This window comes from Rhodovarius lipocyclicus (assembly GCF_009900765.1).
Classification (GTDB): Bacteria; Pseudomonadota; Alphaproteobacteria; order Acetobacterales; family Acetobacteraceae; genus Rhodovarius; species Rhodovarius lipocyclicus.
The window spans coordinates 112,615-163,501 of record NZ_JAAABL010000001.1; the positions used below are offsets into that span (position 1 = coordinate 112,615).

Sequence of the window (50,887 nt, forward strand, 5' to 3'; positions counted from 1 at the left end):
GGCCCGGGGCCTGGGCTCGGAGGGGCTCGACTATACCGAGATGCTGCTGGTAGGCGTGGTCGATGCGGCGCTGGCCGCGCAGAACGCCGTGGTGGCGCTGGAATCGCTGGGTCTCGGCACCGTCTATATCGGCGCGCTGCGCAACGACATCACGACGGTCGCCAAGGAACTGGGCCTGCCGCCGCATGTGATGCCGGTGTTCGGCCTGGTGGTGGGCAAGCCCGACCCCGCGCGCCCCACGGCCATCAAGCCGCGCCTGCCGCTCAACACCATCCTGTCCCATGAGCAGTATTCCAGCGCGAACGAGGCCGAGGCGGTCGAGGCCTATGACGCGCTGTTCAAGGATTTCCAGCGCAGCCAGTCCCTGCCGGAGGAAGGCTGGGTCGCCCGCTCCGCCGAGCGCGTGGGTACGCCCAAGGCGCTGACGGGCCGGCATGTGATGAAGGAGGCCATCATCGGCCTCGGCTTCAAGCTGAAGTGAGGGCGCGGGAAGCTCAGGCCGCCCGGGCTTCCCAACCATCCTTCTTCAAGGCGGCCAGCAGCGGCGCCACGTCGTCGCTGGCCACCGTTATTTCCTTCTTCTCCAGGTCCAGCGCCACCAGCTTGCCCGGCGCCGCTTCCTTCAGCGTCGCCGTCACACCCTTGGCGCACCCGCCGCAGGTCATGTTCTCCACCTTGATCCGCACCATGGCGTCGGTCCTTTGCATCTGCCCGGAGCCTCCCGCATCGCTGCCCCACCTGCCTTGATGTGGCGCAAGGTCGGTCGGCCCCTTGTCATCTTAGGTAAGGGGCCACTTATCTGCCTCCAAGGCCAGAGCGGGATTGCAACAATATGTCAAACGCCACCCTTTCCCTGCCAGTGGAGGGCATGACCTGCGCCAGCTGCGTCGCCCGGGTGGAACGGGCGATCTCGGCCGTGCCGGGCGTGCATGACGCCAGCGTGAACCTAGCCAGCAACCGCGCCAGCTTCAGCGTGGAGAACGCCGAGGCCGCGAAGGCCGTGGCCGCCGCCATCACCCGCGCGGGCTATGAGCCGGTGGAGGAAGCGCGCGATTTCTCGATCGCCGGCATGACCTGCGCCAGCTGCGTGGCCCGGGTGGAGCGCGCCATCCTGGCGGTGCCGGGCGTCACCGCCGCCAGCGTGAACTTGGCGACCGAGCGCGCGGCCGTGCGCGGGCTGGGCGTCGCACCCGCCGCCATCATCGCGGCCGTGGCGCGCGCGGGTTATGAGGCAGCACCCGCCGAGGGTGCCTCCGCCGCCCGGCTGGAGGAGGAGACGGCCCGCCGCGCCGCCGAGGAATCGGCCCTGCTGCGCGACACGCTGATCGCCGCCGCCCTGACCCTGCCGCTGTTCCTGCTGGAGATGGGCGGGCATATCGTTCCGGCGCTGCACCACACGATCGACCACGTGATCGGCATGCGCAACGCCTGGTATCTGGAATTCGTCCTGGCCAGCGCGGTGCTGTTCGGGCCCGGCTGGCGCTTCCAGCGCCATGGCTGGCCCGGCCTGCTGCGTGGCGCGCCGGACATGAACGCGCTGGTGGCCCTCGGCGCCGGCGCGGCCTGGGCCTACTCCGCCGTGTCCACCTTCGCCCCCGCCTTGCTGCCGGACACCGCCCGGCATGTGTATTTCGAGGCGGCGGCGATGATCGTGACCCTGATCCTGGCCGGCCGCCTGATGGAGGCGCGCAGCAAGGGCCGGGCCTCGGCCGCCATCCGTCGGCTGATGCACCTGCAATCGCGCACCGCGCGGGTGGAACGCGACGGGGCCACCCAGGAAATCCCCATCGAATCCCTGATCGCCGGCGACATCGTGGTGCTGCGCCCCGGTGAGCGCGTGCCGACCGATGGCGAGGTGCTGGATGGCTCGGCCATGCTGGACGAAAGCATGCTGACCGGCGAGCCCGTGCCTGTGCGCAAGCAGGCGGGCGACCGCGTGACGGGCGGCACGCTGGCCACCACGGGGGGCTTGCGTTTCCGCGCCACCGCCGTGGGCGGCGAGACGGTGCTGGCCCAGATCCTGGCGATGGTGGAAGGCGCGCAGGCCGCCAAGCTGCCCATCCAGGCCGTGGTGGACCGCATCACCCTGTGGTTCGTGCCGGTGGTGATGGGCATCGCGGCGCTGACGGCGCTGGCCTGGCTGGTGCTGGGCCCGGAGCCGCGCCTGGCCCACGCCCTGGTGAACGGGGTGGCGGTGCTGATCATCGCCTGCCCCTGCGCCATGGGGCTGGCGACACCCACCTCCATCATGGTGGGCACCGGCCGCGCGGCGGAGCTGGGTGTGGTGTTCCGGCGCGGCGACGCGCTGCAACAGTTGGGCGAGGTCTCGATCCTGGCCGTGGACAAGACCGGCACGCTGACCGAGGGCCACCCGAAACTGACCGATGTCATCGGCGACACCACCCTGCTGCCGCTGATCGCGGCGGCCGAGAGCCGGTCCGAGCACCCGCTGGCGGCCGCCATCGTCAGCGCCGCGCGCGAACAGGGGCTGACCCTGCCGGAGGTCGAGCGCTTCGAGGCCCTGCCCGGCCGGGGCCTGACCGCGCGCGTGGCGGGGCATGAGATCGCCATCGGCTCCGCCCGCATGATGGCCGAGCGCAATATCGGCTTCGAGGCGCTGGAGACCGAGGCGGCGCGGCTGGCCGGGCTGGGGCGCACGCCGTTCCTGGTGGCGCTGGACGGCAAGGCGGCGGCGGTGATCGCGGTGGCGGACCCGATCCGCGCCTCCACCCCCGGCGCCATCGCGGCGCTGCGCGCGCTGGGGCTGCGGGTAGTCATGGTTTCCGGCGACAACCGCCGCACGGCGGAGGCGATCGCGGCCCAGCTCGGCATCACCGAGATCCGCGCCGAGGTGCTGCCGGCCGACAAGCTGAACATCGTCAGCGCCCTGCGGCAGGAAGGCCCGACCGCCTTCCTGGGCGATGGCATCAATGACGCCCCTGCCCTGGCGGCCGCCGATGTGGGCATCGCCATCGGCACCGGCACGGATGTGGCGATGGAAAGCGCGCAGGTGGTGCTGATGGGCGGCGACCTGACGGGCGTGGCCCGCGCGGTGGGGCTGTCGCGCGCCACCATGCGCAACATCCATCAGAACCTGTTCTGGGCCTTCGCTTACAACGCGGCGCTGGTGCCGGTGGCGGCGGGGGCGCTGTATCCGGTGGCGGGCGTGCTGCTCTCGCCTGTGCTGGCGGCGGCGGCGATGGGGCTGTCCAGCGTGTTCGTGGTGACCAACGCGCTCAGGCTGCGGCGCTTCGCCGCCTGAAGCCGCGCCAATCGCCCGCATCGGTCGCAGCTTTGCGTCTGGCGCCGGGCTGTTGTCCGGACATGCGTGCTTGCGAGGCTTGTCCGACAATGCTGCACTGCCCGCATGGCCTGTGACCGATTGCTTCGCGCCTGATGCCGCGCATTCCCCGCCCCTACCGCCTGCTGTTCGGCACCGCGCTTGGTGCGCTGGGCGGGGCCATCTTCTTCCTGCTGCACCTGCCTTTGCCCTGGCTGATCGGTTCCCTGGTGTTCGTGGCCGCCGCCCGGGTGGCGGGGCTGCCCGCCGAGGCCTCCCGCCGCGCGCGGCAGGCGGGGTTCGGCGTGGTGGGCATCGCGCTCGGCCTGTATTTCTCCCCCGCCACGGCGGTGCTGCTGGCCGAGGAAGCGCCGCTGCTGATCGGCGCCGCGTTCGCCACGCTGCTGGTGGGTGCCGCCCTGGCACCGGTGCTGGCCCGCGTGGCGGGGCTCGACATGGCCACGGCCTGGTTCGCCTCCCTGCCCGGGGGTGCCGCCGACATGGCCATGCTGGCCGAGGCCCATGGCGGCGAGCCTGCGCCCGTCGCCGTCGCGCAGATCCTGCGCGTGTGCTTCGTGGTGATCATCACCCCCAACCTGATGGTGCTCAGCGGCCTGCATGGCGACCATGAGGTGCTGTCCGCCGCCCTGCCCTTCGATCCGCTGCGCCTCGGCCTGCTCTATGTCGCCTGCCTGGGGGCCGCGGTGCTGCTGGTGCGGGTGGGCGTGCGCGCGGGCTGGATCCTGGGCCCGCTGGCCCTGACCGCCACGCTGACGGCGCTCGGCGTGCAGACATCCGGCGTGCCGTCCTGGCTGTCGGCGGCGGCGCAGGTGTTCCTGGGGGCCAATCTGGGCTCCGGCATCGACCGCGCGGCGCTGGCGCGGCTGCGCCGCTTCGTGCCCTTCGCGGTGCTGGAGGTGGTGGCCCTGATGGTGCTGTGCGCGCTGGTGGGCGTGGGGTTGTCCTGGCTCACCGGCCGGCCGGTGGGGGACATGCTGCTCGGCACCTCGCCCGGCGGCGTGACGGAGATGAGCCTGACCGGCAAGGGGCTTGGCCTGGATGTCGCGCTGATCGTGACCATGCACATCACCCGCATCTTCCTGGTCACGATGCTGACCCCACCGGTCTTCCGGCTGCTGCACGCCCATAAACCCACCCCCGCCGCCGGAGAGTGACGATGGAAGCCTGTTTTCTCTCGGTGACGGAGGCCAGCGAGCGGATCGCGGCCCGCAGCCTGTCGCCGGTCGATTATCTGGAATCGATCCTGGCGCGGATCGCGGCCGTGGACGGGCGGGTGAACGCCTATATCACCCCGCTGTTCGACGAAGCGCGCGTGGCCGCGCGGCAGGCGGAGGCCGAGATCGCCGCCGGCCGCCGGCGCGGCCCGCTGCACGGCATCCCCTTCGCCGTGAAAGACAATTACCATGTGGCGGGCGTGCGCACCTCCGGTGGCTCGCGCCTGATGCTGGACCATGTGGCGGACCAGACCTCGACCATCGTGGCGAAGCTGCAAGCGGCGGGCGCGATCCTGCTGGGCAAGCTGAACACCTGGGAATACGGCACCGGCAATGGCGGGGTGTATTTCGACCTGCCCTTCGACGTGGCGCGCAACCCGTGGGACCTGGATCGCTTCACAGGCGGTTCCTCCACGGGCAGCGGGGCGTCGGTCGCGGCGGGGATGGCGCCCTTCGCGCTGGGCTCCGACACGGGCGGGTCCATCCGCCTGCCGGCGGCGGCCTGCGGGCTGATGGGGCTGAAACCCACCTATGGCCGCACCAGCCGCGCGGGCTGCCTGCCCAATTGCTGGTCGCTGGATGTGACCGGCGCCCTGTGCTGGACGGCGGCCGACAGCGCGCTGGTGCTGAACACCATCGCGGGCTTCGACCCGGCCGACCCCGCCAGCGCCGACCGCCCCGTGCCCGACCATCGCGCGGGCCTGACGGATGGCGTGCGGGGCATGGTGATCGGCCTCGTCTCCGGCATGCCGGAGGCCGAGGTGACGCCCGATATCGCCGCCGGGCTCAAGGCCGCCCGCGCCGTGCTGGAACAGGCCGGCGCCCGCATCATCGACATCGCCCTGCCCGAGCCGCTGCTGCGCTATCGCCAGCCCGCGGGGCTGATCAACTGGTCCGAATCCCACGCGATCCATGAGGCCGACTACCGCGACCGCCCGGAATTGATGGGCCAGGCGCTGTGGGAGAAGATGACCAGCGGCAGCCTGGTGCGCGCCGCCGACTACATCGCCGCCCTGCGCATGCGCCGCCATCTGGCCGAGGGCACCGACCGCCTGTTCGGCAGCTGCGACCTGCTGCTGCTGCCCGGTGCCTTCCGCGTGGCGCCGCGCTTCGACGACCGCGCCGGCACCGTGGCCTTCACGCGCGAGAGCGCGATGAACATCGCGAGCCTGTCGGGCCACCCGGCGATGACGGTGCCCTCCGGCTTCGATGCCGATGGCATGCCGCTGAACATCCAGCTCATCGGCCCGTATTTCGAGGAAGCGCGCGTGCTGCGCGCGGCCGCGGTGGTCGAGGCCGCGCTGTCCGAGCGCGCGCGCCGGCCCACGCTGAAGGACGGCACGGCCCCCGCCGGCGCGCCCTGGCCGACCGACCGGAAGGCGCGCCGCGCCGAGCTGGCCGCCAGCGTGCGCGCGGCGGGCGAGGCCCTGCCGCGCATGCCCGCCAAGGACGACGAACCCGCCCACTGCTTTCGCCCGTAAAGGATTGCCCATGGAACCCTGGCAACTCACCGCCACCCAGGCCGCGGCCGAGATCAAGGCCGGCCGCCTGACCGCCGAGGCACTGACCCGGTCCTGCCTGGAGCGCATCGCGGAGCGGGAGCCGGTGGTGAAGGCGTTCACTTATCTCGACCCCGTGCTGGCGCTGAACAACGCGCGGCGGGTGGACAAGGCCTATGCCCAGGGCGTGCTGCACGGGCTGCCCTTCGCGGTGAAGGACATGATCGACACCGCCGACATGCCCACCAGCCACAACTCGCCCCTGTATGAGGGGCTGCGCCAAGGCCGGGATGCCGCCTGCGTGGGGGTCGCGCGCGGCGAGGGCGCCGTGATCATCGGCAAGACCGACACGGTGGAATTCGCCGCCGCCGGCAGGCGCGCGCTGACGCGCAACCCGCACGACCCCACGCGCACGCCGGGCGGTTCCTCCTCCGGCTCGGCGGCGGCGGTGGCCGATGGCATGGTGCCGCTGGCCTTCGGCACCCAGACAGGGGGCAGCACCATCCGCCCGGCCAGCTTCTGCGGCGTGCACGCCATGAAGCCGACCCATGGGGTGGTAAATTCCGAGGGCGCCAAGCGCTACTCCCATACGCTGGACACCATCGGCTGGTATGGCCGCACGCCCGCCGACCTGCGGCTGGTGGCGGAGGCCTTCCGCCTCTACGGCATCGAGCACCCGCGCGCGCTGTCGCCCCAGGGGCTGAAGATCGCGCTGTGCCCGGGCCCGAACTGGGCGCTGGCCGCCCCGGAGGCCAAGGAAGCCCTGGCCACCGCCGGCAAGCGGCTGGAAGCCGCGGGCGTCATCGTCGAGGACTTCACCCTGCCCGCCCCGTTCGGAGAAGTGACGGAAGCGCAGCTCGCGGTGCTGTATGGCGAAGGGCGCGGCGCCTTCCTGCAGGAATACCTGGCCAACCCCGGCCACCTGCACCAGGACTTCCATGACCGGGTGGAGAACAGCCAGGGCGTCTCGCCCCAGCGCATGCTCTGGGCCTATGACTTGGCGGCCGAGTGCCGGAAGCTGTTCGACGGCTTCTTCCCGCGCTTCGACGCGGTGCTGACGCCGGCCGCCGCCGGCGAAGCCCCGGTCGGCCGGCAGGATACGGGCAACCCCGTGTTCAATTCCATGTGGACGCTGCTGCACGTGCCCTGCGTCGCCATCCCCTGCATCAAGGGGCCGAACGGCATGCCGGTGGGCGTTCAGATCGTGGGGCCGCGCTTCGGCGACGCCGCCCTGCTGGATGTGGCGGAGGCTGTCTCCCCCATCATCATGGGGTGATGGGGGCGGTCACCTCGGCGGCCAGGGGGAGGGCGAGGAACTTCTCCAGATCCCCCGGCGTGCCGAGGCCGTGCATGCCGGCATATTCCTGGCCGATATTGTGCACGGCGATGCCATAGCCCTTTTCCATCAGCAGGTTATAGACGGGCGCCACATAGAACTCGTTGTTCACCCGCAGGTCGCGGGCGATCATGTCCTCGGCGCCCGCGATGAAATCGGCGCCCTTGCGGAAATTGTAGATGCCCACGGTGGCTTCGTTGGAGATCACTTCCTTCTCCACCACCCGGTTCACCTTGCCGGCCGCGTCGAAGCCCACGAAAGACCATTTCGGGTCATCCGCCCACATGGTCATGATCAGGCCATCCACGCCGGGCTGGTCCATCACGGCCAGATAATCGTCGATCGCGCATTCCACATACTGGTCGCTGTTGGCGATCATCAGCGGCGCCTCGGGGTCGATCTCATCACGGGCGGCCAGCACGGTGCAGGCGGCCCCCTCGGTCACGCCATCCAGCAGCACCACGGCGCTGCCGGGGGCCCAGGCGGCCAGCTTCTCGGCCACGTCGTACTGCGCCACATGCGCGCGCTGGCAGATGAAGATGAAGCGGTGCGGGCGGCTGGGACGGATGTTCTCGATCACCAGGCGGATCATGGGCACGCCCATCACCGGGATCAGCGGCTTGGGCAGCGCGAAGCCCGCCTTGGCGAAGCGGCTGCCATGGCCCGCCATCGGCACAACGATATTCAGGGGATGGGTCATGCCGGCTCTCCGTCTCAGCCCGGATCGTAACGGGCGATCAGTTCATCGGCGATCGCCGCCACTCGGCCGGGGTCAGAGACCCAGTTGTTGTGGGTGCCCGTGAAGGCGGGTTCGTAGGACATGAAGCAGGCGCCGAAACTCATGCCGTGGTCCAGGCCGCTCAGCAGCGCGCTCTGCGCCAGCCAGGGCATGGCGTAGTGCGGGTCCGACATGCCCAGGATCATGGCGCCGGGCTCGGTGAACACCGAATTGTACAGCCCCGCCCCCAGCGGCCCCAGGATGACGCGGGCATCGCGGAACACCTGCACCTCCTGCGCGGCGGAAAGCGCGCTGGGCACGATGGTGGTGAAGCCGCGTGCCTCCAGCTTCTCGATCACGTCTTCCTCGTTCAGGAAGCGGCGCACGCCGCGCGCATCCTGCCGGGAGACATACAGACGGCGAGGCCCACGCTCCGGCGTGCCGAAGGTGGCCCGCAGCCGCTCCACATGCCCGCGCTCCAGCGGCAGGTCGCCCGAGATGTAGCAGACATAGAGCGTTTCGCAGCGCCAGGCCTGCTGCAGCGTGCGGATCGCCACCTTCTCCTTCGGGCAGCCCAGCGCGGCCAGGATGTCGTACTGATAGGCGCGGATGCTGGGCATGACGATCAGGCGGTCATAGGCAATGCCGGCCTGCTCCAGGAAGCTCAGCTGCGGCAGGGTCTGCACCAGGAAATGCGAGTGGTTGTCCCCGCTGGCATGGGAGAAGAAGAACGCCACCGAGACGCCCGGCACATCCTCCGCCTCCGGCATCTCCAGTTCCACGGTCGGGCCGGCCTCACCCTCGGTCCAGCTGGGATGGTGATGGTGCAGCGCGGCCTGGCTGAAGAACTCCGGCACGTAGTGGCCGTCCGCGGTGACGATGTCGCGGTTGTTCAGCAGCGTGGCATTGTGGAACTTGCCGATGAAGACCGGGTCCAGCGGGATGTCGCGCATACCCAGGATGCCCTTGGTGCGCTCGGGCAGCTCCTCCTGCGTGTCCAGGATCGTGGGGGCGGCCAGCACAGTGCCGTGGCGCTCCTTCAACACCCGCACCGCGTCCTCGCGGCAGGCGGGCAGGTCCGCCACGCGCGGCATATCGGTCAACGCGGAGCGGACAGGGTAGCGGCGGCTCATGGCGCCCTCTCATCCAGGGCAATGAAAAGCGTGCCGGGCAGGCCCCAGCCCGGGGGCGGGCTCAGCGTCGCCTCCCGGCGTGTGGTCCAGCCCAGCGGCGACGGCATGGCACTGCCGGAGGCGCGGATGACACTGCATCGGGCATCGAGATAGCCCATCCAAGGGTCGATCGGCGGCAGCGGACCGGGGGAAGCGATGACGACGCTGCCGCAACGGCGCGCGCCGAGTTCCCCGGGCAAGCCGGAGGCGTCGTCCAGGCAGACGATCCGCTCGCACATGCCATCCGCCGGCAGGCCGGCACGCTGGCGTGCGACAGCCTGCCGCACCTCCCCGGGCTGCGGCCCATCAGGCAGCGGGGCCCAATACACCAGGGTCTGCGGCATGGAATTGATCAGCCCCGCGGCCAGGTCCTCGGCGCTGAAGCCACCCAGCATCAGGAAGGCCTGATGCTCGCGATCCATGCGGCTGCGCAGGGAAAGCTGTTGCAGGGCGGCATGGATCAGCACCTGCACCGGATAGGCACCGCCCAGCACCGGGTGCTGAAGCCCGAACAGCCGTCGCAGATAGGCATCCATGGTGGCATTGCCGAAGGAGATGCCGGCGAGCTGGGCCGGATACCCTGAAGCTGGGAGAGGTTGGCCCAGAGCCAGCCCCGACACGAAATCACCGCAGTCCATGCAGCCTCACCCCAAGGGTCATGCGCCAAATATCGCACAGAATTTCCGCACCGCGATACGGCAGGATACTGGATCGCCGCACGCACTCAAGGCGAGCCTCGCACAGTATCGGGAGGTTATGAAAAGACCGACGCCCTCATGGATACCGTTCCGGCGGTCGGAGGCCTATAATTTCATTCAAACTACTGATTTATAAGCATAGATAAAAGCGCGGAGGGCGTTCAGTGCCAGCGGCATTCCAATGATTGACAGTGCCATCACGAAGGCACCATCCTTCGGTAACGTTTGAAAAGAGGCGCATCATCAAGCCATCGGGCGGTCACATGATGGTCGCCCGAAGCCGAGGACAGGTATTGTGGGCGCCAAATGTACTCCATGCCGCGAACAACGCTTGGCGGCCCGCAAACGAAGTACACGAAAGGAAATCGACCTTTCGCAACGACTTTTTTTCATGAGCGGGTCTCCAGGAGATTGGCCCCTCAGCGCTCGGCGACACGCTTGCCGCAGAGAAAGGCGACGGTCATGACAAATGCACAGCCGGCCTTGGCCGATATTTCCCTGGCCTCGGAACTGATCAACATCATTCCCGCGGCGGTGTTCTTCAAGTCCGCCGATGGACGCTATCTCGGCTGCAACTCGGCCTTCGAAGCCGCCACGGGCATCCGCAAGGCGGATATGCTCGGCAAGACCGCGGAGGAGATCTGGCCGAAGGACCTCGCCGCCGCCTACCGTGCCGAGGATGAGGCGCTGCTGCGCAGCCATGGAATCCAGACCTACGAGACCCAGGCCGCGTATGCCGATGGCAGCCGCCATGAAGCCGTCGTCTATCGCACCACCTTTTCCAACCCGGACGGCAGCCCTGGCGGGATCATTGGCGTTGCCTGGGATGTCACCGACCGGAACCAGGCGGCACGGGCGCTGCGGGACCAGCTGTGCTTCATCGAGCAACTGGCGGACACCATTCCGAGCCCGGCATTCTTCAAGGACCCCGAAGGCCGCTACCTGGGCTGCAACCGGGCGTTCGAGCTGTTCTGCGGCCTGAAGCGCGAAGATATCGTCGGCAAGACCTTATTCGATATCTGGCCGCCGGATCGCGCGCAGATCTACAACGCCGCCGACGAGGCTCTGCTGAAGGCGCCCGGCTCCCAGTCTTACGAGGCGCCCATACGCTACGCGGATGGTACGGACCATGACGTCATCTTCCATCGCGCGACCTTCAAGAAGGCGGACGGCAGCCTCGGCGGCATCGTCGGTGTGTTCTGGGACATCACCGAGCGGAAGCGCGCCGAGAGGGCCCTGCGCAGAAGCGAGGAGCGGTTCCGGCGCATCGTGGAAAACGCGCCCTTCGGCGTGCTTGTGACCGATGCGAACGACACCATGGTCTTCGCCAATCGCCGATTCGCGGAGCTGTTTCACTACCATCCGGAGCAGATAGCGACCCTGGAGGATTGGCGGGCACTCGCCTATCCGGATCCGCACTATCGGCTGGAGGTCACGACCCAGACCGCCAGTGACATCGAAGCGTTGCGCTCCGGGGCTCTTCAGACGCCCCCGGCGCGCGAAGTCCGCGTCGTGTGCGGCGACGGCATCGTGCGGGACATCGAGGTCGTCGCGACCGTCGAGGATGATCTGATCTATTCGGTCTACAACGACGTCACGGAGCGCAACCGCGCCGAGCAGGCCTTGCGCGATGTCCTCCAGGCCGAGGCCCTGCACGATCCGCTGACGGCGCTGTTCAACCGGCGCTACCTCGGCCAAGCGCTGGAGCGCGAGTTTTCCCGCGCGGCACGCTCGGGCGAGACCGTCTCGGTCATCATGGGCGACATCGATCACTTCAAGAAGATCAACGACACCTTTGGGCACGACTGCGGGGACAGGGTGCTGCAGTCCATCGCGCGGCAGCTCAACACGCACAGCCGCCGCGGAGACATCGCCTGCCGTTACGGCGGCGAGGAATTCACTCTGCTGCTGCCGAACGCCGCCCTCGATATCGCGAGCGAGCGCGCGGACCGGTTGCGCGAGGCGATCCGAGATCTGTCGCTGTCGTGCAACGGGCAGGCCATCGGGCGGGTGACCATGTCGTTCGGGGTGGCCACCTTCCCGCAGCATGGCGACACGCCGGAAAAGGTCCTCAAAGCCGCGGACGATGCCCTGATGCGCGCCAAGACCACGGGCCGCGACCGGGTCGTTTCCGCGGGCCTGTTTCTTCCGGCCACCTGATAAGTAGCGAGGGCTTGATGTCTGGGAGGCTGGTGACCCCTACGGGAATGGGACTATCCAGCTAAATCAATGCGATGTGGCGATCTGTCGCAAACTTTCTGTATCGCCGAATCAATGGGTTACGGGCAGTTTCGCAAACCAAAAGCGCGCATTTGGAGGACACTAGGCAACCTGTAAGCGGCATTTACAGGTTCGGCGGATGCGTCAACAGAGGCGCGGTTCCGTTCACACATTCACCTCAACCCGTGTTGCCTCTCACCGCGGACGCGGCGTTCAACTCAAGCCTGAGCCTCACGCCAGCAGCGCCGCCCTGATCCCCGCATCAACCTCCAGCACATGCGACAGGCCGATGGTGCCGCCGTTGGCCTTGATGCGGATGCCGCGGACATCGCCGCGGTCCGCCATGGCGTTGGCGCCCATCGCTGTCCAGAACACCACGGCCGAGCTGGCGCAGCCCGGCCGGGTGATCAGCGGCGATTCGGGCCCCACCAGATCCTCGATCGGCACCGCGATGGTCCGGCTCAGCGCCAGATAGTTGGCCCTGCCGGTGGTCTGCATCGGCCCTCGGCCCCGGTATATCCAGCCGTCGTCGGGCCCCGTGTTACCCATCCGCCCGCCGTAGACCTTGTTGGCCAGGGCGCGCGGGTTGCGGGCATAGGGCGCGGCCTCAGCCACCGTGGCAAACCGGCTGGGCCAGGTGCGCACGATCCCCTCGGCCGAGTAGGACAGCAGTTCCTCCAGCTGGCGCAGGCCGCCAGTCTCGTTGTGGATGTTGGCTAGGAAGGCGGAGATCCGCGCAGGCGTGGTGATGCTGCCCTTCTGCATCTCGGGCGCCAGCACGGCCGCCCAGGCCGCTGGCTCGAAGGTGTTGGGCGCTGCACGCAGGCCCCGCTCCACCATTGCCACCAGATCGGCCGAGGCACGCGCCGGCGGCGCGCTGACCTCCGGCGCCGTGGCGGCGCTGCCCAGCGCCCGCCAGGTGCGCGGCCCCACGATGCCATCGCCCAGCAGCCCATGCTCCAGCTGCCAGGCCAGCACGGCGCCGGCGGTCTGGGGGCCATAGACGCCATCGACTACCACGCCGACGATACGCTGCTGCACCCAGCGGACATCCTCGCCCCGAGCGCCGATGCGCAGGACGCGCGTGCCGGCGGCCACCGCGCCGCTCATGCCCGCCTCCCAGCCGCCGGGAGGGCCAAAGGGGGCGTGGACGCCTGCGCCAGCAGCCGCGTCTTGTCGGCGCTGCCCGAGCTGCTGCCCACCCAGTAGGACACCACGGCACCAGCCATCGTGGACAGGCTGCCCAGCAGCATCGTCAACGTCGTTTCCGACCCCTGCGGCATGGCGGCGCTCATGGCCAGCCAGACCACAGCCGCGAAGGCGCCCAGCACGATCACCGAGACCACCACGGGTGCCCAGGCGATCATGCTGCCCGCCTGCACCAGGCCGAGCCCCGTGGCGCGGGCATTGGCGGTATCGGCCAGCCCGGCCCGCAGGGTCTCCAGCAGGGCCTGATCCCGCGCCGCCTCACGCGCCGCGTCGATCTCGGCCAGGCGCGTGGTCAGCTGCACGCGCAGCTCGGGGCTGGCCGCCAGCGCCGCCTCGGCCGCCGCCGGGTCGCTGGTGCCGGTGACGGCCTGCACGGCCTGGCCCACGGTGCTGGCCACCGCCTCGCCATCGGACCCGCCCAGCCACCTGCCGAGCGTGGGAAGCAGCTGCAGCGCGAGCGGCAGCAATGCCAGGAAGGGCATGATGGTTCTCCTGATGAAAAAAACTACGGCATTGCCGCATGATTTGCCTTGCGTGACATACGGCATTGCCGTAAGTTCTGCGCATGGACATCGCGTTCGACACCGCGAAGGACGCCAGCAACATCCCAAGCACGGCGTGTCCCTGGCCCTGGCGGTGCTGATCCTCGAAGCTCTGGTTGGCGAAGAGCAGGATGTGCGCCGCGACTATGGCGAGCCCCGCTTCAACGCCTTCGGTCTGGTGGCAGGGCGCCTGTTCGTTTGCACCTACACCCCGCGCGGCGAGGCCCTGCGGATCATCTCGGTCCGCAAGGCCCACAGGAAGGAACAGAAGAGATGGCTATCGTGAAGGCGACCAAGGCCCGCGCTCTGGCAGCGCTGAAGGCCGTCGATTGGGCTGCTGTGGACGCAATGACCGACGCGGACATTGAGCGCCAGGTGGCCGAGAACCCGGATGCCGGCGGCATCCTGACCGGCAAGGAGAGCGCCGCCGGCATGCTGCTGGCCCTGCGCGCCCGGCTGAAGCTGTCGCAGCCCGCCTTCGCGGCGCGCTACGGTATCCCGGTCGGAACGGTCAGGGACTGGGAACAGCAGCGGCGACAGCCCGACCAGGCCGCGCTGTCCTACCTGCGGGTGATCTTCCGGGAGCCGGAGGTGACGGCCCGGGCCCTGGCCGCACCGGCGGCGGAGTGAGAGGCCGTTAAATCCGCCGCTGCACCATGCTCACCAGCAGGTCCAGCAGCCTGTTGCCGATCGCGCCGGCCAGCCCGGCCGCGCCGCCCACCATCAGGATGGGCCATCCCACATCCCGCAAGGCGTGATCCCAGTAGATCACGCCGGCCGCCGCGATCACGCCCAGCAGGGCGCCGTTCGCGGCCTCGATCAGCAGCACGGCCCAGCGGCGCTCACCGCCATGCAGGGCCAGCAGCAGGCGCCCAGCGCCGCCCATGCTGGCGGCTACACCGGCCATGGTGATGACGGGATCAGGATCGGCGCTCATGGACGCGGCTTCCGGACGGGCTGGCCGTCAACGATCACCCAGATATCGCCCGGCCAGTAACCGTCCAGGCGCGCTTGCCCAGGCGCGGGGTCAGGCGGCAGGCCGCCCATCTGCACCGTGACCACATCACCGGTGGCCGGGTCGTAGATCGTCCAGGAGTTCATCGTGCCCTCAGCATCAATGTCATGTTGCGGCGGTTCAGCACCATCCCGGTATCGCCCTTCCACCAGATGTCGATGCTGTGGGTGCCGGCCGCGAAAATCAGCGGCTCGCTGAACGCCACGTAATCGTTGATCGCCGCAGATCCTCGATCGGCGTAGAGCGCCCCATCGACGTGAACCTCAACCAGATGCGACACCTCAGAGCCGTAGCCGTGCTGCAGGCTCACCAGGAGCGTGCCAGCACGACTATCCGGCACCGCGAACGCCATGCTCAGCGCCAAATGCCATGCCCCATCGCCGGTGATCGTGGTGAATCCGGAGGTGCTGGCGAAAGTCGTAATCGCATCGGCAGCGACGGTGGGTGTCGTCACCGCACCCGCAGCAAGATCGCCATCAACCACGGCCCCAGCCGTCGCGGCCACCTCGGCCGACCAGGCGCCCAGGTTTCCCGAGCGGTCGATGGCGCGGACGCGGTAACGCTTTGCTTCGCCGGGGGATAGACCGAGGCGGGTGTACCTGGTCGCGGCCGTGGTGTTGACCTGGATCCAACTCGATCCCGTCGTGTCAGGCCGTTCTTCGACCTCGAAATATGCGATGTCGGTATCGCTGGGCGCCACCCAGGATACGGCGATGCCCAGGGCGCGGCTGACGGCGCCGGGGAAGAGCGGCGCGCCCGGGGCGATGGTATCGGCCAGGGCCGCCAACATGCTGCTGATGGACCAGCCGGATCGGGCCAGCGCCGCCAGGTGACGGGTGCGGACCTCATAGGTGGTGCCGGAGATCACCGGGGTGATGGTCGCGCGGCCCACGGCGGCATCGACCGTCATGGAGACCCACACCCCGGCTGCCTCGCGCCATTGCACCTCCATGGCCGTGACGAAGGCATGCGCAGGGGATGACCACGCCACCTCAATGGCCGGCACAGCGGCGCCATCGGCGTTGAGCACCGTGGTGGCGGTCAGGCTGGGGGCGGCGGGCACCGGCAAGGTCAGCGGGTCGATCAACGTGGTATCGGGCACCGCCGGAACCGTGCTGGCATAGTCCCACAACCACCCGTAATTGAAGGCGTTTTCCTCCTGCATCTCGACGGCCACCTGCCCGGAGGTGGGGTCGTAGCTCCACCCCACGATCCGGAACGGCTTGTTGGCCATCCCCAGGTCCGGGTGGCTGAAGGCCACCACCTGCCACACCGCGAAGCGGACGGCATGGTACTTCAGCGGCACCTTGATCTTGAGGCCGTCGCGGGCCCGCAGCAGCAGGATGCGCGACAGACGCTCCGCTCGGATGCGATTGTTGACCGCGGGGTACTCCACGTCTTTCCAGATGCGCTCCCCACCGTCCTGCTCATCGAAGGGCGGGTTGAAGACGGCGCCGAACTCCGTGGCCTGAAAGTTCTGGCTGGGCTCGATGTAGGTGCCGCGCACCGCGCTGAACAGTTCCTTGCGGGCCGGGCGCGGCATGATCTCGATGTCGCCAGCGCAATCGGCCTGGCCGATGCTGGCGGTGGGCGCCGAGTAGGCCGCGCCGTACAGGCGATATCGGCCCTGCACATAGACCAGCGCGCCGCCGCCGGCGGACAGCAGGCTGTCCATGATGTCGATGGGTGCCCGATCCAGCTTGAAGGCGATGTCGCAGACATAGCGGGTCTGCGTGGTGCCATCGGCCGCGATCTGCACCGCCTCATCCGACAGGTTCGCCGCGGCGATGAAGCTGTCCCAGTCGATTTCCTCCGCCGAGCAGCCCAGGCCGAGCGGGTGGCGCAGGTAGTCCAGCACGCACAGCGCCCAATTGCTCGTGAAGCTGCCAGTGCTGGTGCGGGGGTCGCCCACATCGTTCTTGCCGCGCACCTCGGCCTCGATCGACTGAAGGCCCGACATGCGGTCGCTGTCGAATTCCAGGCGGACATACAGATAGGTGCATTCCCGCAGCGCATGCGCGCCGGACCAGCCATCCGGGCTTTCGGCGATCAGCGCCGCGGAGCCGGAGGTCTGGTCGCCCAGGTACTTCTCGATGCGCACCTTTCCGGCAAAGGGATGGTCCGACCGGGTGACCATGCCGGAGCCATCGCAATCGCTGGCGAAGATGCTCTGACCGTTGATCCACACCACCGGGATGCCGTCGCAGCGATGGCAGGCCAGCACCACCACCAAGTGGAGATAGCGCAGATCGGCGCCGGAGCTGGCGGCATAGACCAGCGCGCCACCGACACGCTGATATCCGTAAATCATCTGGCGCGGCTCGACGCTACCCCGGATGACCTGCTTGCGGTCCTGCGCGTCACCGGAGGTGGTGGTGCGGCCGGCCTTGGGCTTCATCAACATGCCCACGGCGAGAGACGCGCCGAGAGTAACGACTGTGCCGAGGATGGCCGCGAAGCTTATCTTGATGGCGCCACCGAACAGGATCACACCACCGGCCGGGCCTAGGAGATATGCGGCTGCGCCGGCGATCACGGGAATGATCTGGGGCATCAGACACTCCAGGCGCGCACAGCGGCGCGCACGGGCAGGAATGCCAGGCCATCCGGGCCCGGAACCGCAACGGCGTCGCCCGTCACCACGCCCAGCGCCCGGATGTTCCCATGCTCCACCAAAACCAGGTCGCCCCGCTGCGCGAAGGCAGGCATGCATGAGCCCAGGCCCGCAGCGGCGGCCAAGGAATCGGACAGCGCCTCAAGTCCACCGGCCGCCGAGATCATGCCGTCAGCCTGATCCTCGGTGGCATAGGCGCCGCGATACTGCGCCGCCGGGTCCATGCCCGTCAGCTCCAGCACCGCATCGGCCGCCAGCATGGCGCAGTCGTTGGTGCCCCAGGCGAACGGGGTGTATCGGCGTGCATCGATGAACGCAGCAAGGCGCTCCGGCCAGTCCTGAGACCGCGCCAGGATGGATGGTGTGCGCATGGCACCTCACTCATTTTGATGATGCGAAGGGGTGTTCAGCGCGGCGATAGTCGCCGGATGAAAAAGCTCGCCGTTGTGCTGCCGCTGATCGTTACGGCTTGTGCGCCCACTCTGGTCGAGACCCCGCCCCAGCCGGGTGGAGGCTTTCGGGCGCTAAGGATCACCAGAGCCATCTCGGTCACGCCGAACCTCGGAGCGCGTGTCCATTTCAGCGCCGGGCAGGTGTTTGTTCAGGATCGAACGCGGGATGGAGTGCCGCTTTGGTGCACTGGAAGTGGCCAGAACTTTGAATGCATGGAGAGGCGCGCCGACAACCGCTTCAGGCTGTTAGCGCACCTCCCTGCCCTGGCAGAAGGCATCGTTGCGATCCCGCCCGATGCTGTCGAGGATATCATAACCGGGCCGGGCGGCCGGTAGTCACGCCGCCCCAAGCTCCCTGAGCAAGCTGTTCAGGATCTCGGCCGGCGGATTGTCCCGTTCCCACTCACCCATGGGGAACATGCGCTGGGTCGCTGCCGCCTTCGCCCGCAGGTCTTGCGGGTTCCGGCATGGCGTCCGCGCGATCTCCAGGGTCAGGTCGTTGATCCGCGCCTCGATGGGGCGCTCCTGCTGGAAATACTCAGGGGCGTCGATGGTCCGGCTTCCCGGGATGCCGTTCGGCCCGCCGCCATCGACGGCGTAGCGATCCATCAGCGCATCCCATTCAGCGTCCAGCCGCTCAATTTCGGCCCACATCTCCGGGATGGTGGCCGCCTGTGGCGCCATGGCCGCCACAGCCAAGCCTGAGGTCGCCAGCAGCATCGACCGGCGGTGTATGTCGCGGGCCATCAGTGGTGCCCTCCCCCATTCTTCGCCGGCATCACCGTGATGGTCACGGCGCCGGGCGGCTGCGGACTATCCAGCAGATCGGCCTGGCTCAGCGCAGCGGCCATGGCGGGAACCCATTCCAGCCCGAGCTTGACCCAGAGTTGGGCCCCTGCCCTTTCACCGAAGCAACGCGCCGCGGTGTTCACCTTGCGGAGCTTCATACCATCGGGCGACTGAGGCTCATCGTCGCCCAGTTCGCCAAGGGGTCCGGTACTGTCGGGCCCCTTCATGCCCTCGCCACGACGAAGCGCCGGCAGCACTTCCGAGGTGACCCAGCGCCGGAACCGGTGCGCCACCGTGCCGGGCTTGATGGCGTCACGAGAACGCAGGATCAGGGTGTAGAGTCCGCCCTCGGAGACGATGATCACCTCCTGCTGGCCCTTAAGGGTATATGTTGAAGATATACCCTTCTCATCGTCGTCCAAGGGTTCGACCGCCTGCGCCACGTTCTTGATGTCGATGGCCCGACATATGTCGGCGGCCACGAACCAAGGCGCACCATCGCGATCCATGACGCGAAGAAGACCCTCGCCTTCGAAGAGGAAGGGAACTATCTGTTGGGAGCTCATTCCGAATGTTCCTCGGTATGGGTGATGACCTTCGGCCGTTGGCGCGGAAGAAGGTCGGTGATCCCGGCGGCGGAGCGTTAAGCCCTCAAGCGATGCTCCGCCGCCGGCACTCCGCCAGCCGAAGCCGGCAACTGGTTGGGTTCGGCTGCCGTAGCTGCCTCCAGCATCACGACGATCTCACTGTTGACGCTACGCCGGTTCGCAGCGGCAGAGCGGTCGATGGCGGCTTTCAGCGAGGTCGGCAAGCGGAGGGTGGTGGTTACGGTTTCCATGGGCCTTTCCGATTTTCATGGCGCCATGGTGACGCCACGAAATCCGAATAGACGTGACGCCATTATGGCGTCAAGACATTTCGTCGCGGCGGCGCTACGATAGCGCCATGGCAGACGATGATGAGATGGTTCGGTTTAGCCAACGGCTTCCGAAAAAGCTGTATGAGCAGCTGACAGCCGCGGCCAAGGAGTCGGGTCGCAGCATCAATGGTGAAGTCGTGGCGCGCCTTGAAGGCTCGTTCGACGACACCAAAGAGCGGCTACTTAGGCTGGAAAGTGTGGTGTTTGATGAGACCTACAAGGGCGGCCTTAAAGGCCTGGTCGACCATGTCTTTGACGAGTTGATAAAGCTGGAAGACCGTGTCGCGCGCATTTCGGATCGGTGAAGCCGAGCTGGCCAAGTCGCCGAAGAAGAAGTCATAGCTGCACCTCAAATGGGTGATGCATCCTCGCAACGATTCCCTTCACTCTCCTGTGACGTGAGTTGGAGGCAAACATGGATTCGTTCGTTGCTCTGGATGTCGAAACCGCGAACGAGAGCGTCAGCAGCATTTGCGCCATCGGCGTAGCGCTGTTTGATGGCGGCGTCCTGACTGACCAGCATTATACGTTAGTCGATCCAGGCCCTGACGCGTCCTTCACCAACTCCTGGCTTCACAGCATCACCGAGACCGATGTGCTAGGCGCCCCCTCATTCGAGGACGCCATGGAAGATGTGCTCGCCTTCATTGCCGGAAGGCCCGTCGTGACACACTCCGGCTTCGACCGTTCCGCAATCGACGCCGCGTGTTTCGAACTCGGGCGGGAAATGCCCCAGCTTGAATGGCTCGACACCGTGCTTATCGGGCGCCGCGCCTGGCCAGAACTTCGCGGCGGCATCGGCCACGGACTTCGGCCTCTCTGCTCCTTCCTTGGGATAGACCAGGGAGAGCACCATCACGCCCTCCAGGACGCCATAGCGTGCGGGCACATCCTGACCGCCGCGTCTTTGCATCTTGGCCTAGGCTTGGCCGAGTTGGCCGAACTAGCGCGGCAACCGATCACGCCCCAGGTCAAGCTGAAGAAGATCGCCGGATCGGGCGTTGGCCCCTTGGCCGCTCACTCCATTGTCTTCACAGGAGCATTAAGCCTGGCGCGGAAGCATGCCGCAGAGTTAGCGGCCAAGGCCGGCGCTACGGTTCTGCCAAATGTCGGTAAGAACGTGACGCTACTGGTCGTAGGGGAAGCCGATATAGCGGCCCCCAGTAGTTCGAAGCACCTGAAGGCCCTGGCAATGATTGCTGATGGGCATGGCCTTCGGATCATAGGCGAAGCTGAGTTCGTCGCGCTGTGTGGCGCCTGACAACGCCCCACGCCCCCCCCTTCGCCTACCGCAAGCCTGAGATTGGTTAGCGCTTCAGGTATGCGGCCACGAGAGGGGCGGCCATGGCGGCAACCCCGATGCCGCCAGCGGCCCATTCCATCCCGAGTCCTGCGATGAACGTCGCACACACCAAGCCGGCGACAGGCACAATACTCGCTGCCCAGTGGGCAATGGTCCCTTCGCGAACAGCTTGGCGAACAGCGATTTCTTCCATCGTGCGCACGTGCTTTGTCTCGAACTCGGCCATCGCGACAACGCGTTCTGCCCCGTTGGGCACGACCTCATTCAGGCCACGCAGGATCTCCGGATGAGGGATTGGCCCTGAGTAGGCCATGTTCACCTGGGCTAGAACCTGCGGGCTCTTTTCTGGGACGTCTACCGTGTTGGCGCGAGAAGACGCGGCCGTCTTGCCGCGACGATCAGGATGCCTGGGCACGGACACGCTTCACGGCGCCCATAAGCGACGCACCGACCCGCGTCCAACCGAGCTTTGATGGCATGCCCGAGGTCAGTACGTGAATGCGGTCAGACGAAGGCGCATAGACGTTCGCGAATGCGTTGATCCACGTCGTGGAACGATCGCGCACATGCAAGGATCCTTCTGCGTCATACACCGCAATCAGACGATCTTCAGGTCGGGCTTTCATGGTCATCCTTCTCAGGAACGGACAATGGCCCCGCCGGTTGGAAATTACAACTTGTTGTAGGCTGACTTCACCCACCCCCGCTCTGCGCCCACTGCGAGATGCCCCCGCCGGCGATGTTCGCGTTGCTGGAACTGCCGCTGAACCCCTTGGCAGGCCATACAATTTCCTTGGCGGCCGTGGCCGAGACGAACTGGAAGCCCAGGTCGCCCGGGAACTGCCGCTGCTGATCCTCATCCGTGTAGCGGCGCAGGCGCGGCCGGTCCCAGTCCGCCAGGCGGTTGGTCAGGGTGACCGACACCTGCGCCTCGGCCCCCAGCTTGATCGGCATCTGATCCATGCGCCCACGGAACATGACGATGGGGTCCGCGATCACCTGCCAGTCGTCATCGAACAACACCTCGTACACCGTGCCGGGCCGGCCCTGGTAATGCTCGCCCAGGGCGATGGCCACCGCATCGCGCGGCACGCCGGAGAGGGTGAGCGTCAGCCCGTAGCTGCGCAACTCCCCGCTTTCCTCCACGCCCGAGATGCCGCCGAGCATGCCGACGCCCGTGTACAGCTCTCCGCCGATGGTGATGTCGGCCGGGCTGCCGTTCAGCCGCACGAAGCCGGAGCCGAAGTCCAGCTCCACAGCGCAGGTGCGCCGGACCACCTCCGCCTGCACGGCGGCGGCGGCGGCACCGGAAAGGCCGCGCGTCATACCAACGCCTCCTCGATGTTGATCGTGAAATCGGCCACGCCGGCGGGCGAATGCGTCACCACCACCTCATCCTCGCTCAGGCGGAAGATGCCGTGCGGCGTGCTGAAGTTGATGGCGGCACCATCGGCCGGGCTGCGGCGGATCGGCGGCCAGATGGGGGTGGAGCAAAGGCCAGAGCTATCGGCCGGCACCCCGCCCGGGTTGGTCACCATGTGCAGCTGCGGCCTGCCGGACGGGTCCAGCCAGGCCAGATAGTCGCCCGGCAGGAAGATGTCCTGCGCATAGGGCGTCCAGCCCTTCAGGTGGATCATGCTTCCGGTCTGGGCCGCGCCATCGATGGCGGCCGTGGTCGCCACCGAAAACTGCGCATTGCCTTGCAGCGCATGCCCGGGCGGCCCCCAGCGGAAGCGCCCTGCCCGGCCGCCCAGGCGCGCCAGGAATGCCTCCAGGGTCCGCGCCTCTGTCCCTGCGAGGCGATAGGTGAGAACGGCCTTCCAGCGCCCGCCTGGCAGCTCCAGCGTCTGCTCCGTGCCATCGAACGGGCTCCGGCCACCGGACTGCGTGTTGGCCAGGGGCGTCAGCTGCATCTGGCCGGGCCCGATGATGCTGGTCGGGAAATCCAGGATGCTCATGCGCGGCGGCCCACGGTTTGCGCGGCGCGGCCACCGCGGCTGATCTCGCCCATGGTGTAGGCGTGGCTGGCCTTGACGATGCCGGGCGCCGCGGCGCCGAGCTGCTGGCTGACCTGCTGGGCCACCAGCTGTGCCAGCGCCTCCCGATCCTGCGGCGAACCCGCGTCACCCGAGAAGTTGATGCCGACCGACACGCTGTGCCCGGCCGGGCCGAGGGCCGCCATCTGCGCTGGCGTAAACACGCCCTCGCCACGCTGAAGGATGGCCGGCATTTCGTCGGGCATCAGGCCGGCATGGTGGCGCGGCGCGGCAGCGAAGATGTTGCCCGGCACCATCCGCATGAAGGTCGCGGTATCGCCGCCGATGATGCCGCCGCTGTGGAAGCCAGGGCCATACATGCCCGGGGCCGCGCTGGCGAAGGCCGACGCATAGCTGCTGGCATCGTAACCGCCGCCTATGCCGGTGTTGCCCAGAAGGCGCCCCACCACGCCGCCCACACTGGATAGCGTGGGGTCATTGCCGCCAAAAAGGGCGTTCTTCAGCGGGTTCAGCACCGCCAGCCGGATGAAGGCCTGCATCAGCTCAGAAGCGACGGCGTTGCCAATGTTGGCCAGGTCCTTCAACTCCATCTTGCCCTGCGTCATGGCAGTGGTGATGGCCGAACCGATACGGTCGAAGGCCTGTTCCCCGATGCGCCCTAGCTCGGTGTAGCTGGCCTGCATCTGGTCGATCTCGATGCCGCGCTGGGCCAGCTCCCGCGCCTGGCGGATCTGGTCCTGCACGTTGTCATTCGCCGGCGCGCCCAGCAGCAGGCCATTGCGCTGCCGCACCTGTGCCTCGGCCTGGAGCATCGCGCGATCGGCGGCGGACATACCGATCATCTGCTCGCGCAGCCCGACAGCTTGGGCGTCGAAGCTCTGCTGCTGAATTGCCTGACGGGTCTGCCGAACCTGCTGCGAGATGACGTTGAACGCCCGATCATCGCTCGGCGACATGGACAGCAGCCCGGTGCCAGCATCCCGGCGAAGCTCCGCATAGGCGTCGCGCATGTCCTGCACGGCGCGCGTTGTGGACCGGAAACCTTCCTCCAGCAGGCGCAGCTCCTCGCGCCGCTGGTCGGCTTCCTGAAAGCGCCCCCGCATCGCCTCCCGGAAGCGGTTCACCTCGGCTGCGGCGGAATCCCCCGTGGTCCCCTGCTGCTCCTGCTGGCGTCGGAAGTCTGCCACAGCACGGTCCGTCTGCTCCTCCACCCCGATAGCGCGGCGCTCCCGCCGCAGAGACCCTTCGCCCCCTCGCGCAGCTGCGACAAGGCGGTCCAGGTTCGCGATCTCCCGCGCCGCGTCACCGGAGACGCGGATCTCGAAATTCAGCATCTCGCGCAGCTGCCGGGCCTGCCGAGCCGCCTGCACGAACGAATTGGCGAGGGTGTCGATGCCCACGCCGGCGGCGCGCGCCCTTTGATCGACCTGGGCGGTGTCCTGCTCCAGCTGCCGGGCTTGGCTCATCAGGTCCACCATGGCGGAGCCCTGCCGGCGAATCGCAGAGCTCACCGCGTCGCTGTCCGTTGAGAGGGCGCGCAGCTGCTCCCACAGGCCGCCTATGGCATCACGGGAGACATTCCCGCTTTCGCGGAAACTCTCGATGGCGCTGGCGATGTCGCGCAGGCGCTGGACATCGCTGTTGTTCATGAGGAGTGACCGCTCTTCAGACCCTTCCGGATAGGCCGCGGCGGCGCGGTAGGCGTCCGCCATGCTCTCCTGAGCGGAGACGGAGACGCCTCGCAGGTTGCCCAGCACGCTGCGCTCGAGGGCCGCCCGGCGGCTCTCGACCGCACGCCGGTCCCGGGAGATGCTTTCGATCTCCATCTCCTGCCGTGCCGCGCTCATACTGCGGAACTGGTCCGTCAGGTCACGAACGGCCCGGCTTTCATCGGCCAGGCCCTCGCGGTACTGGCGCGCCTCATCCAGCGCGGTGCGGTAGTTCTCCCGCATGCGCTCCATGGCCGCATTCATGGCCGTGGCGCCGCTAACCGCACTAGCCAGCTGCACAGCCAGCACGCCGAGCGTCAGGCCCGCCGCCGCCACGACGCCGCCCGGGCGGAAGATGCTCAGCAGTTGCGCCCCCTGCTGCGACAGGGCCACCAGGGGGCTCTGCCCGCCGCTGACCTGCACGGCGAAGTCCTGCACCTGGTAGCCGGCCTGGCCGAGCATGTAGGAGCGATTGCTGCTGGCCGCCGTCGTCTGCGCCATGCCCACAGCCTGCGAGGCATAGTTGTGTCGCTGTGCGGCAACGGTGGTGCGGTCGATCTGATCTGCGAGCTGGGAATAGCCGGTGCGGGCCAACACCAGGGCCTGCTGCTGCGTAGAGAGCGAACGCACCGTCGCCAGCACCGAGTTGTCGCGAGCCTGAGACAGGCGCTGCAGGTGGTCCGTCAGGCGCTGCTGCTCGACACCCTCGACGGCCGCCGCACGCGTCGCGCGCTCCGTCATGTCCGTGTAGCGCGACGATGCCCGCTCGACGGATTGAATCGCCTTCTCGACCGGATCGAGCGCGGCGGCCATCTGCGAGAAACTGCGCTGGCCGCGGCCGACCTTCTTGTCCAGCTCCTCAATGGTCGCGCCCAGTGCCACGGCGTCGTCAGCCATGGCCTTGAGCGCGGGCGAGGCCTGGTTGTTCACCGTCGCCGTGTAGACGGCCTGGCTGATCTGCTCGGACATTGCTCTCGCTTCTGGGTAGGCCTATCGCGGCAAGGCGATGACGAGGGTGGGGTACTGGAGGAGGCGGCTGAACTCGTCGCGCTGCTCCAGCGAGTGCCGCGTGGTGAACTCGCGCCAAGCTTCCAGGCTGGGAAAACGACGCTTCACGGCCCGGGCAGTGTCGGCCAGCATGCCGGGCGGCCTATTGAACCTCAGCGTCCGATCCCCGATGAGCTGCACATCCGCCTTCCGCGCATAGGGAAGCGGGCTGAAGATGCGCGCCGCCACGGCGTCGGAGCTGACCGCGGTGGGCGAGAAGTCCTTCACAGTGAACATGCGGCCGTTGCCGGCGCCGCCCCGTCGCTCGAAAGAGACGCGCCAGGACACCGAAAGCCGACCGCTGCGCTGCGGCGCGCGGTCCTCCAAGTATTCGAGGGCGAAGGCGACCGCGGGGCCGAGAACCTGCGCGTTGTAGACGATGGCCCGGCCGGGCTGGACCGTCTCCTCCAGCGCGCCCATCACGCCGTTGACCTGCGTGGTGTAGCGCCGGGAGAAGCGGCCCTGCGCGATGAGCTGGTCGCGATCCTGGCGCGCGAAGGCCGCCAGCGAGCGTTGAATGTCGGACCACATCACTTCCGGGCTGAAAGCGCGGGTGATGGCGCGCTCGAAACGGGCACCGGACATTGCGTGTCATCCATTTTGATGATGCGCAGCACGATGGCTGCCGACTACGGTCATCCCGGCAAGGAGGGCCGCGCGAATGTTCTGGATTGTACTGTGGTTGGTCATGGCGACCATCGTTGCCATCATTGCGAATTCTAAAGGCGAGAGTGCTGTGGCGTGGTGGTTCTACGGCTTCATGATCTGGCCGATCGCACTGGTGCACATTCTCGTAAAGGAGACAGAGCGCTGACGCTGCGCTCGATGCAGTAGAGCGAAGCCATTCGCCGCCCGATCGGGATGGATCTGGAAGTAGCGAAGAAGGCCAGTTAATTCGATCTCTGCCGCTGCGCCTCGGCCTTTTTCTGCTGCCAGTCGCGCCAGAAGGCATCCAGAGCCTCGATAACCTGGTGCAGCACCGCGCGCCGGCCGGCACCAAGGCGCAGACGATCGCCCAGGATGTCGATGTCGGCGGCGGCGATACCCATGGGAACAACCCCCATGCCGCCCAGCCATCGCCGGCCCGACTGGAGGTAGGCCCAGGCCTCCCATAGCCAGCCATGGCCGGGCGTGACCTCCGGGCAGCATGGGAAGGTGGCTGCCATCTCCGGGTCCTGCGTGGCAGCCGCCAGATGCGGCCCCCATTCCAGTTGCCAGCGCAGGACCGCAGTCAGTTTCCCGCCGCGGCCTTGGCGTCGGATTCACGCCTGGCGTCGGCCCGCTCCACCGCGGAGAGCAGCATCTGATAGATTGGCGCGCCCTCCGGCATCCCGGCAAAGGCCTTCACCTGATCCAGGCTGACCTCCGTGTCGCCATCCTTCAGGCCGCGGATACCGCCGATCAGCTCTTCCACCACCAGATCGGCCAGCGCCGGCATGGTGACATTGGCAGGGGCCAGGCGCTCGGAGCCATAGAGGCGGCGCCATTCTTGGAACAGGCCGTCCAGCCGCTCCCGGTATTGCGGCGTGAAGGCGCGGGCCAGTACCTCCACCTCTCGGCCCGGCATCGGGTTCACCCAGACGCCATCCGTCATAGCCCGCTTGTCGCGCAGCAGTTCCTTGATATCCATGTTGATTTCCTGGGCAGGTTGGCAGGTTGGAGGGGCCGCGCGCACCTGCCGAACGCGCGGCCCCTCCTATGAGCCCGAGGCCGGCCGGCCCGATGGATCAAGCGGCGATGCGATCGATGCGGAGCGTGTAGCCCAGCGTCGGATGCGGATTTCCCTCGATGTCGAACGTCGCCATCACCGGCTGGCCCGGCCCGCCGGCGGTGATCTGCGGATTCATGAGGTTGGTGTGCGGCAGCCCGATGCCATAGGTGCCGAGCGCACTGCGGGTGATGAACCCCATGACATCCGGCGTTTCCGCCCTGAACATGTCATACAGAGCAAAATCCGCGAAAAACAGCTCGCAGCTGCCCGACAGCGTGAATACGCCAGGCAGCACCCCCTGCGCCTTAGCGCTGCCGAGGGCATACTGGCCCGCCGCCCCCTCATTCGCGATGTTCAGGCCGAAGCGCGTGCAGCGCGGCTGAACCGCAGTGTTGGCGATGAAGCCGACCACGCCACCCACAGGATCATGCACGCGGCCGGTGGGCGCGGCGATCACACTGCCGGTGCTGGCATTGGTGATCGATTTCGTTTCATCCTGCGCCAGGAGATCGAAAGTGCCGTTCAGGAACTGGCCAGTCTGGGCCTGGAGAGATGCAGAGCGCGGAAAACAACCCGGATAGCGCAAGAACATGGTGCTGCCGAAGCGGCGCTGGAGGAAGAAGCTCTGGAACTGGTTGCCGTTTCGCAGGGTGCCACTGCTGAGCACCTGATGGCCAGCGGCGGCGCTTTCCACAACCAGCGGCGTAGGCGCAATGACCCACAGAATCGTATCGCCCACGTTGTCGAAAACCAGCACAACCTGGTTGTTTGTCGCGTTGCTGAACCCCGCCAAACGAACGAACTGGCCAGGCTCGATGCCCGCGAAAAGACCGGGGGTCGTAGTCTCGATACGATTGAATGCCGCCACGGACACCGTGCTGCTCGTGATTGCTGGCCCGGCGGCCCAGTCGTTGCCCAGCAGGCCGGCCAGCAGATCGTCATAGGCACCATAGCTAAAGCCAAACCCGATCTGCCCGCCCGCCTCTTCCGAGAGGGTAACGGCGGCGGCAGCCTGGCGATCCGCACGGATCTCCTGCGGGCGGCCACGGCGCTTCTGGCCGCGCATGTTGACGCTGGTATACCGGAGCGCCTTGAAGGCCACGGACGGCAGCGTCGCCCAGACGCTCTCTATCGCGTAGCTGATCTCGGTGTCCTCGGCGGCAAAACCCGCCGCGTAGCCAGTGGTAGGGGCCATGGATTAATCCTCCTCGGAAAACAGGCGTGCGGTGCAGCCGGCGGGGATGGCGGGGCCGATGGCCTGGGGCAGCACCTGGCGCTCAAAGGGCTCGCCGTCAGGGCCCAGGATGTCCCATGCGATATGCCCCTCGGGGATTTCGGCCGGCGTCGGGCCAGCCGGGGGCGGCGGCGCCTCGACGGGCGCGTAATCGGGATCGATGTCCATGGTGGCTCCTCAGCCGGTCAGCACGGTCTGCGTGCGGAAGAAAATCTGGAGGTGCAGGACCCAGTAGGCCCCGTCCTCAGAGGCCTCGCCCTCCTGGAGCTCGAAGCCGTCCCAGATGACGGCTCCGGTAGGCCGGTCGCGGGTCGCGGCGCGGAAGGCCGCGATGATGCTGTCGGCGATGCCGCGGGCCTTCATCGTGCCCGTCCCGGCCGGAACAACGATGGTGCACTCGATGGCGCCGCGCTCGACCCAGATGGGATTGGCGCCCATTTCAGCCGGCTCGCCCTCTGCGGCGCGGGCACCGACGCGCACGAAGCCCTCGCCGTTTGCCGGCGCCGCGAAGCGTTGGTTGGGCCAGGCAAAGGTGACATCGGGCACGGTGGACAGAATGGCTTCGGCGGCGGCCCAGACGGCGAAGGTGGCCATCAGGCGATCACCAGGCGGTCGCCGCCTTCGGTGGCCAGCAGGTCGCCGGCCTCGGTCTGCGCGCGGTCGCCACGGCGAGCATCGGCGGTGCCGGCACCGCGCAGCCACAGGTCATACCCGCCCAGCACTCCGCGCACGCGCCGTTCCTTCGCGCCCATGAGGGTCCAGAGCTTGCCGTCCTGCTCCAGGACGTCGCCGGGTTCGGGCCCGCCGAGAAGCGGAAAGTCGCCATCCACCACAGCCCGCGCGTCGCCCTGGCGGATTTGGCCCACCAGCTGCTCGGGGCTGTAGCTGGTGATGAAGGCCCGGCAGGGGTCAGTGCCGAACTGCTCCGTGGTGCCGATGCGGCGGCGCAGTTCGGCCGGCGCGCCATGGCGGGTCAGCATGCGGGAGGTGACATCCGCGATCACAGGCTGGCAGCCCAAGCCTGATAGCCCGCCGGCAGGACGATCGCAGTGCGATCCTCAGCCGAGATGGTCAGGGCCGTGCGCAGCGCCTGGTAGGTCGCTTCAAGCTCACCCTCCAACAGCCGTGCCCGCGCCTCTGATCGTGCGGCCTCATCAGCAGCACGGTTGCGCTGTTCGGCCAACACGCTGCTGGCCATCATGCGGCCCGCTTTGTGCAGGTCTTCGGTGGCGCTCATTCCGGCATCCATTTCACGGTTCCATCCGCCGTGCGGTACAGGTCGCCGGGCTTCAGGACAGAGTCGCCCTGCAGCGGCAACGACCGGAGAGACAAGGGCGGCGCCCCTGCGGCACGCGGCCCGATGACCAAGGTGGCCTCGCTAACCGAGCCCTCGACATCACCAATCAGGCTAGGGTCACAGCCCGGCTCAATCACGAGGCCGGGCCCGGAGAAGCCAGGCAGGGGTGCCGCGATGCGCAGCCCCTCCTCACGCCAATCAGCCAGCAATCCGCCAAACCGGAAGCGGCTTCTGGCATCGTAAGTGCCGTAGACCGAGCCCCCGCCGCCGCCTATCCGTAGGCCGTAGACTGCGGCATCGCCCGCCCCAGCGTCGGTGCCGGACTGAATCGTGTCGCCATTGAGCCCTGAGAACCCGGCGGCGGAAAACATGGCCAGGAGCGGACGGGTGCTGTCGCCAACGCGCGATCCCGTGGGATCGAGGGCCGCTTCCTCACCGGTCAGCGGGCGAGTAACCAGGCTGATGCCAAAGCTACCCGAACATCCGGGCCCGAGGGCCGTCAGGTCGTTAAAGGCATGCAGCCTGACCGACTTGCCGACAAACCAGTTCGGGGCATCTCGCGTGCGTCCCCCGATCACATCCCCGGCAGGCGCATCCATAACGATGCAGTCCTCGGCCCAGAGGTTCCAGTCCTCCTGGATCAGCCCTTTGTAGGCATAGGTCACGTTGTAATTGGCGGTGTGTTCGCTGCGCGTCCCGTTGCCGGCGCTCAGGATGGCACCGATGGCGCACTCGGTGCGATGGCTCATCAGGGTGCCAGTGGCCGGAGCGGTAATACCATTCCCGCCCAGCACGTTCACCGCCCACCCGACTGGCGCATAGCTGTTCGCATCATCAGATGGCGCGTTGTTGCGCCACCAGAACTGCGACCGGCCCAGATCATCCACCGTGTATGGGTGGGCATTGGAGGCGCTGTGGTACAGGAAGAAGCCCTCGCCACCATTGCTGCCAATATCGACGCCCATCTGGAATTCATTGCCGAAAGTGACGCTGGTGCGGCGGGAGTCGCCGGCGGGTGACAGGTGCAACCCGGCAATCGGCGATCCTGACGATCCCAGCGCATCCATAACACCACCCATGATGTGCGACACAACGGCGGCAAAGGGCAACTTCGCGCTGGTATTGCCCTGGGTAAGCAGCAGCAGATCGTCATCGGCCAGAGTCCCCGCAGCCGGAAGTTGCGGGATCTTGATGTCGGGCATGTTGGGGATCCTCGGGGGCTAGAGCCGGTAGAGGTGATACGGGGCGAGCGCGTCAAGCTCGGGCGCATTCAGCTTATCGGGGTCGAAGTAGGAGACATTGCCCACGCCCTCCGCGCTCTCGCTGCGGATGCGCAGATCCTCGCCCTGGCCCTGGTACATGCGGGCCGCACGGTCGATGCAGATGCCCCGGACATCGCCCGGCAGGTCGCTGCCGTCCTGGCTCGGGAGCAGCCAGCCCGCGCTGTACTCCACCACCACCTTCGCGGCGCGCCAGGCGCAGCGGGCGTCACCGGAGAGGCGATGGAGGATACCGGCGGGCTGATCCACCTCGAAATCCGTGCCCTCGACCAGGGTGGTGCCGTCCAGCACCACGGAGGTGACGGCATGCACGCGGTCGCGGCCGAGGATCAGCGGCTTCATCGGGCCGGCCGGCCGGAATGTCTCCCGCACCGCCTCCCGCCCGAAGACGCGGCCATTGCAGGCGCCGGAGATGGCATCGCTGGCGCGCAGGATCAGCGCACCGATTCCCGGCGGCGAGTCGGACAGCCCCAGGGCCGCCGCCACATCGGCGGCGGTCGCGAGCAGGCGGTCCGGCGCGGGGGTGACGACGGTCAGGATGCTGTCCGACATGGCCGGACTCAGACCGGCGGGTTCGGCGTGGGGGCCTGGGCCGGGTGGCCAAGGATGGCCAGGGCCGCCATCGGCGCCGCACCCGTGTTGTTGGCGGGCGTCACGGTCAGGCGCACATAGCGCTTGTCGCCCGCATAGCCGATCTTCCTGGTCTCCGCGTCATCGGCGAAGGTGAATCCGGCCAGGGCCGTGGTACCCACCAGCGAGGCCGCCGGCACTGCCGCCGCATCGGACAGGTTCGCGGCATCGCCATGCTCCACCGTGACGGCGAAGGTGGCGTCGGCATCGGCGAGGGTGCCGGTCACAATGGCGAAGGTCAGGCTATCGAAGCCCAGCCGGTCGATGATGGAGCCCACCTGGGCCGTGTTGTCGGTGATCGCGGCGGCGGCCGGCGCCAGCGCGGGCAGCACATGGATGTCGTTCATCAGGTCGCGCATGACGCGGCGCTCCTATGGCATGAGGATGAAGATGGAATGCGAGGCCGCCAGGCCCCGCACCAGAGGGCTCAGGCGAAGCGGATGTGCTTGATCGCCTCGAAGTTCACGACGCCGCCGCCGAAGCGGACCCGCGTCCAGAACTTGACGTAGGGCTTGGCGGTCAGGTGATCGCGGATCACCGTGATGCCCAGCCGGTCCACGATCTGGTAGCCCTCCTGGAAGTCGCCGAACGACATGGAGAGGCTGCTGGCGCCGAGCGTCGGCATGTCCTGCGCCACCGTCACCGGGAAGCCGATGATCTGCTGGGGCTGGCCCTGCTGCAGGCCCGGCTGCCACAGGTACTGGCCCTGGCCATCCTTGAACTTCCGGATCTTGGTGATGACCTCGCGGCGCGTCACCCAGCGGGCGTTCTGCAGGTAGGCATCCTTGAAGGCGCCCACCATGTCGAACAGGATGTCACCGGGGCTGGAGGCGGCGAAATCCCCGTTCACGCCCGTGCCGATCACCTGCAGCGTGCCCCACGCCCGCGTGTCGTCGCCCGTCGTGGCCACCGGATAGGCCGTGAAGCCGCGTGGCTCATTCGCCCCGCTGCCCAGCACGAAACGGCGGTTCTGGCCGCGGGCGATGCGATCAGCCGTCTTGCGGGCCAGCCAGGCCTCCACATCCACCGAGGCATCCTCCAGCAGCTTCTGGGTCGCACGCGGCTCGACCGCCCCTTCCCACACCGGGATGCGCCAGGTGCCGACCTGCGGCGTGCTGGTCTCGCTCGGCCCCGTGGTCTCGTTCAGCATCACCATGTCGGCGGCCTGATCGAGATCGTTCATGCCCTCCAGCGCGTCGGTGCTGATGGTCTGCACATTCGCGATCTGGCGGATGGGCGAGGTCTCATAGACCCGCTGCACGATGCGGCCCGTGGTGTCGGCGTGCACCAGGTAGCCGCCATCCGGGTTGGAGCCGGAGGACATCGCCTTGCGCTCGGCATCGGACAGGCGGTTGTCGCCGCCGCGCAGGTAGGACTTGAAACCCTCGCGGTAGGATTTGAGGCCGTCCGCATCGATCTCCGGGCCCATGGGGCGCTGGAGCACGCCGGCATGCGACCGCAGCAGGTCGTTCATGGACTTCAGCTCGGCTTCGAGCATGTTGCCCGCCTCGCCGCCCCCGCCGGGGCGGTTCAGGCGCTTCTCCAGGTCATCGAGGCGCTTCTGCTCGGCGGCGTGCTTCGCCTCCAGCGCGTCCTTCGCGCTGCTGAGCCTGTCCAGCGCCTCGTTGACCTTCGCCAGGTCGGCGGGCGCGGCCTTCACACCGGCCTTCACCTCCGCCAGTTCGGTCTCGACCTTCTGCTTGAAGTCGGCGTGTGCGCGGCCCAGCTGGTCGATGATCTGCTCCATATTGTCGAGCGGCATGATGGTCTCCTCAGGATTCGATGGTGGTGAGCAGCCGCTTCAGCGCGGCCGAAACGCTCGCCTCATCAGCATCCCGCTGGGGCAGAGCCTTGAAGCCCGAGGCGATGATCGCCTTGGCTTCGGACCGGCTGAACCCTGCGTCTCGCAAGGCCCGCTCGGCATCTCGTTCGGTCAGACCAGCACCGGATTTCACATCGGTGATGTTGGCCTTCCGGTTGGCGGGGAAGGTGACGATGGAGACCTCGAACAGGTCCAGCTTCGTCAGCCGGCGCCGGGGGTCCTCCGGCTTTGTCCGCATTTCGAAGGCAGCGGCGCGGTACCCGATGCTCATGCCCTTGATAGCCGGGCGCGGCTCCATCTTCAGCAGCGTGTAGACCTCCCGCCCACGGGGCGTGTCGGCCAGCTTGCCGGTCACCTTCAGGCCGATCCCGTCTTCCGCCAGGTCAGTCCAGATGCCGATGGGCGTGTTGTCCTCGGCGGTCAGGCCACCATGCTGCAGGAGCATGGAGGGCCAGTCGCCCGAGGCCTTCGCCTCCGCCAGGGTTGCCGCGAAGGCGCCTGGCTCGATCACATCGCCATAGCTGTCGATGTTGCCGAACACCGCGCCGTAGCCCGAGAAGGTCATGTCGGCGCTGTCCGACGCGAGCTTCACCTCGCGCAGGCCGAAAATGCTGCGTTCCATTGGTATCCCCTATGGGTTCGGCGTCGGCGGCGTGGTGGCGGGCTTGGGCGGCTGAGGCTGCCCGCGTCCCCATTCCACCTCGTCCATATCCTCGAAGGCGCGGACCTCGTTGATCTCCATCCAGGCCGGAGAACCGCCCGCCCCGAGCGCCCGGGCGTAGAATTCCGATCGGTCCTTCGCCGCGCCCCGCAGCAGCTCGGCATCCAGGAATTTGGGGTACATGCCCGCAGCCCGCTCGGCAGGGGTCAGCAGCGAGCGCTGGACCGAGGCCTCGAAGCGCCGATGCCAGGGCCGGATGGTATGGACAGCGTGCGCCAGAAACATCTGCTCGGCGCTGGCATAGGTGCTGGCCTTGTCCGAATAGCCCACCATGATCGGCATCACGCCGAAGGCGCGGCAGATTTCCTCGATCTGGTGGCGCCGTGTCTCCAGGTGCTGCGCATCCACACCACTCATGGTCAGCGGCGTCCATTTCGCCGCGCGGTCCAGCAGCAGCGGCTTGCCGGCATGGTGGGCGCCGGCATTGTGCTGCTCGATCCAGTTCCGCAGGAACTTGTACTGGTCGGGGGTCATCGAACCTTCGACCGAGTACATACCTGTGCTCTGCACCCCGTTCTTGTGCAGGCTGGCATGCGAGGTTTCGAGTGCGACCGACAGGCCGATCGCCTCGCGCGCCATGCGCAGCGGCTCCATGCCCATCCAGCTGTTCCAGGACGGTCCGCGCAGGTGCCAGATGGCCTCGGCCGGGAACTGCTGCGCGATTCCTGCCTCGCTGGTGACGGTATAGGTCAGCCGCAGATCGGCGCCGCGCTTCACCGTGACGCGGGAGGGGTCCAGCGGCAGCAGCTCGGTGATCTGGCCGCGCACGCGGTTGATGAAGACGTAGGCATTGCCCAGCAGCGCGACGTGGATGGCAAGCGTCTCGCGGAACTCCAGGCCCGATTGCCAGTCGTTCGGCGCCACCGCCAGCAGATCCTGCAACGGATGGTCGGTTGCCACCTCACGCCGGCCGGTGCTGGCGTCCTTCCGGAACACCTTCAACGGCACCGTGGCAATGCCATCGGCGATGACCAGCACGCAGCGCAGCACGGCGGTGACCTGCATGGCCGTGTCTGCCGTCAGCGTGATGCCGGCCTTCGTCTCCCGGCCACCGAACAGGCGGCGGAACACCTCTTCCCAGCTCTCACCGGCCGCCTTTCGCTGGAACGGCCAGAGGCGCGTCAATACCGACATCACGCCTCCTCAGGGGCCATGGTTTCCCAGAACGATTTTGCCGTAGAGGCCGGCGCCGCCCCGGTGGCCGCTCCCACCGCCATGGCGAGGGCCACCACGGCATCGATGCGGTTGGTCGCCTTGCGCTTGCTGAACCAGCGGTTGTCGAAGGGATCCGTCTCCGTTACCGCGGACATGCAAGCGGAGATCAGGACCGGCGACCGGCGCAGGCGAATACGGCCATCCAGGATCAGCGCCTCCAGCGCCGCGACGCTGCCAGGCATCCAGAGCCCCTGTGGCGGCTCGCGCCCTTCGCGACGCGCTGCTTCCAGCTCCTCATCGGGCACCTTCGCTCGGCGCTTACCGCCCTGCGGATGCTCGATCTGCGGCACGGTGACGCCCAGCGCGTCGAGCTCATCCTCGAGCTTGCGATAGCTGTACCGGTCATAGGCCAGCGCCTTCACGCGATACTCAGCGTCAGCTTCCGCGACCCGCGCCGCCACGAAATCCAGCCTGATCTGCTTCCCGTCCGGGGCGTTCAGCCAGCCATCACGGACCCACACGTCATAGGGCGCCTGATCCCGCAGGGCCCGCTCGCTCACCGTGTCGCCCGGCGTCCAGGCCTCGACCCATGCGTCGAAGGTGGGCAGCAGCTTCACCTCGCCGTCGGCGCTGGCCCGCTCCACCTCGCCGGTCGGAACCACGAAGGCCAGGGCCGTGAGATCCTGCGAGCCCGAAAGGTCCGCACCAAGGAAGATGTCGCAGCCGCCGAATTCCTCTGGCTCGAAGTCATCCAGGCAGGCCTCCAGCGCGGGCCGGGCCATCCAGGCAGTTTCAGCGTCGGTCCAGACGCAGAAGTGCAGACGAAGGATGCCGTTCAGCTTGCCGGGCAGCTGCTTGGCCTGCTTCACGACGCCGGCCAGGTACTCCTCGGTGATCGTGACGCCGAGCAGCGGGTTGGCCTTCGCCCAGCACGCCGGGCTCTCCAGCGGGTCATCGCCCGGATCGAGTGCGCAGACGTAGCTGAAGGTGGTGTCGTCTATCGCCTCGCCGACATAGGTGAAGGCCTCGTCCGGCGTGGCAGTGCCGGCCGCCACCCTGACCGCGTGCTGGTGCTCCTCCCAGCAGACTGAGTTTCGGTCGGAGCCGCTGTTGGTGATCATGAACAGCAGCGGCTGGCGGCGGAATTTGAAGCCGCGCTCCAGCATCTCCATGATCGTGCGGTCGGGGTGCTCATGCACCTCATCGCACAGAGCAAAATGCGGCCTGGGGCCCGAACCGGTCTTGCCGGCATCCTTCGAGATCGGCCGGAAGAAAGAGCCGCTTGCGTGGTGGGCGATGTTGAACTCACGCCCGAGGCCACCGGAAAATGCCAGGCGGCGTTCCAGCGCTGGTGACTTCCGAACCATCTTGCAAGCGTCCTGGAACAGGATGGTTGCCTGCTCCTTCTTCGCCGCTGCCGCGTAAATCTGTGCTCCACCCTCGCCATCGGCAGTCATGCCGTAGAGGCCGATGCCGCCGGCAAGCGGCGATTTCCCGTTCCCTTTGCCCTGCTCGATGTACGCGCGGCGAAAGCGGCGGGTTCCATCAGCACGGCGCCAGCCGAACACCGACCCGATGATGAACGCCTGGGACGGGTGCAGTTGCAGGGGCCGCCCCTCGAATTGGCCCTCCGAGAGCTTCAGCACGCCCTCGAACCAGCCGATCACCTTCTCGGCCTCAGCCTCATCATAGCGCAGGCCCCGCTCCGAACCCGCCGTCAGATCGTCCAGATGCCGGCGGCAGGCGTTCCGCACATGCGGGCCGGCGACCAACTTTCCGGCCACCACCTCCTGCGCATAGGCGGTGGCACGGTCAGTTGAAGAAGCGCTCGTCCGGGTCTTTGTCCTCATCATCCGGAAGATTCACCTTGCTGGCATCGGCCGGCGTGGCGCCGATCTGGCCCAGGCACTGGCGCAGGAGGTTGAGGGCCTGGACGCCCACATCGGCACCGCTCATCAGCCGTGCTCGGATTGTCACCGCGATCTCAATCACCGCGCGGTGACTGTGGTTCAACCAGGGCACCTCGGCGACGAACAGCCACCAGACCTGGGCTTGTTCCGGGGTCATCCAGGAAGGTGGATCACCAATGGCGGCATCGATCTTCGGGGGCTTGCGACCGGCATGGCGGCCGGGGTCTTTCAGGACGGCGGCGGATACCTCGGCTTTGGCCTTTGGCAGCCTCGGCTTAGGCATTGATAGCCCTCAACATTTGAATTGCGGATGCGTGAAAAGACTTGCCCACACGGTCTAGACCCCCTGCCCGCCCAGAGATTGGACACCCCCCGGGGGGTCAGGCGGGCGGCAGGCCATCGCGCCGCCTAGCCTTTGGCCCTGTCTTTCCCCTGCCTTCTGTCAGTGCCCGCTCGAGCGACCAACCGCTGAGAAGCCTGGCCGCGAGGGCGTTGCGTGATATCCCAATCCGTGCTGCCCACTGCGCTCTGGATAGGCGCTCGCCCTGAAACTCTACCAGCACACCCGGCTTCGCACGCAGCGCGGCAACAACCTTGTCATGCCCTCGCCACTGGTTGCAGGTCGGACAAGCCGCCGCGAGATTGCTCAGCCGGTTGTTCGAGCGGTCATCATCCAGGTGGTCGACGTGCATCGAGCTGTAGTCGACATCCTTCCCGCAGACATGGCAGCTGAACGGGCCTTCGCCATGCGCATCGAAGAAAACTCTGCGGTGCTGATAGGCATATCGCGGTGAGCCAGGCGTCGTCATGGCGTGACCAGGTCGATGCTCGACCACATAGCCGTGCGTATGGTGCCGGGTCGGTTTGGCCGGGCGCGCCGGCAGGGGGTTCACATCGCCACGACGACGAATACGGTAGTAATGCATCTCGCAGAATGCAGCTGTGGGAGATCTCGACTGACGACCGCAACCCTGGACCTTGCAGCCACTGAGGTTGAGGGGCCTGGCTACATACTCGGGATCGCCATGCTTCCAATAGCGCTGATAATGAGCGCCGCACCAATTCCGCCTGGCCACTGGAGAGAGACATCCGTCGACGGCGCATACTCGACCGCGTAGCTTGTCGTCAGCCATTCTTCGATCCTTCAAATCGAGATTGGTTAGGCCTGAGAAGGTGCTGGAACACCTGTCTCAGGCCGCATCTAGTGAGATGGCTTCTCGGGCCATCCGTCCGCTCCGATCGGGCATTGCCGTGAAGGCTTGTTGCCGAAACCGCCATCGTGCAGCGCTGTTTTGCGGGCATGACACCCGGGGCAAATTGAAGCGGTGTTCGCGAGCGTGTCGGCTCCACCTTTTGAACGAGGAATGATGTGGTCCGCATGCGTCGCCCGATTGGTGCAGCCCGGGACCACGCAGCGGTGCTGGTCACGCTGAAGGCAGGCGTGGCGCAGCCGGAACCACGCCTTGCTGCGGTAGAAGGGATCGACCTGCTTTCCCATCAGACTTCGGCCCGCCGGATGTTGCGCCTGGGCACGATGACCTCGCGCTGGATGCCGAGCATGGTCATGAGCACAGCGACGCGCTCGGGCCCATGGTCGCCGCGGAGCAGACCGCCGAAGCCGTTGAACAGGCCATCCACGATCAGCACGCTGTCGCCCGGCTGCATCTCCAACAGGCTGTCCGGGGTCTCATCGATGACCTTGTCGCATCCGCCGGCACGCTGGATCAGACGCTCGACCTCCCCGATTGGAGCGGCGGCAGGCGGGCGCCCATCATAGGCGCCGAGCATGCCTACCACCTCATCGATCGCCTGGATCGGGCCCCAGCTGCGGCGCCGGATGTCGAGCTTGACGAACAGGTAGCCGGGAAAGAGCGGCGTGATCACGTCGTCACGGCGAGGGCGGCGCAGGATGTAACGGGGCCAGTGGGTCTGGAAGCCGAGGCGCCGGATCTTCAGCCGGGCGGTGGGCGCTTCGTGGGCCTTGTGGTGGACGGCGTACCAACGCTCGCTGTGCGTCGCACCGGAGGAGCCAGGGGCTCGCTCCAGTGGGTCAGTGCCGCGCCCGGCATCTGGCGAAGAAACGGGGCCGGCCGTGCCCTGCCCGATACTCTTCGTCTGGATCGCGTCTACCGCGACGGGATTCGTCGCGTCAAGCGAGTTCGGCATGCTCGCTCCCTTCCAGCGGCGGGCCGCTGCGCGGTATCACGGCGAAGGCCTGGAAATCGCTGCCGGGCATGACGTTGATAACGACGGCGTCGCGCGGGCTCCAGACCAAGTGGCGGCGGAGCATGTCCACTTCGACCAGCCATTCCTCGGTGCGGCCGTTCGGGCCGGTGCGGGTAGCGACCAGAAGCGCGCTGCGATCAAGGATGGCCATGACGGCGGCCAGCCAGCGCCCGCGGGAGAAGTCGCGGCCGTGGTGGTGGGCCATGCGGTCGCGGGCGAAGCGGGTGACGCCAGGGATGGTGTCGCTGTTCATGCCCCGATGCTCCGGGCGTATTCGGCAGCTTCCGGGAACTGGCGCTCCAGCGAGGCAAGGCGGATGGCCGCTGCCTCGGCCCCGAGGCCTCCGCGCTCCACGGTCTGCCGATAACCCGCGATCATCTGCCACGGCTCCAGGGAGCGGCCCGGCCGGGCGATACCGCGGGCAGCAATCGTCTCGGCACGAACCTCTGCCCGCAGGGCCTGCGCCTTAGCCAGGCAGGCAGCGGCCTCAGCCTCGCGCTGCTCCGGGGTCAGCACCGGACGCTCGGGCTGGCGCGGGGCCCTGGCCATGCGCTCCAGCGCCATGACCTCGGCTCGGATGGCCTTGGCTTCGGGCTCCAGCCATTCGGCCAGATCGGCGGCGGAGGGCCAGAAGGCGAAGCGGCGGCAGGCTTCGCGCTGTCGCTGGGCGGTCAGCAGCGACGCAGGGATCGTGGCCAGTGCCGCCGCGAGCACCGATGCGGCATCTCGGATCTGGTCCAGGTGCGGCGGGTTGCGGACGACTGCGGTGAGCGGCAGCAGCCAGCTGGTCCAGCGCTCCGGGGCGGCGGGCTCCAGCCGCGCCTGCGCGATGGGAAGCGCCTTCGCCGCCTCGCGGATCGTGGCGATGGGCAGGGCCTCGGTGCTGTCACCGGCGCTCCAGCGGCGGAGCACCGCATCGGCGGCCTGGGAGAGCTGGATCGGGGCGACGGTGGGCGCGCTGGGGGGGCGAGTGGCGAGTTGGGTCACTGGAGCGGGAACCCCTCGAGCTTCATCAGGGCCTGGGCGGCCGCGCTGCGGCGGCTGTGGGCATCGTCCCGCTGCGGGCCCGGTCGCGTTCCGAGCCGCCGGCCGATTGCGGCCTCGATCCAGCTCACGGGGTCGGCGGGGCGGTGCTGCTCGGCCTCGAACAGGACCGACCCGACCAGCGCGGCATCGTCGCCCGCCGCCTTGAGCCATCGGCCGAGCATGGGGCGGCAGCCCGGCGCGGGCTTGCCGGTGAGGCGCACAGCCCGGGCCAGCCCTTCCCGGAACAGCTCCGTTCGGGCGTCAGGAGGGGGCTCTGCTGGTCCGGCAAACGGCAGCGTCGGCGCCGACGGCGCGCCCTCTGAGCGTAGCGAAGAGGTATCTACTGAAGGAGAAGATGGAGAAGGAGTAGAAGAGCCGTCACTTTTGGGGGGCTTTGGTGCGTCCTTTGGTGCTGCTTTATGCCCACCCTCGGGTGCGCTTCCACCCCCACCAAACTTCCCGTTTTCACCCCGCACGATGCGGACATATTCGTCACGCACCATACGACTTGAGTACCAGATGGGGCCAGGCTGGCTGGGCAGCAGCGTGACGGGCTCGCCCTCGCGCCGGCCGCTGCGAGGGGTGTAGATGAACGGCTCGCTGGAGCCGCTGTCGCAACCCTTCAGAACTCCCTTCTCCACCAGCTCCCGCAGAAGGCCGATGGGGCAGCCCAGGGCCTGAGCGATTTCCTTCAGGGTCCACGGCAGGGTACCGTAAATGTCGCTGTCGTGCATGAGGCACATGACCTCGATCCAGGCGCCTCGGGCGCCCCAGGAACACCTGCGAAGGTTGGCGCTGTTCCGCCAATTGTCCGGGTAGAATTGGAAGGCCGGGCGCTTCATTCTCCCACCTCCTGCTTGCGGATCACGCCCCAGCAGATCCCGCAGAAATACCGGAAGGCGCGATGGCTGGGCTTCGTCATGGAGCACTCAGCCGCGTCCAACACGGCGTGCACACCGAGCCTTTCGACGAATCGCTTCACGCTGATGAAGTCGGCTCGCTGCACAGGCCCCCGACCGGGAAAGAGGATGCCCATGACCTTCCAGGCCTCGCGCTCGATCCGTTCCCGGCGGGCGTTCATGACTTCTGCGTATCCGCGGAGCTGCTCTTCGCGCTCGGCCACCTCCGCCGCCCTCTCGGCCAAGGACTGCGGGACCAGCTCGAGCGATACGTTGGCTTTCCCACGATTGCAGGTGAAGCAGGCGGTGATCAGGTTGTCGGGTTCGTTCTCGCCGCCCAGCGCAACCGGTGTGATGTGATCGCACTCCAGCACGGCAGCCGGGGGATGCGCTCCGCAGTACTGGCAGGTGAAGCCGTCCCGCTTGAAAATGTCGAAGCGCAGCCGCGTCGAGAGCGGCTTACGAACGGAGGTGGCGGACGGCTCGGCCATCAGGCGGCGCTCCTCATCTGCATGGGCCCGCGGTGCCGGGCGTATTCCCAGAGCGCCAGCGCGTCGCCGGCGTTGTCGTCGATGGCGGACCAGCCCTTGCGACGCACCCACGCCATCACGTCATCCTTCTTGGCGCGGCCGTTGCCGATGACGGCCTTACGCACGGTGCTGGCGCTGGCCTCCTGACAGGGGATGCTGAGCTGGTAGGCCCACATCTCCACGGCAGCGGCGAGGCCCAGCTGGATGCGGGCGGTGGCCGCGTGGGTCTGCGCGCCGGGAGGAAGCGGCGCTTCCATCACGACGCGGGTGAAGCGGCAGAGCTTGTGCAGGTCGTCCAGACAGTCCTGCAGGGCGGTGCCATAGGCGCCGATCCCATCGCCGCGCAGGTGCCAAACACCGGCGCGCGGCACGTCGCTGGGCTCCGCTGCCGCCCAGCCCGTGTGCGTCGAAAGGTCCAGCGCCAGCAGCATCAGGCGGCGGCCTCGGCCTGGCCACGCTTCTTGCGGCCGCGGCTTCCGGTGCGGGCTTCCTCGTTCGGTCCCATGCGCGCGGCGATGGCGGCCTGACCCTCGAAATAGCCCACGTCCCACTTCTGGTGGAACAGCGAGCCGGGCTCATAGGGGTTGTCGTCGCGGTTGCCGCCGTTCTTCCCGTTGTCGTAGCCGGCCTCATGGGCAGCCCATTCGCGGTGCGCGGCGCTCTCCGATTCCTTGGGCCGCTCGGCGTCATCGGCGCCGAACAGCGCGCCCTGGAAGCCCAGGGGCTTGCCAATCCACTCGCCGATGCGGCTGGCGTCGCGGAACAGCATCTCCCGCTCGTCGTCGTCCATCTTCGACAGGCGGCCGTGGAAATCCATCGCCTTGAGGTTCACGCCCAGGCTCTCGAACCGCTTCCGGGCAGCGCGGATGGAGCCGATCACCTCATCCTTCTTCCTGGTGAGGTCACGCAGCTCCCGGTACGCCTGCATGTGCAGGTCCGGCGACGCATTCAACTTCGGCTTGGTCTCAACCTTCTCGGCCATGGGGCCTCCTGCTCAGCGGCGCTTGCCGCGCTTCGGGGATTGGTGCGGGATGGCCGCCGGCGGGATCAGGCGGCGCAGGCGCGCCTCGTCCATGGCCAGCTCGACGGCGGCATAGCGATACGAACCGCCATGGCGCAGCAGCACAGCCCGCGCGCGGTTCAGGTCGTCGGTGGTGATCTGCCGGGGCTCACCAGATGTCATGGTGATCGTCCTCCGGCGGGAACGCGCAGGACCAGATGGCCCACCCCAGGGCAATGACACCGAGGAACGCACCGCACAGGAACAGCAGGGTGACGGCCTTCATCATGCGGCCACCCTCCGTTTGGTGCGGCGCCCGTGCCCGACGAACACGATGGGCGTAGCGGCCATGGCCGGTGACCAACACAGGCCGCAGGTGCCGCAGCAGGCGGTGCGCTCCGTCTGCGCAGGGCAGACAAGGCCCTGATCGACCCATTGCCCGGCGGGCTGATGCCAGATGGTGATGGCCTCATGCGCCTTGCCGGACGGCACCGCACGCGAGAAGCGGATAAGGCAGCGATCGGGAAACCGGCCGTTCAAGCGTTCGATCACCTCGGCGATCGGCGTGCCGTCCTCCCGCGCAGTGTATCCGAACACCCGCAGTTCCGGGATCCACTGGAGCCACACGGCCCAGAGGCTGGCGTAGCGGACGGAGTAAAAATCCCCCAGCGTGTGCAGGCGCACCACGAAGCCACCAGGATGCCGATCGGCCAGGCCGCACAGCTCGGCGCCCAGGATCTGCTCCAGCTCGCGACCCGGGCGGTGCCGACGCGCCAGGTGCATGGAGTTGCCATAGCAGGTCGCCCACAGCGCACAGGAAGCCGGGCATGTCGCCCTCTCCTCAAGCGTCAGCTGGTAGATGGGCATCCCGCGCCACGGGCCCTTGGTCACGCGCGCCCCGAGCTTCGGGTTATTGGCGCCTGAGACGAGCACGCGGTCCACCTCATCGGCGAAATGCACGGTGCTGGGGAAGATGGTGCGGGCCTCCGCCAGGGCCGGGTGATCGACCGACAGCGCGGCCGCGGTCCTGTCGGCATGCGGCAGCACCGCGGCGAAACGACGGAGGCTATCGCCCTCGTGCCGGGTGCCGCCTTTCCATCCCTCGGGCCGCTGGTGCTGGACGCGCATCATGCCGCCCTCCGCTTCTGCAGGCGGCGCTTGGCCTCCGCGATGCAGTCGGCGGCGCGCATCGACGGATGCTCGCGGCGCACGGCGCAGGCCCAGCCATAGAGCGGGTCCGGCGTGTCGGTGGGGATGGCATCGACCGGCTCGGCCGCCGGGCGCGGCGCCGGCACGGGGCGCGGCGGCGGGGTCATGCGCAGGATGTCCGCCATGGCGTGCTCGGGACATGAGAAGTGCTTGGCGATGGCCCGCGTCTTCCATCCAGCCTGCTTCAGGCGGGCGGCCTCGCGCCTCTCCAGATAGCTCAGGTCGCTGGACAGCGGCGGCAGGCGCGGCTTCACCCCTTGCGCCCGCAGTTCCGTGAGGCGGCGGTTGACGGTGGCTTTGCTGATGCCGAGGCCGGCAGCGATGGCGGGGATGGTCAGCCCCTGCTCATACAGGCCGCGGATCTGGGTGTGCTGCTGGGTCATGTCAGCGCGCCCTCTTGGCGCGAGCCAGACACCAGGTGCCCATGGCGATGAAGCGGCCGCCCATCGCCAGAAAGCACGCCCCCAGGCGTGCCCATATCCATGCCTTCATGGCTGTTCTCGATCTCGTTCAGGTCGTGCTGAGCCCTGGCGATGCGGAGGCGAAGAACCTCGGCGCGCGCTTCCTGGGCGGCGATGTATTCGGCGGCGTCGATGCGCCCGGCTGTGCCTTCGAGAAGGCTGCGGGCGCGGCGCTCGGTCACGCCGATGCGGCGGGCGAATGCGGCGAGGCCGCGCGCACGACCGTGCTCCTGGCACCAGTCTGCGACAGCGGCTTGGGTGGATCGCGCCACGCCGGTGGCAATCTCGGACAACCTCATGTCAGTGCTCCATGCGAAAAAGGGGCATGGACGCTGAGCTTCACGGAATGAGTTCTGGCCTGGTGGGGGGTGGTGCCCCCGCCAGGCCGCTTCTCGCCGGCACGCAAAAATGCGCAGGGGCGGCTGGCGCGCCCCGCAGTGAAGCACCGGGAGAGAAGGCCATCAGGCATGCGGGGGTATCCGGCCCGCGCGGTCGCCCTCAACGCCAACACCGGGACGGTGGCCAGCGGCGATGAGGGGAAAGGATCGGCCGGAGCGTCGCCTTGCGGCAGCGCCCCGGCCTGCTCCATCCTGGTGCTTGTCAGAACCTCAGGAGGAATTCGGATGTCAGAGACGACCGACGAGATGGAGGCGTTCCTGCAAACCGTTCTGCAGCCCCCAGGCAATCCACCATACTCAGAGCAGGACCTGGCGTTCCAGCGGACGGCCGTCGAGGCCATCAGGCGCCGGTGGGAAGCGGATAAGCGAGAGCGCGTCGCAAAGGACGCATCAATCCGCACGGCCGAGGCCACGGAGCGCATGGCGGTGCTGCTGGAGGCGATCATTGCCCGCCTCGACCGGCTTGAGGCCCTTCTACCGCCAGTATCTCCCGGAGCCGGGTCTGCCTGAGCAGCAGGATCTCGGTCAGGCGCTCCGCATCATCCTCGCAACGGTCGAAAGCGCCGGAGCCGATATGGTCCATGACGTGCTGGCACGCCGCCACATAGGCGACCGTGTTCCGCAGCGCCTTCAGCTCCGCCAGGATCGCCTGCCCGGTCTCCTCGGTCAGCGATGACATCAGGCCACCTCGCGCGGGGCGAAGGCGGCCGCGAGGTCGGGGCGCAGATCGGCGGCGGGGATGCCTGTGACGCGGGCCAGCTCGGGCACGCGCTCAGCCGGCACTCGCCCCTTAGCCCAGCGCAGAACCCTGGAATAATGGACGCCGACCTGCTCGGCCACGGCGACCACCCTTACATCCGGCCTTTTCAGATACTCATGGAGCGTCATGCCAGGAATGTGCGCGATACGCCCAAAATGGTCAAGAGCTTTTGTGCGCGTGGTGCATATCGCGCCGCAGAGCGGCAGGGCGGCTTGTGCGACGCTGCGCCCATGACGCACCGCACCGTAAATCTGAAAGCCTGGCGCAAGCTGAAGCGTGAGACGCAAATGACGCTTGCGAACAAAATGGGAACAGACCACACTACGATAGGAAGATATGAACGAGGCGAAATCGCCGTGGATGACGAGACTTTTGCGCGCTTAGCGAAGGAGCTGGGGATTAGCCCGGCCGAACTGGCGGCGCACCCAGAGGAACAAAAGCGCGTGCGGCTGATTGAAAGCCTAGTGGATCGGCTGCGCAGAATGGAGCCTGAACAGATCGAGGCGACGATCAAGGTGATCGATGCGCTAAGTGCCCATCAAAAATAATGGGCGCGATACGCACATTTTAGCTTGACCGATTTGGGCGTTTAGCGCACAAATGGGCTCACACAGAGCCCACCCCGGGCTCGGAGGAGAGCCCGATGAGCGACACGCCGACCCCCGACCTCACGAAGGTCGCCTCGATCCCGCCGCTGTCGTCCGGCGGCCACCACCCCAGCGACGGCGAGATGTGTGTGATGGAGGCGGTCGCCTTCGTCGCCGGCGAGCCGTGGTCGGACAGTCCGGCCTGCGCCTGCCCCGTCATCGGCGCCTTCCTGCGCGCCTGGAATGACGGGCTGCCGGACGATGAGCGCGACGCCCTCCTGCGCCCGCTGATCCCGCGTCTGGTCGGCACGAAATCCACGCCCGCCGTCGAGCACCGCCGCTCGCTCATGGCCGCCGACTGGCTGGTGCGCGAGCACACGCCCGCCTGGTTGCGGCTGGCGGGTCTGACGGCACAGGCTGATGCGCTCGCCGGGCTGCCCGAGATCACCAGCATGGCGCAGGTGCCCAGCATCCGGCCAGCGATTGAGGCGGCGCGGCGGGATGCGGCCGCCGCCTGGGACGCCGCCAGGGACGCCGCCTGGGACGCCGCCAGGGACGCCGCCTGGGCCGCCGCCTGGGACGCCGCCTGGGACGCCGCCAGGGCCGCCGCCTGGGACGCCGCCAGGGCCGCCGCCAGGGACGCCGCCAGGGACGCCGCCTGGGACGCCGCCAGGGACGCCGCCTGGGACGCCGCCTGGGCCGCCGCCAGGGACGCCGCCAGGGCCGCCGCCTGGGACGCCGCCAGGGCCGCCGCCAGGGACGCCGCCAGGGACGCCGCCTGGGACGCCGCCAGGGACGCCGCCTGGGCCGCCGCCAGGGCCGCCGCCTGGGACGCCCTCAACCCCACGCGTATCGCCCTCCAGCGGTCCGCTCTGCGGTTGGTCGAGCGCATGATCGAGGTCGCTGAGTGATGGAAACCCCTGACCTCATCCGCACGCGCCGCGACCGGCTGACGGCGGACTACCTTAGCCACCCGGACGCGCAGGCTGACCTCGCCGCGACGATCCGGGTCATGAACCGGCTGACCGCGATGGCGGCTGAGCTGGCGAAGGTCCAGCAGCACGAGACGGATGACGGCGAGTTCGGCCGCATCGAGCGGCTGCTGCTGGACGCGGCGGCGATCCAGGATGACGCCTTCCGCGCGGCGCACCCGCTGATGGCGGAGGTTGCGTGACCATGGACATGGACCGCTTCCCCGCCGGCACCGAGTTCTTCGCGCACCGCCCGGCCAGCCCGCTGTACGAGGGGCCGCCCGCAGGCCCGGACCACGAAGCCGAGTTCCGGCGCCAGTCCGCGCGGCTGGAGCGACTGGTCGGCGTGCTGGACCTGCTGTGGGACCGCGTGCCCGCCGAGGCTGGGGCCATCGAAACCGCCGCCTGCCGCTCCGCCGCGGATGGCATCGAGGCCCTGCTGATCCCCGCCCTTCCCTTCCTGCGCCAGCACCCTGACCCGGCCGTGCGGCGCTTTGCCCGGGAGCACCATTGATGCTGAGAGACACCCGCATCAGCACGCAGATCAACGCGCTCGCCAACGCTCTGGTGGCCGACTTCGGCGACGAGGACGGCGATCTCCCCGCCGCCATCTGGTGGATGCACGGCGATATCGGCTCCGCGCACATCATGGCGACCGAGGCCGAAAGCGCGCGTGACGACGGTATGCGCGCCATGGCCCTGGTGTTCCTGCACCACGCCCAGCGCATCGACCACAACGCCCGGTCGATCATGGCCCGGGCCAGCCGGAGGGCCGCGGCATGACCAGCCCCATCCCTTCCCTGCTCCGCTGCGTCGTGCCCGTGCCGCCGTACCTGTTCCGTGACACGGAGAAGGGTTCCAGCATCGTCACGCCCGTCGCGTCGGCGCAGTTCGTCCACCAGCCCGTCGCCGGTGCCGACGCCTCGCCCGGGACCATGCTGGCCGTGCTCCAGGCCGGCACCGCACTCAACCGGGTGCGCGACCGGTTCCGGGGGATGGAGCCGACGGCATGACCGAGCCCACCATCGTCAGCATGGCCAGCGCCACCGCCATCGTGGTGCTCAAGATTCAGCCCGGCACCACGGCGCTGGAGCTGGCGCGTCTCATGCGCGCAGCAGAGGGCGAGGCTCTGGCCCGGAAGGCGGTGGCGCCATGAAGATCAGCGAGCCCGGAATTTATGACCTGCCGCCGGAAATCTACCATGGCGACCCAACCCCCGAGATGAGCCTGTCGAGCAGCGGCGCACGCACCCTGGCCCGCGACTGCCCGGCGGTGTTCTGGCATCAGCGCCAGGTCCAAGAGGCGAAGCGGGTCTTCGAGATCGGCACCGCCAGCCATCTGATGATCCTGGAGCCGGAGCGATATGACGCCCGGGTTGAGGTGATCCGGGGCCTGAAGAAGGACGGCTCCCCGTCCGAGGGCTACACCAGCGCCGACGCGCGGGAGAAGCGCGACGCAGCGCGCGCCGCCGGCAAGGTGCCGCTGCTGCCGGCCGAGGATGAGATGCTCCGCGTCATGCGCGGCGTGCTGTGGGCAGACCCAATCGCCCGCACCGCCTTCATTGGCGGCCAGGCCGAGAAGTCCCTGTTCTGGCGAGATCAGGAGTTCGGCATCTGGTGCCGTACTCGGCCGGATTATCTCCCGCCCCACGGCCGCTATCTGGTCGATTACAAGACCAGCACCAGCGCCGACCCGCGCGAGTTCGCTAAGGCGATGCTGGAGTACGGCTACCACATGCAGGCGGCCTGGTATCTCGACGCCGTGGCCGCCGTCACGCCGCACCGGCCCGAGAAGTTCGCCTTCGTGGTGCAGAGCAAGAAGCCCCCGCACCTGGTTTCGGTCTGCTGGGTGGACCCGGAGGCCATCGAGATCGGCCGGGCCCTGAACCGGTACGCGAAGGGCATTTTCCGCTGGTGCCTCACCCAACGCGAGTGGCCGAATTACCGCGACGACCTGAACAGCGCGCCCATGGCGCACACCGTCAACCTGCCGGCCTATGCCCGCCAGTCCTTCCAGCTCGCGCAGGAAGCTGGGCGCTTCGAGCCGCCGGCCATCCCGGATATCGCCGCATGAACGACGACGCCTTCTTCATCATCTGGTGCCCGACCGGCCGTCAGCCGCCCACGAGGCGGCACCCGACCCGCGAGATTGCCGAACATGAGGCGCGCCGCCTGGCCGCCCTGGCGCCGGGCCAGAGCTTCTATGTCCTCGCCGCGCTCAGCGTCTCCAGCAAGGTCGATGTGACGACCCGTGAGCTCCGCCCGACCGACCTGCAAATCCCCTTCTGAGGCACGCCATGAACAGCATGACCCCCTTCGAGCAGTCCGCACCCCGTGGCGCCTCCCAGGCCACCATGGTCGAGCAGTCTCGCGCCGTCGCCGAGGTGCAGGCGGCCGTCATCGTCGCCATGCGCAACCCCCGGGTGGTGGACATGGCCATGCAGGAGATGCGGCAGGTCTGCGGCATCACGGAGCTGGCGGAGCGCGCCTTCTTCCGGTTCGGCCGCGGTGGGCAGCAGGTCACCGGCGAAAGCGTCCATCTGGCCCGCGAGCTGGCCCGCATCTGGGGCAACGTGGTGTTCGGTCTGACCGAGCTGTCCCGTGACGACCATCGCGGCCAGTCGGAGATGCAGGCCTATGCCTGGGATCTTCAGACCAACGCCCGCTCACAGACGACCTTCATCGTCCCGCATTCCCGCGACACGAAGAACGGGGCCAAAGCCCTGACGGACATGCGGGACATCTATGAGAACAACGCCAACATGGGCGCGCGCCGCCTCCGCGAGATGATCTTCGCGGTGCTGCCGGTGTGGTTCCGGGAGGAGGCTGCCTCTATCTGCCGGCACACGCTGGAGCATGGAGGCGGAAAGCCCCTGGTGCAGCGCATCGCGGACTGCGTGCAGGGCTATGCCAGCATCGGCATCACCCGGGCGCAGCTGGAGCGCCGCATGGGCCGTAAGGTGGACGCGCTGACGGCCGAGGATGTCGCCAGCCTGGGGGTGATGTTCAAGTCGATCAAGCGCGGCGAGGTGCAGCGCGATGACGAATTCCCGCGTGACGTGCTGGAGGCGCCAGCGGGCGGTGGGGATGCCCTGGAGCAGGCCAGCGCGGGCAAGGCGCCGCCTCCTGCCGAGCCGAAGGCGGAAGCGCCGCCGCCCGAGCCCGAGAAGCCGGCCCCCGCCCCGGTCTCGCCGCTGGATGACCTGTCGCCCAAGGTCCGCTCGAGCCTGGATGGCCTCCTGCGCGACATCGAAGCCTGCCCCACCATCGCCGACCTGGACGAGCGTGTGATGAAGGCCGAGGCCGG

The 50,887-nt window shown here is 67.9% G+C and carries 70 protein-coding genes (2 of these 70 running past the window's edge); 22 read left to right on the top strand and 48 right to left on the bottom strand.

Annotated elements, in window-relative coordinates; translation table 11 throughout:
- Positions 1-481: the 3' portion of an NADPH-dependent oxidoreductase gene (locus tag GT007_RS00525; RefSeq protein ID WP_160119609.1), read on the top strand. 353 nt of this gene lie to the left of the window's left edge; the window shows 481 of its 834 coding nt (coding positions 354-834); the start codon falls outside the window, past its left edge; the stop codon is at positions 479-481.
- A 13-nt stretch (positions 482-494) separates the two neighbouring features.
- On the opposite strand, the gene GT007_RS00530 is transcribed toward GT007_RS00525, so the two are convergent.
- Positions 495-707 (bottom strand): heavy-metal-associated domain-containing protein, encoded by a 213-nt coding sequence (locus GT007_RS00530; protein ID WP_160119610.1) that lies wholly within the window; start codon positions 705-707, stop codon positions 495-497.
- 125 nt (positions 708-832) lie between these two features.
- Between GT007_RS00530 and GT007_RS00535 the strand changes: the two genes are divergently transcribed.
- From GT007_RS00535 to GT007_RS00550, 4 genes are all read left to right on the top strand, one after another.
- Positions 833-3,262, top strand: a complete 2,430-nt coding sequence (locus GT007_RS00535) for a heavy metal translocating P-type ATPase (RefSeq protein WP_160119611.1) — start codon at positions 833-835, stop codon at positions 3,260-3,262.
- Between the two features lie 134 nt (positions 3,263-3,396).
- Entirely contained in the window at positions 3,397-4,455 is a 1,059-nt protein-coding gene (locus GT007_RS00540) for an AbrB family transcriptional regulator (protein WP_160119612.1), read from the top strand.
- 2 nt (positions 4,456-4,457) lie between these two features.
- The gene (locus GT007_RS00545) at positions 4,458-5,996 is read left to right on the top strand and encodes an amidase (RefSeq protein ID WP_160119613.1); all 1,539 of its coding nucleotides are present in this window, start codon (positions 4,458-4,460) and stop codon (positions 5,994-5,996) included.
- A gap of 10 nt (positions 5,997-6,006) precedes the next feature.
- A complete protein-coding gene (locus GT007_RS00550; protein WP_160119614.1) occupies positions 6,007-7,290 on the top strand; it encodes an amidase in 1,284 nt (427 codons plus the stop codon).
- On the opposite strand, the gene GT007_RS00555 is transcribed toward GT007_RS00550, so the two are convergent.
- Genes GT007_RS00555 through GT007_RS00565 form a run of 3 tightly spaced genes read right to left on the bottom strand, consistent with a single transcriptional unit; the run spans position 7,280 to position 9,878 of the window.
- Complete coding sequence (locus tag GT007_RS00555; RefSeq protein WP_160119615.1) at positions 7,280-8,050, bottom strand: glycosyltransferase family 2 protein; 771 nt, start codon at positions 8,048-8,050, stop codon at positions 7,280-7,282. The two genes, GT007_RS00550 and GT007_RS00555, sit on opposite strands and share 11 nt — an antisense overlap.
- Positions 8,051-8,064: 14 nt before the next feature.
- The gene (locus GT007_RS00560; RefSeq protein ID WP_160119616.1) at positions 8,065-9,201 is read right to left on the bottom strand and encodes a glycosyltransferase family 61 protein; all 1,137 of its coding nucleotides are present in this window, start codon (positions 9,199-9,201) and stop codon (positions 8,065-8,067) included.
- Positions 9,198-9,878: a hypothetical protein gene (locus tag GT007_RS00565; protein ID WP_160119617.1), complete on the bottom strand. Its 681-nt coding sequence runs from the start codon at positions 9,876-9,878 to the stop codon at positions 9,198-9,200. The genes GT007_RS00560 and GT007_RS00565 overlap by 4 nt, the downstream gene beginning before the upstream one ends.
- 543 nt (positions 9,879-10,421) lie before the next feature.
- On the opposite strand from GT007_RS00565, the gene GT007_RS00570 reads away from it, so the two are divergent.
- Positions 10,422-12,098, top strand: coding sequence for a sensor domain-containing diguanylate cyclase (locus tag GT007_RS00570; RefSeq protein ID WP_160119618.1), 1,677 nt, complete (start codon positions 10,422-10,424; stop codon positions 12,096-12,098).
- Between the two features lie 291 nt (positions 12,099-12,389).
- Here the strand turns inward: GT007_RS00570 and GT007_RS22865 are convergent, their stop codons facing one another.
- Together GT007_RS22865 and GT007_RS00580 are read right to left on the bottom strand one after the other, a co-directional pair.
- A complete protein-coding gene (locus GT007_RS22865) occupies positions 12,390-13,268 on the bottom strand; it encodes a peptidoglycan-binding protein (RefSeq protein WP_160119619.1) in 879 nt (292 codons plus the stop codon).
- Positions 13,265-13,849 carry a hypothetical protein gene (locus tag GT007_RS00580; protein WP_160119620.1) on the bottom strand — a complete coding sequence of 195 codons (585 nt, stop codon included), beginning with the start codon at positions 13,847-13,849 and terminating at the stop codon, positions 13,265-13,267. The genes GT007_RS22865 and GT007_RS00580 overlap by 4 nt, the downstream gene beginning before the upstream one ends.
- On the opposite strand from GT007_RS00580, the gene GT007_RS00585 reads away from it, so the two are divergent.
- Together GT007_RS00585 and GT007_RS22260 are read left to right on the top strand one after the other, a co-directional pair.
- Positions 13,848-14,195 (top strand): BrnT family toxin, encoded by a 348-nt coding sequence (locus GT007_RS00585; protein WP_236571420.1) that lies wholly within the window; start codon positions 13,848-13,850, stop codon positions 14,193-14,195. The two genes, GT007_RS00580 and GT007_RS00585, sit on opposite strands and share 2 nt — an antisense overlap.
- Positions 14,183-14,539 carry a helix-turn-helix domain-containing protein gene (locus tag GT007_RS22260; RefSeq protein ID WP_160119621.1) on the top strand — a complete coding sequence of 119 codons (357 nt, stop codon included), beginning with the start codon at positions 14,183-14,185 and terminating at the stop codon, positions 14,537-14,539. The genes GT007_RS00585 and GT007_RS22260 overlap by 13 nt, the downstream gene beginning before the upstream one ends.
- 7 nt (positions 14,540-14,546) lie before the next feature.
- Here GT007_RS22260 and GT007_RS00595 read toward each other — a convergent pair whose 3' ends face one another.
- From GT007_RS00595 to GT007_RS00610, 4 genes are read right to left on the bottom strand one after another with little or no spacing between them, the layout of a single operon-like run.
- Positions 14,547-14,846, bottom strand: coding sequence for a hypothetical protein (locus GT007_RS00595; RefSeq protein WP_160119622.1), 300 nt, complete (start codon positions 14,844-14,846; stop codon positions 14,547-14,549).
- On the bottom strand, positions 14,843-15,010 hold the full coding sequence (locus tag GT007_RS00600; RefSeq protein WP_160119623.1) for a hypothetical protein: 168 nt from the start codon (positions 15,008-15,010) through the stop codon (positions 14,843-14,845). Before GT007_RS00600 ends, GT007_RS00595 begins: the two co-directional genes overlap by 4 nt.
- Positions 15,007-17,478: a phage tail protein gene (locus GT007_RS00605; RefSeq protein WP_160119624.1), complete on the bottom strand. Its 2,472-nt coding sequence runs from the start codon at positions 17,476-17,478 to the stop codon at positions 15,007-15,009. Before GT007_RS00605 ends, GT007_RS00600 begins: the two co-directional genes overlap by 4 nt.
- Entirely contained in the window at positions 17,478-17,909 is a 432-nt protein-coding gene (locus GT007_RS00610; protein WP_160119625.1) for a DUF6950 family protein, read from the bottom strand. Before GT007_RS00610 ends, GT007_RS00605 begins: the two co-directional genes overlap by 1 nt.
- 57 nt (positions 17,910-17,966) lie before the next feature.
- Here GT007_RS00610 and GT007_RS00615 point away from each other — a divergent pair, with 57 nt between their 5' ends.
- On the top strand, positions 17,967-18,326 hold the full coding sequence (locus GT007_RS00615) for a hypothetical protein (RefSeq protein WP_160119626.1): 360 nt from the start codon (positions 17,967-17,969) through the stop codon (positions 18,324-18,326).
- Here GT007_RS00615 and GT007_RS00620 read toward each other — a convergent pair whose 3' ends face one another.
- The 3 genes from GT007_RS00620 to GT007_RS00630 form a co-directional block, all read right to left on the bottom strand.
- Complete coding sequence (locus GT007_RS00620) at positions 18,327-18,710, bottom strand: hypothetical protein (RefSeq protein ID WP_160119627.1); 384 nt, start codon at positions 18,708-18,710, stop codon at positions 18,327-18,329.
- 26 nt (positions 18,711-18,736) lie between these two features.
- Positions 18,737-19,345, bottom strand: coding sequence for a BRO-N domain-containing protein (locus tag GT007_RS00625; RefSeq protein ID WP_160119628.1), 609 nt, complete (start codon positions 19,343-19,345; stop codon positions 18,737-18,739).
- 77 nt (positions 19,346-19,422) lie between these two features.
- A complete protein-coding gene (locus GT007_RS00630; RefSeq protein WP_160119629.1) occupies positions 19,423-19,617 on the bottom strand; it encodes an Arc family DNA-binding protein in 195 nt (64 codons plus the stop codon).
- A 107-nt stretch (positions 19,618-19,724) separates the two neighbouring features.
- Between GT007_RS00630 and GT007_RS00635 the strand changes: the two genes are divergently transcribed.
- Both GT007_RS00635 and GT007_RS00640 read left to right on the top strand, forming a co-directional pair.
- On the top strand, positions 19,725-20,003 hold the full coding sequence (locus GT007_RS00635; RefSeq protein WP_160119630.1) for an Arc family DNA-binding protein: 279 nt from the start codon (positions 19,725-19,727) through the stop codon (positions 20,001-20,003).
- A 110-nt stretch (positions 20,004-20,113) separates the two neighbouring features.
- A complete protein-coding gene (locus GT007_RS00640; RefSeq protein WP_160119631.1) occupies positions 20,114-20,959 on the top strand; it encodes an exonuclease domain-containing protein in 846 nt (281 codons plus the stop codon).
- Between the two features lie 46 nt (positions 20,960-21,005).
- Here the strand turns inward: GT007_RS00640 and GT007_RS00645 are convergent, their stop codons facing one another.
- The 6 genes from GT007_RS00645 to GT007_RS00670 all read right to left on the bottom strand — a co-directional run bounded on the left by GT007_RS00645 (position 21,006) and on the right by GT007_RS00670 (position 26,339).
- Positions 21,006-21,314, bottom strand: a complete 309-nt coding sequence (locus tag GT007_RS00645) for a DUF2335 domain-containing protein (protein ID WP_236571456.1) — start codon at positions 21,312-21,314, stop codon at positions 21,006-21,008.
- An 85-nt stretch (positions 21,315-21,399) separates the two neighbouring features.
- Positions 21,400-21,633 carry a hypothetical protein gene (locus GT007_RS00650; RefSeq protein ID WP_160119633.1) on the bottom strand — a complete coding sequence of 78 codons (234 nt, stop codon included), beginning with the start codon at positions 21,631-21,633 and terminating at the stop codon, positions 21,400-21,402.
- A 61-nt stretch (positions 21,634-21,694) separates the two neighbouring features.
- On the bottom strand, positions 21,695-22,327 hold the full coding sequence (locus GT007_RS00655; protein WP_160119634.1) for a hypothetical protein: 633 nt from the start codon (positions 22,325-22,327) through the stop codon (positions 21,695-21,697).
- Complete coding sequence (locus GT007_RS00660; RefSeq protein WP_160119635.1) at positions 22,324-22,959, bottom strand: hypothetical protein; 636 nt, start codon at positions 22,957-22,959, stop codon at positions 22,324-22,326. Before GT007_RS00660 ends, GT007_RS00655 begins: the two co-directional genes overlap by 4 nt.
- Complete coding sequence (locus tag GT007_RS00665) at positions 22,956-25,676, bottom strand: phage tail length tape measure family protein (RefSeq protein ID WP_160119636.1); 2,721 nt, start codon at positions 25,674-25,676, stop codon at positions 22,956-22,958. Before GT007_RS00665 ends, GT007_RS00660 begins: the two co-directional genes overlap by 4 nt.
- A gap of 21 nt (positions 25,677-25,697) precedes the next feature.
- Positions 25,698-26,339 (bottom strand): hypothetical protein, encoded by a 642-nt coding sequence (locus GT007_RS00670; RefSeq protein WP_160119637.1) that lies wholly within the window; start codon positions 26,337-26,339, stop codon positions 25,698-25,700.
- A gap of 103 nt (positions 26,340-26,442) precedes the next feature.
- Here GT007_RS00670 and GT007_RS22720 point away from each other — a divergent pair, with 103 nt between their 5' ends.
- Entirely contained in the window at positions 26,443-26,568 is a 126-nt protein-coding gene (locus tag GT007_RS22720) for a hypothetical protein (RefSeq protein WP_268894533.1), read from the top strand.
- Positions 26,569-26,644: 76 nt separating this feature from the next.
- Here the strand turns inward: GT007_RS22720 and GT007_RS00675 are convergent, their stop codons facing one another.
- From GT007_RS00675 to GT007_RS00815, 29 genes are all read right to left on the bottom strand, one after another.
- Positions 26,645-26,920, bottom strand: coding sequence for a hypothetical protein (locus GT007_RS00675; protein ID WP_160119638.1), 276 nt, complete (start codon positions 26,918-26,920; stop codon positions 26,645-26,647).
- A gap of 65 nt (positions 26,921-26,985) precedes the next feature.
- On the bottom strand, positions 26,986-27,384 hold the full coding sequence (locus GT007_RS00680; RefSeq protein WP_160119639.1) for a hypothetical protein: 399 nt from the start codon (positions 27,382-27,384) through the stop codon (positions 26,986-26,988).
- Between the two features lie 97 nt (positions 27,385-27,481).
- A complete protein-coding gene (locus tag GT007_RS00685; RefSeq protein WP_160119640.1) occupies positions 27,482-28,660 on the bottom strand; it encodes a phage tail tube protein in 1,179 nt (392 codons plus the stop codon).
- A gap of 3 nt (positions 28,661-28,663) precedes the next feature.
- Positions 28,664-28,867, bottom strand: coding sequence for a hypothetical protein (locus tag GT007_RS00690; protein ID WP_160119641.1), 204 nt, complete (start codon positions 28,865-28,867; stop codon positions 28,664-28,666).
- Positions 28,868-28,876: 9 nt separating this feature from the next.
- Entirely contained in the window at positions 28,877-29,293 is a 417-nt protein-coding gene (locus GT007_RS00695; protein WP_160119642.1) for a phage tail terminator-like protein, read from the bottom strand.
- On the bottom strand, positions 29,293-29,703 hold the full coding sequence (locus tag GT007_RS00700; RefSeq protein WP_160119643.1) for a hypothetical protein: 411 nt from the start codon (positions 29,701-29,703) through the stop codon (positions 29,293-29,295). The genes GT007_RS00695 and GT007_RS00700 overlap by 1 nt, the downstream gene beginning before the upstream one ends.
- On the bottom strand, positions 29,700-29,936 hold the full coding sequence (locus tag GT007_RS00705; RefSeq protein ID WP_160119644.1) for a hypothetical protein: 237 nt from the start codon (positions 29,934-29,936) through the stop codon (positions 29,700-29,702). The genes GT007_RS00700 and GT007_RS00705 overlap by 4 nt, the downstream gene beginning before the upstream one ends.
- A complete protein-coding gene (locus GT007_RS00710; RefSeq protein ID WP_160119645.1) occupies positions 29,933-31,198 on the bottom strand; it encodes a hypothetical protein in 1,266 nt (421 codons plus the stop codon). Before GT007_RS00710 ends, GT007_RS00705 begins: the two co-directional genes overlap by 4 nt.
- 18 nt (positions 31,199-31,216) lie before the next feature.
- On the bottom strand, positions 31,217-31,828 hold the full coding sequence (locus GT007_RS00715) for a hypothetical protein (protein WP_160119646.1): 612 nt from the start codon (positions 31,826-31,828) through the stop codon (positions 31,217-31,219).
- An 8-nt stretch (positions 31,829-31,836) separates the two neighbouring features.
- Positions 31,837-32,265, bottom strand: coding sequence for a hypothetical protein (locus GT007_RS00720; protein WP_160119647.1), 429 nt, complete (start codon positions 32,263-32,265; stop codon positions 31,837-31,839).
- A 68-nt stretch (positions 32,266-32,333) separates the two neighbouring features.
- Positions 32,334-33,668, bottom strand: coding sequence for a phage major capsid protein (locus GT007_RS00725; RefSeq protein ID WP_160119648.1), 1,335 nt, complete (start codon positions 33,666-33,668; stop codon positions 32,334-32,336).
- Between the two features lie 10 nt (positions 33,669-33,678).
- Positions 33,679-34,350 (bottom strand): HK97 family phage prohead protease, encoded by a 672-nt coding sequence (locus tag GT007_RS00730; protein WP_160119649.1) that lies wholly within the window; start codon positions 34,348-34,350, stop codon positions 33,679-33,681.
- Positions 34,351-34,359: 9 nt separating this feature from the next.
- Positions 34,360-35,583 (bottom strand): phage portal protein, encoded by a 1,224-nt coding sequence (locus GT007_RS00735; RefSeq protein WP_160119650.1) that lies wholly within the window; start codon positions 35,581-35,583, stop codon positions 34,360-34,362.
- On the bottom strand, positions 35,583-37,457 hold the full coding sequence (locus tag GT007_RS00740) for a terminase large subunit (RefSeq protein ID WP_160119651.1): 1,875 nt from the start codon (positions 37,455-37,457) through the stop codon (positions 35,583-35,585). Before GT007_RS00740 ends, GT007_RS00735 begins: the two co-directional genes overlap by 1 nt.
- The gene (locus tag GT007_RS00745; RefSeq protein ID WP_160119652.1) at positions 37,417-37,797 is read right to left on the bottom strand and encodes a hypothetical protein; all 381 of its coding nucleotides are present in this window, start codon (positions 37,795-37,797) and stop codon (positions 37,417-37,419) included. Before GT007_RS00745 ends, GT007_RS00740 begins: the two co-directional genes overlap by 41 nt.
- Positions 37,798-37,894: 97 nt before the next feature.
- Entirely contained in the window at positions 37,895-38,647 is a 753-nt protein-coding gene (locus tag GT007_RS00750; RefSeq protein WP_160119653.1) for an HNH endonuclease, read from the bottom strand.
- 68 nt (positions 38,648-38,715) lie between these two features.
- Entirely contained in the window at positions 38,716-39,012 is a 297-nt protein-coding gene (locus tag GT007_RS22915; RefSeq protein WP_160119654.1) for an HNH endonuclease, read from the bottom strand.
- Positions 39,012-39,680: a transcription termination/antitermination protein NusG gene (nusG, locus tag GT007_RS00760; protein WP_160119655.1), complete on the bottom strand. Its 669-nt coding sequence runs from the start codon at positions 39,678-39,680 to the stop codon at positions 39,012-39,014. The genes GT007_RS22915 and nusG overlap by 1 nt, the downstream gene beginning before the upstream one ends.
- A complete protein-coding gene (locus GT007_RS00765; RefSeq protein ID WP_160119656.1) occupies positions 39,664-39,993 on the bottom strand; it encodes a hypothetical protein in 330 nt (109 codons plus the stop codon). The genes nusG and GT007_RS00765 overlap by 17 nt, the downstream gene beginning before the upstream one ends.
- Positions 39,990-40,727 (bottom strand): hypothetical protein, encoded by a 738-nt coding sequence (locus GT007_RS00770; RefSeq protein WP_160119657.1) that lies wholly within the window; start codon positions 40,725-40,727, stop codon positions 39,990-39,992. The genes GT007_RS00765 and GT007_RS00770 overlap by 4 nt, the downstream gene beginning before the upstream one ends.
- Positions 40,724-41,608, bottom strand: coding sequence for a hypothetical protein (locus GT007_RS00775; RefSeq protein WP_160119658.1), 885 nt, complete (start codon positions 41,606-41,608; stop codon positions 40,724-40,726). The genes GT007_RS00770 and GT007_RS00775 overlap by 4 nt, the downstream gene beginning before the upstream one ends.
- Positions 41,605-42,156, bottom strand: a complete 552-nt coding sequence (locus tag GT007_RS00780; RefSeq protein ID WP_160119659.1) for an HNH endonuclease — start codon at positions 42,154-42,156, stop codon at positions 41,605-41,607. Before GT007_RS00780 ends, GT007_RS00775 begins: the two co-directional genes overlap by 4 nt.
- Complete coding sequence (locus GT007_RS00785; protein WP_160119660.1) at positions 42,156-42,626, bottom strand: Holliday junction resolvase; 471 nt, start codon at positions 42,624-42,626, stop codon at positions 42,156-42,158. The genes GT007_RS00780 and GT007_RS00785 overlap by 1 nt, the downstream gene beginning before the upstream one ends.
- Positions 42,626-43,177: a hypothetical protein gene (locus GT007_RS00790; RefSeq protein ID WP_160119661.1), complete on the bottom strand. Its 552-nt coding sequence runs from the start codon at positions 43,175-43,177 to the stop codon at positions 42,626-42,628. Before GT007_RS00790 ends, GT007_RS00785 begins: the two co-directional genes overlap by 1 nt.
- A gap of 12 nt (positions 43,178-43,189) precedes the next feature.
- Positions 43,190-43,378 (bottom strand): hypothetical protein, encoded by a 189-nt coding sequence (locus GT007_RS00795; protein WP_160119662.1) that lies wholly within the window; start codon positions 43,376-43,378, stop codon positions 43,190-43,192.
- A 102-nt stretch (positions 43,379-43,480) separates the two neighbouring features.
- On the bottom strand, positions 43,481-44,326 hold the full coding sequence (locus GT007_RS00800) for a hypothetical protein (protein ID WP_160119663.1): 846 nt from the start codon (positions 44,324-44,326) through the stop codon (positions 43,481-43,483).
- The gene (locus GT007_RS00805; RefSeq protein ID WP_160119664.1) at positions 44,323-44,787 is read right to left on the bottom strand and encodes a winged helix-turn-helix transcriptional regulator; all 465 of its coding nucleotides are present in this window, start codon (positions 44,785-44,787) and stop codon (positions 44,323-44,325) included. Before GT007_RS00805 ends, GT007_RS00800 begins: the two co-directional genes overlap by 4 nt.
- Complete coding sequence (locus GT007_RS00810; RefSeq protein ID WP_160119665.1) at positions 44,784-45,164, bottom strand: hypothetical protein; 381 nt, start codon at positions 45,162-45,164, stop codon at positions 44,784-44,786. Before GT007_RS00810 ends, GT007_RS00805 begins: the two co-directional genes overlap by 4 nt.
- A 541-nt stretch (positions 45,165-45,705) precedes the next feature.
- Positions 45,706-45,942 (bottom strand): hypothetical protein, encoded by a 237-nt coding sequence (locus GT007_RS00815; protein WP_160119666.1) that lies wholly within the window; start codon positions 45,940-45,942, stop codon positions 45,706-45,708.
- A 137-nt stretch (positions 45,943-46,079) separates the two neighbouring features.
- Here GT007_RS00815 and GT007_RS00825 point away from each other — a divergent pair, with 137 nt between their 5' ends.
- The 10 genes from GT007_RS00825 to GT007_RS00870 form a co-directional block, all read left to right on the top strand.
- Positions 46,080-46,571, top strand: a complete 492-nt coding sequence (locus GT007_RS00825; RefSeq protein ID WP_236571421.1) for a helix-turn-helix domain-containing protein — start codon at positions 46,080-46,082, stop codon at positions 46,569-46,571.
- A 95-nt stretch (positions 46,572-46,666) separates the two neighbouring features.
- Complete coding sequence (locus tag GT007_RS22145) at positions 46,667-47,521, top strand: hypothetical protein (protein ID WP_201451754.1); 855 nt, start codon at positions 46,667-46,669, stop codon at positions 47,519-47,521.
- The gene (locus GT007_RS00835) at positions 47,518-47,784 is read left to right on the top strand and encodes a hypothetical protein (protein WP_160119669.1); all 267 of its coding nucleotides are present in this window, start codon (positions 47,518-47,520) and stop codon (positions 47,782-47,784) included. The genes GT007_RS22145 and GT007_RS00835 overlap by 4 nt, the downstream gene beginning before the upstream one ends.
- Positions 47,781-48,095, top strand: a complete 315-nt coding sequence (locus GT007_RS00840) for a hypothetical protein (RefSeq protein WP_160119670.1) — start codon at positions 47,781-47,783, stop codon at positions 48,093-48,095. The genes GT007_RS00835 and GT007_RS00840 overlap by 4 nt, the downstream gene beginning before the upstream one ends.
- On the top strand, positions 48,095-48,364 hold the full coding sequence (locus tag GT007_RS00845) for a hypothetical protein (protein WP_160119671.1): 270 nt from the start codon (positions 48,095-48,097) through the stop codon (positions 48,362-48,364). Before GT007_RS00840 ends, GT007_RS00845 begins: the two co-directional genes overlap by 1 nt.
- A complete protein-coding gene (locus GT007_RS00850; RefSeq protein WP_160119672.1) occupies positions 48,361-48,594 on the top strand; it encodes a hypothetical protein in 234 nt (77 codons plus the stop codon). The genes GT007_RS00845 and GT007_RS00850 overlap by 4 nt, the downstream gene beginning before the upstream one ends.
- Positions 48,591-48,737, top strand: coding sequence for a hypothetical protein (locus GT007_RS00855; RefSeq protein ID WP_160119673.1), 147 nt, complete (start codon positions 48,591-48,593; stop codon positions 48,735-48,737). Before GT007_RS00850 ends, GT007_RS00855 begins: the two co-directional genes overlap by 4 nt.
- On the top strand, positions 48,734-49,654 hold the full coding sequence (locus tag GT007_RS00860; protein ID WP_160119674.1) for a PD-(D/E)XK nuclease-like domain-containing protein: 921 nt from the start codon (positions 48,734-48,736) through the stop codon (positions 49,652-49,654). The genes GT007_RS00855 and GT007_RS00860 overlap by 4 nt, the downstream gene beginning before the upstream one ends.
- The gene (locus GT007_RS00865; protein ID WP_160119675.1) at positions 49,651-49,869 is read left to right on the top strand and encodes a hypothetical protein; all 219 of its coding nucleotides are present in this window, start codon (positions 49,651-49,653) and stop codon (positions 49,867-49,869) included. Before GT007_RS00860 ends, GT007_RS00865 begins: the two co-directional genes overlap by 4 nt.
- A gap of 8 nt (positions 49,870-49,877) precedes the next feature.
- A protein-coding gene (locus tag GT007_RS00870) for a hypothetical protein (protein WP_201451755.1) crosses the window boundary here: on the top strand, positions 49,878-50,887 show its 5' portion. 85 nt of this gene lie beyond the right edge of the window; only the first 1,010 of its 1,095 coding nucleotides appear in the window; its start codon is at positions 49,878-49,880; the stop codon falls past the right edge of the window.

Excerpts from the sequence above, each read along its gene's own strand:
- GT007_RS00530 (WP_160119610.1), bottom strand. The coding sequence starts at position 707 with ATGCAAAGGACCGACGCCATGGTGCGGATCAAGGTGGAGAACATGACC.
- GT007_RS00535 (WP_160119611.1), top strand. The coding sequence starts at position 833 with ATGTCAAACGCCACCCTTTCCCTGCCAGTGGAGGGCATGACCTGCGCC.
- GT007_RS00540 (WP_160119612.1), top strand. The coding sequence starts at position 3,397 with ATGCCGCGCATTCCCCGCCCCTACCGCCTGCTGTTCGGCACCGCGCTT.
- GT007_RS00545 (WP_160119613.1), top strand. The coding sequence starts at position 4,458 with ATGGAAGCCTGTTTTCTCTCGGTGACGGAGGCCAGCGAGCGGATCGCG.
- GT007_RS00550 (WP_160119614.1), top strand. The coding sequence starts at position 6,007 with ATGGAACCCTGGCAACTCACCGCCACCCAGGCCGCGGCCGAGATCAAG.
- GT007_RS00555 (WP_160119615.1), bottom strand. The coding sequence starts at position 8,050 with ATGACCCATCCCCTGAATATCGTTGTGCCGATGGCGGGCCATGGCAGC.
- GT007_RS00560 (WP_160119616.1), bottom strand. The coding sequence starts at position 9,201 with ATGAGCCGCCGCTACCCTGTCCGCTCCGCGTTGACCGATATGCCGCGC.
- GT007_RS00565 (WP_160119617.1), bottom strand. The coding sequence starts at position 9,878 with ATGGACTGCGGTGATTTCGTGTCGGGGCTGGCTCTGGGCCAACCTCTC.
- GT007_RS22865 (WP_160119619.1), bottom strand. The coding sequence starts at position 13,268 with ATGAGCGGCGCGGTGGCCGCCGGCACGCGCGTCCTGCGCATCGGCGCT.
- GT007_RS00585 (WP_236571420.1), top strand. The coding sequence starts at position 13,848 with ATGATGGTTCTCCTGATGAAAAAAACTACGGCATTGCCGCATGATTTG.
- GT007_RS00580 (WP_160119620.1), bottom strand. The coding sequence starts at position 13,849 with ATGCCCTTCCTGGCATTGCTGCCGCTCGCGCTGCAGCTGCTTCCCACG.
- GT007_RS22260 (WP_160119621.1), top strand. The coding sequence starts at position 14,183 with ATGGCTATCGTGAAGGCGACCAAGGCCCGCGCTCTGGCAGCGCTGAAG.
- GT007_RS00595 (WP_160119622.1), bottom strand. The coding sequence starts at position 14,846 with ATGAGCGCCGATCCTGATCCCGTCATCACCATGGCCGGTGTAGCCGCC.
- GT007_RS00600 (WP_160119623.1), bottom strand. The coding sequence starts at position 15,010 with ATGAACTCCTGGACGATCTACGACCCGGCCACCGGTGATGTGGTCACG.
- GT007_RS00605 (WP_160119624.1), bottom strand. The coding sequence starts at position 17,478 with ATGCCCCAGATCATTCCCGTGATCGCCGGCGCAGCCGCATATCTCCTA.
- GT007_RS00610 (WP_160119625.1), bottom strand. The coding sequence starts at position 17,909 with ATGCGCACACCATCCATCCTGGCGCGGTCTCAGGACTGGCCGGAGCGC.
- GT007_RS00615 (WP_160119626.1), top strand. The coding sequence starts at position 17,967 with ATGAAAAAGCTCGCCGTTGTGCTGCCGCTGATCGTTACGGCTTGTGCG.
- GT007_RS00620 (WP_160119627.1), bottom strand. The coding sequence starts at position 18,710 with ATGCTGCTGGCGACCTCAGGCTTGGCTGTGGCGGCCATGGCGCCACAG.
- GT007_RS00625 (WP_160119628.1), bottom strand. The coding sequence starts at position 19,345 with ATGAGCTCCCAACAGATAGTTCCCTTCCTCTTCGAAGGCGAGGGTCTT.
- GT007_RS00630 (WP_160119629.1), bottom strand. The coding sequence starts at position 19,617 with ATGGAAACCGTAACCACCACCCTCCGCTTGCCGACCTCGCTGAAAGCC.
- GT007_RS00635 (WP_160119630.1), top strand. The coding sequence starts at position 19,725 with ATGGCAGACGATGATGAGATGGTTCGGTTTAGCCAACGGCTTCCGAAA.
- GT007_RS00640 (WP_160119631.1), top strand. The coding sequence starts at position 20,114 with ATGGATTCGTTCGTTGCTCTGGATGTCGAAACCGCGAACGAGAGCGTC.
- GT007_RS00645 (WP_236571456.1), bottom strand. The coding sequence starts at position 21,314 with ATGGCCTACTCAGGGCCAATCCCTCATCCGGAGATCCTGCGTGGCCTG.
- GT007_RS00650 (WP_160119633.1), bottom strand. The coding sequence starts at position 21,633 with ATGACCATGAAAGCCCGACCTGAAGATCGTCTGATTGCGGTGTATGAC.
- GT007_RS00655 (WP_160119634.1), bottom strand. The coding sequence starts at position 22,327 with ATGACGCGCGGCCTTTCCGGTGCCGCCGCCGCCGCCGTGCAGGCGGAG.
- GT007_RS00660 (WP_160119635.1), bottom strand. The coding sequence starts at position 22,959 with ATGAGCATCCTGGATTTCCCGACCAGCATCATCGGGCCCGGCCAGATG.
- GT007_RS00665 (WP_160119636.1), bottom strand. The coding sequence starts at position 25,676 with ATGTCCGAGCAGATCAGCCAGGCCGTCTACACGGCGACGGTGAACAAC.
- GT007_RS00670 (WP_160119637.1), bottom strand. The coding sequence starts at position 26,339 with ATGTCCGGTGCCCGTTTCGAGCGCGCCATCACCCGCGCTTTCAGCCCG.
- GT007_RS22720 (WP_268894533.1), top strand. The coding sequence starts at position 26,443 with ATGGCGACCATCGTTGCCATCATTGCGAATTCTAAAGGCGAGAGTGCT.
- GT007_RS00675 (WP_160119638.1), bottom strand. The coding sequence starts at position 26,920 with ATGGCAGCCACCTTCCCATGCTGCCCGGAGGTCACGCCCGGCCATGGC.
- GT007_RS00680 (WP_160119639.1), bottom strand. The coding sequence starts at position 27,384 with ATGGATATCAAGGAACTGCTGCGCGACAAGCGGGCTATGACGGATGGC.
- GT007_RS00685 (WP_160119640.1), bottom strand. The coding sequence starts at position 28,660 with ATGGCCCCTACCACTGGCTACGCGGCGGGTTTTGCCGCCGAGGACACC.
- GT007_RS00690 (WP_160119641.1), bottom strand. The coding sequence starts at position 28,867 with ATGGACATCGATCCCGATTACGCGCCCGTCGAGGCGCCGCCGCCCCCG.
- GT007_RS00695 (WP_160119642.1), bottom strand. The coding sequence starts at position 29,293 with ATGGCCACCTTCGCCGTCTGGGCCGCCGCCGAAGCCATTCTGTCCACC.
- GT007_RS00705 (WP_160119644.1), bottom strand. The coding sequence starts at position 29,936 with ATGAGCGCCACCGAAGACCTGCACAAAGCGGGCCGCATGATGGCCAGC.
- GT007_RS00710 (WP_160119645.1), bottom strand. The coding sequence starts at position 31,198 with ATGCCCGACATCAAGATCCCGCAACTTCCGGCTGCGGGGACTCTGGCC.
- GT007_RS00715 (WP_160119646.1), bottom strand. The coding sequence starts at position 31,828 with ATGTCGGACAGCATCCTGACCGTCGTCACCCCCGCGCCGGACCGCCTG.
- GT007_RS00720 (WP_160119647.1), bottom strand. The coding sequence starts at position 32,265 with ATGCGCGACCTGATGAACGACATCCATGTGCTGCCCGCGCTGGCGCCG.
- GT007_RS00725 (WP_160119648.1), bottom strand. The coding sequence starts at position 33,668 with ATGCCGCTCGACAATATGGAGCAGATCATCGACCAGCTGGGCCGCGCA.
- GT007_RS00730 (WP_160119649.1), bottom strand. The coding sequence starts at position 34,350 with ATGGAACGCAGCATTTTCGGCCTGCGCGAGGTGAAGCTCGCGTCGGAC.
- GT007_RS00735 (WP_160119650.1), bottom strand. The coding sequence starts at position 35,583 with ATGTCGGTATTGACGCGCCTCTGGCCGTTCCAGCGAAAGGCGGCCGGT.
- GT007_RS00740 (WP_160119651.1), bottom strand. The coding sequence starts at position 37,457 with ATGATGAGGACAAAGACCCGGACGAGCGCTTCTTCAACTGACCGTGCC.
- GT007_RS00745 (WP_160119652.1), bottom strand. The coding sequence starts at position 37,797 with ATGCCTAAGCCGAGGCTGCCAAAGGCCAAAGCCGAGGTATCCGCCGCC.
- GT007_RS00750 (WP_160119653.1), bottom strand. The coding sequence starts at position 38,647 with ATGGCTGACGACAAGCTACGCGGTCGAGTATGCGCCGTCGACGGATGT.
- GT007_RS22915 (WP_160119654.1), bottom strand. The coding sequence starts at position 39,012 with ATGGGAAAGCAGGTCGATCCCTTCTACCGCAGCAAGGCGTGGTTCCGG.
- nusG (WP_160119655.1), bottom strand. The coding sequence starts at position 39,680 with ATGCCGAACTCGCTTGACGCGACGAATCCCGTCGCGGTAGACGCGATC.
- GT007_RS00765 (WP_160119656.1), bottom strand. The coding sequence starts at position 39,993 with ATGAACAGCGACACCATCCCTGGCGTCACCCGCTTCGCCCGCGACCGC.
- GT007_RS00775 (WP_160119658.1), bottom strand. The coding sequence starts at position 41,608 with ATGAAGCGCCCGGCCTTCCAATTCTACCCGGACAATTGGCGGAACAGC.
- GT007_RS00780 (WP_160119659.1), bottom strand. The coding sequence starts at position 42,156 with ATGGCCGAGCCGTCCGCCACCTCCGTTCGTAAGCCGCTCTCGACGCGG.
- GT007_RS00785 (WP_160119660.1), bottom strand. The coding sequence starts at position 42,626 with ATGCTGCTGGCGCTGGACCTTTCGACGCACACGGGCTGGGCGGCAGCG.
- GT007_RS00790 (WP_160119661.1), bottom strand. The coding sequence starts at position 43,177 with ATGGCCGAGAAGGTTGAGACCAAGCCGAAGTTGAATGCGTCGCCGGAC.
- GT007_RS00795 (WP_160119662.1), bottom strand. The coding sequence starts at position 43,378 with ATGACATCTGGTGAGCCCCGGCAGATCACCACCGACGACCTGAACCGC.
- GT007_RS00800 (WP_160119663.1), bottom strand. The coding sequence starts at position 44,326 with ATGATGCGCGTCCAGCACCAGCGGCCCGAGGGATGGAAAGGCGGCACC.
- GT007_RS00805 (WP_160119664.1), bottom strand. The coding sequence starts at position 44,787 with ATGACCCAGCAGCACACCCAGATCCGCGGCCTGTATGAGCAGGGGCTG.
- GT007_RS00810 (WP_160119665.1), bottom strand. The coding sequence starts at position 45,164 with ATGAGGTTGTCCGAGATTGCCACCGGCGTGGCGCGATCCACCCAAGCC.
- GT007_RS00815 (WP_160119666.1), bottom strand. The coding sequence starts at position 45,942 with ATGTCATCGCTGACCGAGGAGACCGGGCAGGCGATCCTGGCGGAGCTG.
- GT007_RS00825 (WP_236571421.1), top strand. The coding sequence starts at position 46,080 with ATGGACGCCGACCTGCTCGGCCACGGCGACCACCCTTACATCCGGCCT.
- GT007_RS22145 (WP_201451754.1), top strand. The coding sequence starts at position 46,667 with ATGAGCGACACGCCGACCCCCGACCTCACGAAGGTCGCCTCGATCCCG.
- GT007_RS00845 (WP_160119671.1), top strand. The coding sequence starts at position 48,095 with ATGCTGAGAGACACCCGCATCAGCACGCAGATCAACGCGCTCGCCAAC.
- GT007_RS00850 (WP_160119672.1), top strand. The coding sequence starts at position 48,361 with ATGACCAGCCCCATCCCTTCCCTGCTCCGCTGCGTCGTGCCCGTGCCG.
- GT007_RS00855 (WP_160119673.1), top strand. The coding sequence starts at position 48,591 with ATGACCGAGCCCACCATCGTCAGCATGGCCAGCGCCACCGCCATCGTG.
- GT007_RS00860 (WP_160119674.1), top strand. The coding sequence starts at position 48,734 with ATGAAGATCAGCGAGCCCGGAATTTATGACCTGCCGCCGGAAATCTAC.
- GT007_RS00865 (WP_160119675.1), top strand. The coding sequence starts at position 49,651 with ATGAACGACGACGCCTTCTTCATCATCTGGTGCCCGACCGGCCGTCAG.